Genomic DNA, 56609 nt, shown 5'->3' on the forward strand with positions numbered 1-56609 from the left:
GACGTGCTGATCGTCGACGACGACGAGCTGATCCGGGTCGGGCTGCGGGCGATCATCGACGCCCAGCCGGACCTGCGGGTGGTGGGGGAGGCCGCCGACGGCGCCGAGGTGCCGCCGCTGGTGGCGAAGCTGCGGCCCCGGGTGGTGCTGATGGACGTGCGGATGCCGGCCATCGACGGCATCCAGGCCACCCGGCGGCTGCTCGCCGCCTCCGCCGACCCGCCGCGCGTCCTCGTGGTCACCACCTTCGAGAACGACGAGTACGTCTACGAGGCGCTGCGCGCCGGCGCGAGCGGGTTCCTGCTCAAGCGGGCCCGCCCGGCGGAGGTGGTGACCGCCGTCCGGGCGGTCGCCGCCGGTGACTCGCTGCTCTTCCCGGCCGCGATCCGCCGCCTCGCCGGGGCGTACGCGGGGCCGGGCGGGGACCGGCTGGCCGGGGCGCGGCTGACCGAGCGGGAGGCGGAGGTGCTGCGGCTGATGACCACCGGGCTGTCCAACACCGAGATCGCCGGGCAGCTCGTGGTGGGGGTGGAGACGGTCAAGACCCACGTCGGCAACGTGCTGGCCAAGCTCGGTGTCCGGGACCGCACCCAGGCGGTGATCGCCGCGTACGAGTCGGGTTTCGTCACCCCGTCGGGCTGAACCGTTGTGCCGCTGTCTCCCGGTCGGTTGATGGACCTCCGGCGGGGCGTTCGGTGTTCCGCCGCGTCGATGGGTGGTGGGACGTGGCTACCACCGCCGCCAGGCAGATCACGGCAGCCGCGATGAGCGAGCGCCGAGGTGTACGGCTGCCGAGCCGAGTGGGATCGCCAGAGCGACGGGCCCGAACATCGCGGTGTTGGCCGTCGCGGAGACCCGGCCGAGCAGCGCCGCCGGCGTGTGCGTCTGCACTGCGGTCACCGCGGCGACCAGGGTCCAGGGCAGGCCGATGCCCGCGACCACCGAGGCGGCGATCGTGACCGGCCACCAGGGCAGGCAACGCGCCAGACAGCCGGCGGCGAACAGCACCGTCCCGGCGACAGCGACGGCGACCGGGCCCCGCCGAGCGATGAGTCGGCCGACGATCAGGCCGCCGACGACAGACCCGGCACCCTGGGCGCTGACCCGGACGCCGAGGAACGTCGTCGGCAGAGCCAGTTCCGTGGTGACGATCGCGTAGACGGCCGCGGTCGAGAAGCCGGACATGGCGATCGACACGGCGGCGAGCGCGACAGTGACCCGCGTCGTCCGTCGCCTGGACAGGACGGCGATCCTGGCGCGGACCGGGCGGCGATCATCCGCCTCGTCGGCGCTGTCCTGGCCGAACAGACCGACGAATGGACCGAAGGCCGCCGCTACATGGGCCTGGAACTACTCAACAAAGCCCGCCCCATCCCTGTCCAGCCCGACCAACACGACAGCGACCACAGCGATCCCACCCCGATCGCCACATAACATCAGACCGGATCCCGCGATGGCCGTCTCTTACACCATCCGCGCGGACGTGACCATCAAGCATGAGACCAGGAAGGCGGCGCAGGTGCTCCGCTTCGCGCGTACCGCGCGCCTCCGGAGGCGCTCCGCTCCGCGCATACCGTCGAAGCTTCCCGCCTCCTTCCGTCGGCAGTTGCCGCCTCCTCCTGTCTGTCAGGGTGAGTTGAGGCCACCGGCTCCGTCGGCGTTCCAACACGGGGATCAAGCGCTGAGGTGTGTCCGGCGGGCGGCCAACGCGTTGCGGAGACCGCCCACCAGACAAGCCCCGGGGGACCTCGCAGAGTGTCAAGGATCCGTCGATGAATGGGTGCGTCCGGCGGTGGAGGGATCAGCCACCGTGGTCAGGATCCGAATTCCAGCGGGCCTGATTCGAGTTCGTGCTTGAAGAACGTCTCCGGGTGCATGAGGCCGTCGGGGGGATCCTGTACGGCGGCGGCTCGCCGTCGGAGTTCGGCGATGTATTCGATGTCGAGAACGGCGCCTGCGGCGATCGGCTGCCGGAGGATGAGGGCACGGGGGCCGGTGTAGAGATAGGCGTCGGCTCCCGGGTAGCCCTTGCTGGCGGCTGGCTGCCCCGGCCGCGATTCGAAGTACGACGAGTCGAGTTCCCCCAGCCAGGTTCCGTGGAAGGGAGTGACTGACGGCACCGGCCAGTTGGCCATCCGCGCTTCGAGTCGGTCGTTGTCCTTCTGGAAGCCGTAGTGCGTGACGATGGTATAGGTCACGCCGGGGAACTGCTGTTCGTACATCGCGACCGCGCTGCCTCCGCCGTGTAGGAGGTGACTGATACCGAAGAGCATGAGCGCCTTGCGGTGCTTCGTGAGGACCTCCTTCTTCATCACCGCGGCGATGGTGCGATCCCGTTCCTCGAAGGGCGCGAGTTCCTCGGGGCTGGTCACCTTGCTCCAGTCGATGGGCGGATCGCAGGCCAGCACCCGCAGTTTATTCGCCGGTGGCAGGTTCTTGTTGACTTGGCGTACCAGGGGGAAGAACCGGTCATAGAAGGCGGAGAAGCCACAACTGGGTTGGGTGGTGTTGCGCCAGACCTTTCGCACCTCGGCGAGTGGCACGTCCTCGCCCGCGATGTAGCGGTCCAGCAGCGGCTGGTACAGCGAGTTGCCGCACTCCACGGCGATGTCGTCGACCTTGTTGGGAAATGCGGGGTTCCGGAGCAGATCGAGGAAGACGTCGTTCGGGCTGGCCGCGGCGACCACGTCGTATCTGTCGAAGGCGGCCAGGATCGCCTTCTGGGCGTCCTGCGGAGCGGCGCGGCCCCGGCTGTCCGGGGTCCTGGTATTGGGTGACGTACCGGCGAAGACCGCTGTGGCTGCCACCGGGGCGGCCAGCAGTGCACCGCCGGTTACTGCCGCCAAGGCGAGGCGGGTGAGCTTGCGCGTCAAGGGTCTTCCTCTCGTAGGTGGATCAGGGATGGGCGCCGGATCACGGCCGGTCGGTCACGCGATCCGACGGATGCGACGCACGGCGAGGTAGAGCAGCAGCGCCGCCATGGCGACGAAGATGCCGGCCTCGATGCCCTGAAACAGCCAGAACCGGTCGCCGGGTTGGTAGAGCTGCCAGTTGTAAGAGCCCGGGCCGAGGCCGAGGTCGGCGCCGCAGGCTGCGCCCGGCCCCGTAGCGTCGGGCGCGCAGGCCATCTGCGCGTTGGCCGTGAGCATCCTGCCGGAGGAGTCGCGGATGCCGTAGGAGAGGATCCAGTCCTCGGCGGCCGGGTTGGTCTGTACGGTGGCGTCCTTGATCGGGAGGGTGAGGGTGCGGGCGGGCAGGTAGTGTGGTCGCGCCAGTGTCGTCAATGTGACGCGCAGGCCGACGAATCCGGTGAGGGTCGCGGTCATCGCGGGCAGTACCTTGGGCCAGATGGTGCCGGCGAAGACGCCCAGCGCTACCGCTAGCAGCGTGTAGCCGATCGGCGCCGGGCCCTGCATGTCGAAGAAGAAGACGTTGAAGCGGCCATGCTGCCCGGCCTGGCTGATCGGGGTCAGCCACCACGACATGCCCAGTCCGTAGACGACCGCGGTGGCGAGCGCGCCGGCCCCGGCGACACCGAACTTGACCATGGCCCAGTGCCGTCGGCTGACGCCCTGCGTCCAGACCATGCGGTGGGTGCCCGCCTCGACCTCGCGGGCGACCAGTGGGGCGCCCCAGAAGAGCCCGACGAGCAGTGGCAGGACGAGGAACAGAATGCCGATCATGCTCATCGTGCCGTACTGGCTGTTGAATTCGGCGGACGCTTTGCCGCAGGTGTCGGCGCTGGCCGGGACCAGCGAGGCGGTGCCCAGCGCACGGACGCAGTCGGCCAGTCCCTTGTCGGCGAAGGTGTGCCGCATCGCCAGGCCGGTCGGGATCATGAACGTGGCCAGGATCGCGAGGCCGATCGCGGTGAACAGTGCCTGCTTGCGGTGTTGCCGCCAGGTCAGCCAGATCATGCCGGCGCTCCCCACGCCGCGTGGGTGCGGCCAGACTGGGTGTCACCGTCGCCGAGGTAGGCGAGGATGATGTCTTCCAGGGTCACGTCGTGCGCTGTCCAGGCGGGATCGTGGATCGGCCCGTCGGTGCGGACCAGCAGTGTCGATTGCCGGTCGGTGTGGGTTGCCCGGACCACGTGCGCCACCCCGGACGGCGGCCGGTCGCCGTGCCGGGGTCCGACCAGTTGCCGGTGTCCGGCGATCAGGGCGTCGACGCCGCCGGTGAGCCTCACCTGCGACGTGTGCAGCACGATCAGGTAGTCGCAGGTGCGTTCGAGGTCCGCCAGGAGGTGCGAGGACAACAGCACGGTGGTGCCCGTCTCGGCGACGACGCCGATCAGCGCCTGCAGGAACTCGCGCCGGGCGAGCGGGTCGATGCTGGCGACCGGTTCGTCGAGCAGCAGTAGCCGTGGCCGTTTGGCCATCGCCAGGGCGAGCGCGACCTGCGCCCGCTGGCCGCCGGACAGCTTGCCGACGGCCTTGTCGCGTGGGATGCCGATCTGCGTGAGGCGGTGGTGGGCCATCGCCAGGTCGAAGCGCTGGTTCAGTTTGGCGCCCATGGTGAACAGTTCGCCCGCCGTGAAGTCCCGGTACAGCGGGGTGTCCTGCGCCACGAAGCCGATGTCGGACAGGACCGCAATGTTGTCGTACGGTGCCTGACCGAAGACCCGGACGGCGCCGGCGTCCGGCCGCAGCAGACCGACCGCCAGGTGCAGCAGCGTGCTCTTCCCTGCGCCGTTGGGGCCGACCAGCGCGGCCACTCTCCCGGCGGGCAGGCGCAGCGAGCAGTCTCGCAGCGCCCACGCTCTGCCGTACCGTTTTCCCAGTTGATCGGTCTCGAGCACGATGTCCATCGGGTGTCCCTCTCGTCCTGCTCACGCGGTTTGCAGGTCTCGGTTCTACGCCGACACTGGTGTCAGGCCGGTGTCGGCGGATGACACCGCACCGACACCGAACCGGGTGACGGGTGCTGACACCGCGCCGACACCTTTGCACTGGCATCGTGGGGATCATGCGTGTACTCGTCGTCGAGGATTTCGAGGTTCTGGCTCGTACGGTTGGGACCGGATTGCGGCGGGAGGGCATGGCGGTCGACGTGGTCCTCGACGGCGACGCGGCCCTCGAACACCTGTCCGTGAACCGCTACGACGTGGTGGTGCTGGACCGGGACCTGCCCGGCGTGCCGGGCGACGAGGTGTGCCGGCGTATCGTGGACGATCATGCGGCGACGCGGGTGCTGATGCTGACCGCGGCCGCTACGGTGAAACAGCGGGTCGACGGCCTGGGACTGGGCGCCGATGACTATTTGCCCAAGCCCTTCGACTTCGCCGAACTGGTGGCCCGGGTCCGAGCGCTCAGCCGTCGGCCGGGCACGGCCGTGCCACCGATCCTGGACAACGGAGAAGTGACGCTCGACCCGAACCGGCGCGTCGCGACCCGCGCCGGACGGCGGCTGGACCTCAGTCCGAAGGAATTCGCCGTCCTGGAGTGCCTGCTCGCCGCGCACGGCCGACTGCTGTCGGCGGAAGAACTCCTCGAACAGGTCTGGGACGAGGCGGCGGACCCCTTCACCACGGCGGTGAAGACGACCATCCGCCGGCTGCGGGCCAAGCTGGGCGAACCGCCGATCGTCCACACCGTGCGCGAGGGCGGGTACCGGATCGGCGAACCATGATGAGGCGCCTCCGAATTCCCCGGCGAAGCCTGCACCTTCAGCTCACCCTCCTGTACGCCGTACCCTTCCTGCTCTCCGGCATCGTGCTGCTCGCCATTCCGCTGCTAGGCACCAACCAGGCCACGCCCGCAGGTCCGTACGCGGGCCCCGCCGACGTCCAAGGCGACAACAGCCACCTCGACCAGCAGCTCACCAGCTCAGCGGTGGGCATCGCCGGAATGGTCGTCGTCTCTCTGGTGCTCGGCTGGTTCGTCGCCGGCCGGTTCCTGCGACCCCTGCGCAACATCACGGCCACCGCCCGCGACATCTCCGCCAACAAACTGCACCGGCGACTCGGACGGACCGGTCTGCACGACGAGTTCACCGAGCTCGCCGAGACCCTCGACGACCTGTTCCAGCGTCTGGAGGCCTCGTTCGAATCGCAGCGACACTTCGTCGCCAACGCCTCACACGAACTGCGCACCCCGCTCACCGCCGAACGGACAGTGCTCCAGGTCGCGCTCGCCGACCCGGACGCCACCGTCGAGACACTGCGCTCCGCCTGCCACGAAGTCCTCGCGCTCGGCCAACAGCAGGAACGCCTCATCGAGGCACTGCTCACCTTGGCGCAAGGCCAACAGAGCCTCCAACTGAACACCCCACTCGACCTCGCTGACACCGCCACCAAGGTGCTCGCCTCCCGCCAGCAGGACGCCGATCGTCGAGGAATCCAGGTGCAACCCAGTGTCGAACGGGCGCCCGCGGCAGGCGATCCCGACCTGATCGAGCGCCTGGTCGTCAACCTGCTCGACAACGCCATACGGCACAACAGCCCGGGCGGCTGGGTCAAGATCAGCACGACGACCACCGCAACCCAGAGCACCATCCGGGTCGGCAACTCAGGACCGGTGATCCCACCCGACGAACTCGAGGCGCTGTTCCAACCATTCCGGCAGCTTGGCGGCCGGCGGACGAGGAATCCCGACGGACACGGCCACGGACTCGGCCTCGCCATCGTCCGCGCGATCGCCACCGCGCACAGAGCGGCCCTCAGCGCCCGGCCCCGACGCGCCGGCGGCCTCGACATCGAGGTTCGGTTCCCACACCAAGCAAGCCACCCGATCGAGTCCCCGGCTCGACGCACACGTCGGCGTGGATAGGGCCGACACCACGGCGCCCGGGCGTTGGCGCGCCGATCGCGGCGGCACCCCGTCGTCGGAGCGTCGGCCGTGGCGGGCCCGTTGCCAAGGTGACGGACTGGCCCCCGCCGACATCGACTTCGCCAGCCGGCCCGCACCGCCCTGCTCGGCGAGGCTGCGTCGGCCGGGATGGGCGTAGGCGGCGGTCGGCTGCCCGGGGGTTGGGGTCACCGGCGTGGCAGCACTATGTGCCCACGGAAATGCTCAGCGGGACGATCTTCGGTGACACGAGGTGCGGCGACATTTCAGTCCGCAGCTCGGCGGCCGCCAACTGAAGTCCTCAGCGAGAGCCAACATCCAGCGCGGGTCGCGCGTACCGCGCTCGGCCGACGATCCCCCGGCATGGGGAGCGGGTTCACCGCCGCACGGGAGGGATCGGGCCGCCCGCCGGCCGATGCTGAGGCCATGACGACGACAACGACAGTTCCCACCCACCGCCGCTCCCGGGCCGCACCGCTCGCGGCCGGCTGGCTCGGCCTCTGGGGCGTCCTCGCCCTGATCGGCACGCTCACTGGCGCCGGCTACCCGTTCGGCGCCGACGACCCGGACGGCGGCGGCGCCAACCTGCTCCGGCTGGTCCCGGTTTCGGTCGGGCCGCCGCTGTTCGCGGCGCTGCTGCTGATCTCGGCGGTCGCCGCGCTGGCCATGAGCGGACCGTCGGCGCACCCGTCCCGGCCGCTGCGGGCCCTGCTGCTCGGCTACGGCTGGGCAGTGGCGTTCGTGCTGGCCGTGGTCGTGCCGGACGCCCGGGTGCTGGTCGTGCTCGGCTACGCGCCGATGCTCCTCCTCGGCGCGCCGTTCGGCTGGCCGCCGGTCGACTACGCCGACGTCTTCACCTGGGCGCTGTTCGCCAAGGCCGCCGCTATGGCGGGCGGTGTACTGCTGGCCCTGGCGGTGCTCGGCTGGCAGCGTCGCACCGCCGGGGCGTGCCCTGGCTGCGGCCGGGACGGCACGGACCACGGCTGGACCACCCCGGCCGCGGCGGCCCGGTGGGGCCGATGGGCCGCGTACGTCGCCGCGGCCATCCCCACCCTGTACGCGCTCACCCGGTTCGCCTGGGCGGCGGGCATCCCGCTCGGCATCTCCCGCGGCTTTCTCGACGAGATGCAGGAGAGCGGCCTGGTCTGGGCCGGCGCGGGGCTGGGGGCGTTCGCCGTGGTCGGTGCGATCCTCACCCTCGGGCTGGTGCAGCGCTGGGGTGAGCGGTTCCCGGGCTGGATGGTCGGCCTGGCCGGCCGCCGGGTGCCGGTGCTGCTCGCCGTGGTCCCGGCCGCCCTGGTCTCGCTGGCGGTCACCGCGGCCACCCTCGGTCTGGTCACCAACCCGGACTTCTGGCAGCTGACCGGTGGATTCAGCCTGGCCGGCGCGCCGATGCTGCTCTGGCCGTTCTGGGGGGTGGCGCTCGGCGCCGCCACCTACGCCTACCACCTGCGTCGCCGTGGCGCCTGCCGGCGCTGCGGCCGGGAATGATCCGGTACGAAGCGGGCCGCCAGTCACCCGGCCGCGCTAGCGTGGGTCGGGTGACTGCGCCCCACCAGGTTCTCCCGGTCCCGCCCGCCGACCTGCCGGGCACGCTCGGCGAACTGCGCGCCGCCGGGCACCGGCACCGCACCGTCAAGCAGGAACTCCGCGACAACCTCCTCGCCCGGATGCGCTCCGGCGAGGACCGCTTCCCCGGCATCGTCGGCTACGACGACACGGTCCTCCCCGAGGTCGAGCGGGCGCTGCTCGCCGGCCACGACATGGTGCTGCTCGGCGAGCGCGGCCAGGGCAAGACCCGGCTGATCCGCTCGCTGGTGGCGCTGCTCGACGAGTGGACCCCGGTGATTGGCGGCTCCGCGCTCAACGAGCATCCGATGCACCCGCTCACCCCGGCCTCCCGCGCGCTGGTCGCCGAGGCCGGCGACGACCTGGCGGTCGGCTGGCTGCACCGCTCGATGCGCTACGGCGAGAAGCTGGCCACCCCGGACACCAGCGTCGGTGACCTGATCGGCGACGTGGACCCGATCCGGCTGGCCCAGGGACGCACCCTCGGCGACCCGGAGACCATCCACTTCGGACTGGTGCCGCGCACCAACCGGGGCATCTTCGCGGTCAACGAGCTGCCCGACCTGGCCGAGCGGATCCAGGTGGCGCTGCTCAACGTGCTGGAGGAGCGGGACATCCAGGTCCGCGGCTACCAGCTGCGGCTGCCGCTGGACCTGTTCCTGGTGGCCAGCGCCAACCCGGAGGACTACACCAACCGGGGCCGGATCATCACCCCGCTCAAGGACCGCTTCGGCGCGGAGGTCCGCACCCACTACCCGGTCGACCTGGAGCTGGAGCTGGCGCTGATCCGGCAGGAGGCCGAACTGGTCGCCGCGGTGCCGGAGCACGTGCTGGAGGTGCTCGCCCGGTTCGCCCGCGCGGTCCGCGAGTCGCCGTCGGTCGACCCGCGTTCCGGCGTCTCCGCCCGCTTCGCCATCGCCGCCGCCGAGACCGTCGCCGCGGCCGCGCTGCGCCGCTCCGGCCTGCTCGCCGCCGGTCCCGCCGCCGAGGGGGTACGCCCCGAGGTCCCGGTCGCCCGGGTCGGCGACGCGGTGTCGGTGACCTCGACCCTGCGCGGCAAGGTGGAGTTCGAGAGCGGCGAGGAGGGGCGCGAGATCGAGATCCTGGCCCACCTGCTGCGTACCGCCACCGCCGAGACGTTCCGGGCCCGGCTGGCCGGGCTGGACCTCTCCGGCTTCACCGGTCTGGTCGCCGAGGGCACCGTGATCGAGACCGGGGAGCTGGTCTCCTCGGCCGAGCTGCTGCGCCAGGTCGGCACCGTGCCGGGGCTGGCCAAGGCGCTGGACCGGCTCGGGATGGGCGACGCGCCAACCCCGGAGGAGGCCGCCGCCGGGATCGAGTTCGTGCTGGAGGGGCTGCACCTGACCCGCCGGCTCGGCAAGGACGTCACCGAGTCGGGTCGCACCGTCTACGGCGGCCGGAGCTGACCATGGCCGGCAACCGGTTCCGGTACGGGCAGTGGCGCGGCGGGCCCGACCCGCTCGCCCCGCCGTACGACGTCCGGGCCGCGGTGGACGCCGTCGGCGCGGAGGTGCTGGCCGGCGGCAGCCTGCGGGAGGCGCTGCGCGACCTGCTGCGCCGGGGCCCGCAGGGGCGCGGCGGCCTGGACGACCTGGCCGCCCGGGCCCGGCGGCTGCGCCGCGAGGCGCTGCGCCGGGGTGACCTGGACGGCGCGGTGACCCGGGCCCGGGCCCTGCTCGACCAGGCCCTGGCGGCGGAGCGGGACGAGCTGCGCGGGCGCGTCGACGACGACGCGCGGTTCGCCGAGGCGGTGCTGGACAACCTGCCCCGCTCCACCGCCCGCGCCGTTCAGGAGCTCGCGGGCTACGACTGGGCCAGCGACGAGGGGCGGCAGGCGTACCAGCGGATCCTCGACGGGCTGCGCGGCGAGGTGCTGGAGCAGCGCTTCGCCGGGCTGCGGGACGCTGCGCGTGCCGCCGCCGACCCGGCCGCCCAGCGGCAGCTCGCCGAGATGATGCGCGACCTCAACGACCTGCTGGCCCGGCATGCCCGCGCCGAGGACACCACCGACGCGTTCGCCGAGTTCATGCGCCGGCACGGCGAGTTCTTCCCGGAACGGCCGAGGGACGTCGACGAGCTGGTCGACGTGCTGGCCCGGCGGTCGGCGGCGGGAGAGCGGCTGATGCGGTCGCTGTCGGACCGGCAGCGTGAGGAACTGGCCGGGCTGATGCGGCAGTCCCTCGGTGACCGGCTGGCCGGCGAACTGTCCGCGCTGGACGGGCACCTGCGGAGGCTGCGCCCCGACCTGAACTGGCAGCGCGGCGAGCGGGTCCGCGGTGACCAGCCGCTCGGCTACGGCGAGGCGGCCGGCGCGCTCGACGAGATCGCCGAGCTGGACGAACTGCTCGACTCCCTCGACCAGGAGCACCCGGGCGCCACCCTCGACGACGTCGACGTCGACGCGGTGGCCCGGACGCTGGGCCGGGACGCCGCCGACGACGTACGCCGGTTGCGGGAGCTGGAGCGGGAGCTGCGCCGGCAGGGGTGGGTGAGCCGGGACGCCGACGGGCTGACCCTGAGCCCGAAGGCGCTGCGCCGGCTCGCCGGCACCGCGCTGCGCCGGGTCTTCGCCGACCTGACCGCCGGGCCACGCGGCCAGCACGACCTGCACTCGGCGGGCGCGGCCGGCGAGGTCAGCGGCGCGTCCCGGCCCTGGGAGTACGGCGACGAGCAGCCGCTGGACGTGGTCCGCACCCTCACCCGGGCGGTCCGCCGGGCCGGCCCCACCGTTCCCGTCCAGCTCGCGGTCGAGGACTTCGAGGTGGTGGAGACCGAGCGGCGGGCGTCGGCGGCGGTGGCGCTCTGCGTCGACCTGTCGTACTCGATGATCTCGCAGGGGCGCTGGGGGCCGATGAAGCAGACGGCGCTGGCGCTGTCGCACCTGGTGGCGACCCGCTTCCCGCAGGACGCCCTGGAGATCGTCGGCTTCGGCCGGGAGGCGCTGACGCTGACCCAGCAGGAGCTGGCGGCGGTGGAGCCGGACCTGCAGCAGGGCACCAACCTCCAGCACGCGCTGCGGCTGGCCGGGCGGCACCTGCGCCGGCACCCCGGCGCGGAGCCGGTGGTGCTGGTGGTTACCGACGGGGAGCCGACCGCGCACCTGGACCCGGACGACGGGGAGGCGCTGTTCCACTGGCCGCCGCTGCCGGAGACGATCGAGGCGACCATCCGCGAGGTGGACCGGCTGACCCGCTACGGCGCCACGCTCAACCTGTTCATGCTCGGCGACGACCCGGGCCTGCGCCGCTTCGTCGACGCGGTGGCCCGCCGTTCGAAGGGCCGGATGTTCACCCCGGACCTCGACGACCTCGGCGAGTACGTGGTCTCCGACTACCTGCGCGCCCGGCGGGGCCGGCGCTGAACCGCCCGTCCGGGTGACCGGGGTGCGGTAACGCCGCGGTCGGCGTACGGCGGCGGGGTTGACTGGGGGGTGTGGAGAGCGCGGAGCTGCGGCGCAGCTACGACGAGCTGCTCGCCGAGGTGGAGGCGGGCGGCTTCGGCGAGCCGCCGCCGGGGCAGCTGAGCGCCGAGCAGATCATCGCCCACCTGGCCGCCAACGACGAGCTGCTGAGCGAGGCCACCGAGGCGGTCCTGGCCGGGTCGCCCTTCGCCTACTACGACCTGGAGACCATCCACCACCCCCAGCTGGACGCGCTGGTCGCCGAGTGCGGCGGCCTGGACGGGCTGGCCACCCTGCTGCGGGCGACCAGCCAGAAGCTCTGCGCGCTGGTGGACCGGCTCGGCCCGGCGGCGGACACCCCGGTCGACACCCACCTGCGCGAGGGCTTCGACCTGCTCGTCGACGAGCCCCTGCCCTGGTCCCGCACCCTCGACCTGCACACCCGCGTCCACCTGCCCAAGCACCTGGCCCAACTGCGGATGCTCCGCCCGCACCCCCAACCGGCCTGACCGCTCGGCGGACCGGCCGACTGTGGCCCGGGGGTACGCGGCCCTCGGTCGAAACCACCGCGCAGTTGGGGCCGACGCCGGCGCCGGCGCCGGCGCTGACCTGTGGGGCGGGATGGCGGTCAGGGGGAGCGGCGGAAGGTGCGGCGGTAGGTCGACGGGGAGACGCCGACGTGCTGGTGGAGGCGCTGGCGCAGGGCGGCGGCGGTGCCGAAGCCGCAGCGGTGGGCGACCTGGTCGACGGTCAGGTCGGTGGTCTCCAGCAGCAGCCGGGCGTGGTCGGTGCGCTCCTGGAGCAGCCACTGGGTCGGGCTCAGCCCGGTCTCGGAACGGAAGTGTCGGGTGAAGGTGCGCACGCTCATCCGCGCGTGCCCGGCCAGTTCGCGCAGCGTGACCGGCTCGTGCAGCCGCTGCCGGGCCCACTCCCGGGTGCCGGCGGTGCCGGTCCCCGCGCCCCGGGGCACCGGCCGCTCGATGTACTGGGCCTGGCCGCCGTCGCGCCACGGCGGCACCACGCAGCGCCGGGCCGAGTGGTTCGCCACCTCGCTGCCGTGGTCGGTGCGGATGACGTGCAGGCACAGGTCGAGGCCGGCGGCCACCCCGGCCGAGGTGAGCACGTCGTCGGAGTCGATGAACAGCACCTCCGGGTCCAGGTCGACGGCCGGGTGCAGCCGGCGGAACAGGTCCGCGTACGCCCAGTGGGTGGTGGCCCGCCGGCCGTTCAGCAGCCCGGCGGCGGCCAGCACGAACGCACCGGTGCAGATCGACATGATCCGCGCGCCCCGCTCGTGGGCGGCCCGCAGCGCCGCCGCCACCTCCGGGTCGATGGTGCCGTCGGTCATCGCCGCGCCGCCGTGGATGCCCGGTACGACCACCGTGTCGGCGGCCTGCACCAGTTCGAGCCCGTGGTCGGGGAGCACCTGGAACCCGGCGGTGCTGCGCACCGGGCGGCCGCCGGGGGTGCAGGCGTCGACCGTGTAGAGGCGTCGCCCGTCCTCGGTGCGGGCGGTGCCGAAGACCTGGGAGGGGGTGCCGAGGTCGAGGCCGACCACGTGGTCGACGGCGAGCACCGCGACCCGGTGGCGGACGATCGTCATGGCCCGATTATTACGCATGATGGCTTTCCGGCCACTCGCCGGCCCGACGGCCGCCACCGAGACTCGTGGCGTGAACCGAATGCACCGGCTCCACCCCGCCTGGCTGGTCGCCGCCGTCGCGTTCGTCGCGCTGGTCGGCGCCGCCGGCTTCCGGGCCACCCCCTCGGTGCTGCTGCACCCGCTGCACGCGGAGTTCCGCTGGCCGCTGGCCACCATCTCCGCCGCCGTCTCGGTCAACCTGCTGCTCTACGGGCTGACCGCGCCGTTCGCCGCCGCGCTGATGGACCGCTTCGGCATCCGGCGGGTGGTGGCCGCCGCCCTGGCGCTGGTGGCGCTCGGCAGCGGGCTGACCGTGTTCATGACGGCGAGCTGGCAGCTGATCCTCTGCTGGGGGGTGCTGGTCGGGCTGGGCACCGGGTCGATGGCGCTGGCCTTCGTGGCGACCGTGACCGGGCGCTGGTTCGTCCGCCGCCGGGGGCTGGTGACCGGGGTGCTGACCGCCGGCGGGGCCGCCGGGCAGTTGGTCTTCCTGCCGCTGCTCGCCGTGCTGGTCCGCGACCACGGGTGGCGCACGGCGGCGCTCGTCGTCGCCGGGGCGGCGCTGGCCGTCGTACCGCTGGTGGCGTGGCTGTTGCGGGAACACCCGGCGGATCTCGGCCTGCCCGCCTACGGCGCGGCCGAGGTGGCGCCGCCCGCGCCGCCGGCCGGCGGCGCGGCGTCCCGGGCGGTCGGCGCGCTGGCCTCGGCCGCGCGGACCCGGCCGTTCTGGCTGCTCGCCGGCGGGTTCGCGATCTGCGGCGCGACCACCAACGGGCTGGTCGGTACGCACTTCGTGCCGGCCGCGCACGACCACGGCATGCCCGAGACCACCGCGGCGGGGCTGCTCGCCCTGGTCGGGCTCTTCGACATCGCCGGCACGATCGCCTCCGGCTGGCTCACCGATCGGGTGGACAGCCGGCTGCTGCTCGGCGCGTACTACGCGCTGCGGGGCGCGTCGCTGCTGGTGCTGCCCGGCCTCTTCGCCGGCACCGCCGAGCCGAGCATGCTGGTCTTCATCATCTTCTACGGCCTGGACTGGGTGGCCACCGTCCCGCCGACCGTCGCACTGTGCCGGGAGTACTTCGGCGCGGCGGGCGCGGTGGTCTTCGGCTGGGTCTTCGCCGCCCACCAGTTCGGCGCGGCGCTCGCCGCGACCGGCGCTGGCCTGGTCCGGGACCGGCTCGGCGACTACGCGCTGGCCTGGTACGTCGCCGGGGCGCTGTCGATCGGCGCGGCCGGGCTCTCCCTGCTGCTGCGCCGCCGGGAACCGGTGCCGGTGCCGGTGCCCGTGGTGGCGTCGCCCGCCCGGGCCTGGAGCTACCGGGGGTAGCGGTCAGCCCACCGTCCACTGCTGCTGGGCGGCGCCGGTGCAGGGGACCTGGCGGATCTCGTCGCCGGCCTCGGTGCCGCCGTCGTCGACCTGGGCGCACTTGCCCGAGTGCACCGCCACCAGCAGCACCGGCCCGGTGCCGACCGGGGTGAGCCGCCACTGCTGGTTGGCCTGCCCGTGGCAGGGGTACTGCTGGAGCTTCGCGCCGTCGTCGGTGCTGCCGCCCTCGACGTCCAGGCACTGGCCGTACGCCGCGTTGGTCAGGGTGACCAGGTCGGGGGCGACCGGGTTGGCGACCCACTGCTGTTCCGGCCCGCCGGTGCAGGCGGCCAGCTCGGCGGCGGCCTTCTCGTCGTCGCCGTCGGTGCCGACGCAGAGGCCGGAGGCCACCGCCCGGAACACCTTCGGCCCAACCACCGGCGCCGGGGCCGGCGGGGTGGTGGGTGCGGCGGTCGGCGAGGGCGCGGGCGGCGTGGTCACCTCCGGCACGGTGGCCTCCGGGGACGGCGCCTGCGACGGGGGCGTGGAGGCGGCGGCCGCCGGCACCACCGGCTGGTCGCCGCCGCCGAGCACGCCGGTGGCGAAGAAGACCCCCAGCAGTACGCCGACCAGCCCGGTGGCCAGCGCGAACCGCATCAGCGGGTCCCGGGGCAGTCCGGGTCGGGCGGCCGGGCGGGCGCCGTAGACGGTGCCGGAGGGGTCGGGGCGTTCGTCGGGGACGGACATGGGGGCATCCTGACCCACCGGGCCGACCGACGGCCACCCGGCCCGGCCGGCGGTGAGGCGGGTGACGTCGCCACGGTAACGCGATTGTCCGATTGTGGACGTGAAAAGGCCACCGTGGACATCCCACGCACAGCCCGCTCGGCGCGTAAGGTGATCTCATGCGTGCGCTGCGTGATCATGGCCAGGCGGTGGACACGCTGCGGCGGTCGTACGCCGCGGTGCCTCCCGGACAACCCGTCCGCCTCGCCAAGCGGACCTCCAACCTCTTCCGTCCCCGGACGGCCACCAGCTCGCCCGGCCTGGACGTCTCCGGGCTGGACGGAGTGCTGGCGGTCGACCCGCAGGCCCGCACCGCCGACGTGCAGGGCATGTGCACGTACGAGGACCTGGTCGACGCCACCCTCCCGCACGGGCTGATGCCGCTGGTCGTGCCGCAGCTGCGCACGATCACGCTGGGTGGCGCGGTCACCGGGCTGGGCATCGAGTCGACCTCGTTCCGCAACGGGCTGCCACACGAGTCGGTGACCGAGCTCGACGTGCTCACCGGCGCGGGCGAGATCGTCACCGCCCGCGCCGACGGGGAGCACGCCGACCTCTTCGCGGCCTTCCCCAACTCGCTGGGCAGCCTCGGCTACGCCACCCGGCTGCGCATCGAGCTGCAGCCCGTACGCCACGCGGTGGCGCTGCGCAACGTGCGCTTCAGCCGGCTGGAGGAGTTGACCGAGGCGATCGGCGACGTGGTCGTCAAGGGCGAGTGGGAGGGCCAGCCCGTCGACGCGATGGACGGGGTGATGTTCAGCCCCGGCGAGGCGTACCTGACCCTGGGCGCCTTCACCGACGACGCGCCGCAGCTGAGCGACTACACCGGCCAGGAGGTCTACTACCGCTCGCTGCGCCGGCGCACCCGCGACGCGCTGACCACCCACGACTACCTCTGGCGCTGGGACACCGACTGGTTCTGGTGCTCGGCGGCGTTCGGGGTCCAGCACCCGGTCGTCCGCCGGCTCTGGCCGGCGCGGTGGCGGCGCAGCGACTTCTACCACCGGCTGGTCCGGCTGGAACACCGGCACCAGGTCGCCGCGCGGGTGGACCGCTGGCGCGGACGCCCCGCCCGCGAGCGGGTGGTGCAGGACGTCGAGATCCCGCTGGAGGCCACCGGCGAGTTCCTCCGCTGGTTCGCCGGCAACGTGGGCATGAGCCCGGTCTGGCTCTGCCCGCTGCGGCTGCGCGAGCCGGCCGGGGCGGGCGCGGCGCGGGCCTGGCCGCTGTATCCGCTCCGGCCGGGGCAGACCTACGTCAACATCGGGTTCTGGGGGAGTGTGCCGATCGCCGAGGGAGCGGCGGACGGCGATGTGAACCGCTCGATCGAGCGGGCGGTGTCCGAGATGGGCGGTCACAAGTCGCTCTACTCGGACGCGTACTACGACCGGGAAGCGTTCGACCGGCTCTACGGCGGGGACGTCTGGCGTGCCGTGAAGGAGCGTTACGACCCGGACCACCGGCTCACCGGACTGTACGAGAAGGCGGTAGCGAGGAAATGAGCCTGACCGACCGAGAACAGGGGGCGGCCGCCACGCCGTCCGGACCGCCGGCGGGGGGCCGGCGCAGCGGCACGAGCGTCGCCGACGTCATCCGCGCGGTCACCATGAGGGACCTGCCGGTCCGCATCACCGGGTACGACGGCAGCGCGTTGGGCCCGGCCGACTCCGGGATCACGCTGTCCATCCGTTCAGAGCGGGGCCTGTCGTACCTGCTCACCGCGCCGGGCGACCTGGGCATGGCCCGGGCGTACGTCAGCGGCGACCTGGGGCTGGACGGGGTGCACCCGGGTGACCCGTACGAGGCGCTGCGGGTGCTCAAGGACGAGTTGCGGCTGCGGGCCCCCTCGCTGACCGAGGGGCTGGCGCTGGTGCGCGGGCTGGGCTGGGAGCGGCTGCTGCCCCCGCCGGCTCCGCCGCAGGAGGCGCAGCCGCGCTGGCGGCGGGTGGTGAACGGGCTGCGTCACTCCCGCCTCCGGGACAGCACCGCGATCTCGCACCACTACGACGTCTCGAACGCCTTCTACGAGAAGGTGCTCGGCCCGTCGATGACGTACACGTGCGCGGTGTTCCGCAGCCCGGGTGACACGCTGGAGCAGGCCCAGGCGGCCAAGTACGACCTGGTCGCCGGCAAGCTGGCGCTCAAGCCGGGGATGCGGCTGCTCGACGTCGGCTGCGGCTGGGGCGGCATGGTCCGGCACGCCGCCCGGGAGTACGGCGTGAAGGCGCTCGGCGTGACCCTGTCCAGGCAGCAGGCGCGGTGGGCGCAGGCGGCGATCGAGCGGGAGGGGCTGACCGAACTGGCCGAGGTGCGCCACCTGGACTACCGGGACGCCCCGCGGCAGCAGTTCGACGCGGTCTCCTCGATCGGGCTGACCGAGCACATTGGGGTGCGCAACTACCCGGCGTACTTCGGGGCGCTGCGCGACCGGCTGCGGCCGGACGGCCGGCTGCTCAACCACTGCATCACCCGGGCCGACAACCGGGCCCCGCACCGCTCCGGGGCGTTCATCGACCGGTACGTCTTTCCCGACGGCGAGCTGGCCGGGCCGGGCCGGCTGATCGGCGAGATCCACGACGTCGGGTTGGAGGTGCACCACGAGGAGAACCTGCGCCTGCACTACGCGCTGACCCTGGCCGCCTGGTGCCGCAACCTGGTCGAGCACTGGGACTTCTGCGTCTCCGAGGTGGGCCAGGGCACCGCCCGGGTGTGGGGCCTCTACATGGCCGGGTCACGGATGGCCTTCGAGCGCAACGGCATCCAGCTTCATCAGGTGGTGGCCACCCGCAACGGGCCGGACGGGGAGACCTCGTACCCGCTGCGTCCGGACTGGACGCCCTGACCGGGAACGGTTCGAGGAAAGCCGCGCCGGTTCGGCGCGGCTTTCCTCGAACCCATTGACAAAGAAGTTTTGTACGTACAAACTGATTTTGCCATGAGAGACGTCCTGTACCTGGAGCAGATCGAGCAGGCCGAGGTCCTGCTCAAGCCGCAGCGTGTCGAGGTGCTGCGGCAGTTGGCCGAGCCCCGCACCTGCACCGAGGTCGCCGCCCGGCTGGAGCAGACGCCGCAGCGCGTCTACTACCACGTCAAGCAGCTGGTGGCGGCCGGGCTGGTCGACCAGGTGTCGACCCGGAAGGTGCGCGGCATCAGCGAGGGCATCTACCAGGCTGCCGCCCGGTCGTACTGGCTCTCGCCCCGCCTCGTTGGGCGGGTCGGCGGGCTGCGCCGAGCCCGGGACGAGCTCAGCCTGGGCTACCTGCTCGACCTGATGGAGGAGGTCCAGGCGGACGTCGCCGCCCTCGACCGGTCTGCGCCGGAACTGCCCTCGATCGGGGTGTCCGGGGAGATCCGGGTGCCGGCCGAGCGCCGGCAGGAGTTCCTGCACGACCTGCAGTCCACGCTGCGGGACCTGTTCACACGCTACGGCGGCGCCGAGGGGGACGCCTTCAAGCTCGCCGTGGCCTGCTATCCCAAGGGGGACGATCGTGAGTGAACCGTTGAAGCTGGGTGCCCGTCTCGCCGCGCCGGTCGAGGCCGTCCGGCGGGCCCTGACCGACCCGGCCGAGCTGCGCGTCTGGTTCGCCGAGCACGCCGAGGTCGAGCTGCCACGACGGTACGAGTTCTGGGGCCGCTACACGCCCGAGGGCGACGCGCCGCACCAGCGCCTGCTGCACGCCGACGACCACACCGTGCGCTTCGCCTGGCTGCTCGACGGGGTGGAGACCACCAGCGAGATATCCCTGACCCCCGAGGGCTCGGGCACCACGCTGCTGACCGTCACCCAGAGCCACTTCAACTTCGCCGAGGCGCTGGACGGCAGCACCATCCGCGGCGTCCTGCAGACCTGGTGGAGCCTGTCGATCGCCAACCTCGCCGCCCACCTGGAGGGGCGGCCGCTGCTGCCGAGGACCGACTTCACCTCCGCCGACCTGCGTGGCGAGCTGCTGATCGGCGCGCCGATGTCGCGGGTCTGGGAGTCGCTGACCGACTCCGACCAGGCCAGCGCCTGGTTCGGTTACCCGATCGGGATCGAGCCCTGGGTCGGCGGCCGGTACGCCATGGGCGGCTTCGAGACCGGGTACGCGGCGAAGGTGGTCGACCTGGAGCCCGGCCGCCGGATGTCCGTCGACTGGGGACCCACCGGCGTCAGCACCTGGGAGCTGGCCGAGTCCGACGGAAGGACGAAGCTGACCTTCGTGCAGAGCGGCTTCGACGAGGGCAACCCGCCGTACGCGGCGTGGAGCGGGTCGGTGGCCGGCCTCTCCGAGCTGCGCCGCTACCACGAGATGGCCGACTGGCAGCCGATCTGGGTGATGGAGGAGATCCCGACCGGCGCGTGACCGTCCGGTTCTCCCGCCGGGCGCGGGCCGCACCCGTCGGGGTGCGGCCCGCGCCGGGCTGAGCACCCTGCGGTGGGTCCGGCGTGGCCTTGGACCGGGGCGTGGGCGGGGCCGGCCTGTTCGGGTGTGGCCGGGGCGGGAACGGTGACGGGTGCCTTTGGAGCTGATGACGTGAACGATTCAGTCGCCAGTCGCCAGTCGCTGTGGGTCGATCTTGAAGGTGTTCTCCACGGACGGGGACGGCCGTGGGCGGTCCACGGGGTGGGCACGGGGGCCTTCGGGTCCCGATCCGTATGCGTCATCAGCTCGAAAGGGCGCGGGCACCGCAACCGCTGCGACAACGCCGTCAACTCCCGCGCCGTCTCCACACGCCGCGCCCCGCAACGGCGAGGACGTCCCCCACCTGCGGGCGTCAGCGGTCCAACTCGCCCGCCCGGCGCAGCAGTGCCCGCCGTTCCGGGCCGGGGCCGACCAGGTCGGCGGCGGTCCGGAACAGCGCGGCGGCGCGTACCGGGTCGCTGTGGCGGGCGGTCAGCTCGGCCTGCGCGGCCAGCGCCGGCGGGTAGCCGTCGAGCGCGCCGCCCGCGCGGGCCTCCGCGATCAGGGTCAGTCCCGCCCCTGGGCCGTAGGCGTAGCCGTGTGCCACCGCCCGGTTCAGGCGGACCACCGGCGTGGGGCGGATCCGGGCCAGCTCGTCGTACCAGCCGGCGATGGCGGCCCAGTCGGTGTCCGCGGCGGTCAGGGTGGTGGCGTGGGCGGCGGCGATCCGGGCCTGGAGCGCGTACGGGCCGTGGCCGGCGCGGGCCAGCGCCGTGAGGCCCTCGGCGATGGCGGCGTGGTCCCAGCGGGAGCGGTCCTGCTCGTCGAGGGTGAGCAGGTCACCGGCCGGGTTACGCCGGGCGGCGCGGCGCGAGTTCTGGAACAGGAACAGGGCCAGCAGCCCGGGGACCTCCGGCTGGTCGGGCATCAACCGGTCGAGCAGCCGGGCCAGCCGGATCGCCTCGTCGGCGAAGGCGGGCTCGCCGTCGGCGTCGTACCCCCGGGTGAAGAGTAGGTAGAGCACGGCCAGGACGCCCGGCAGCCGCTCGACCAGCGCGGATCCGGTCGGCACCCGGTACGGGATGCCGGCCGTGGCGATCCTGGTCTTCGCGCGGGTGATCCGTCGGGTCATGGTGGACTCGCTGACCAGGAAGGCGCGGGCGATGTCGGCGGTGGGTACGCCGGCCACCGTGCGCAGCGTCAGGGCGACCCTTGCCTCCAGGGCCAGCGCCGGGTGGCAGCAGGTGAACACGAGCCGCAGCCGGTCGTCCACCACGTCCCCCTCCGTGCCGGTCGGCGGCGCCGGGTCGGTGAGCAGTGCCAGGTCCCGCAGCCTGCGGCGTTCCACCGAGGCCCGGCGCAGCACGTCCACGGCCCGGTTCCGGGCGGCCGTCATCAGCCAGCCGCCCGGATTGCCGGGTACGCCGTCGCGGGGCCAGCGCTCCAGCGCCGAGGCCAGCGCCTCCTGGGCGCAGTCCTCGGCGAGGGTCCAGTCGCCGGTGACCCGGATCAGCGCGGCGACGATCCGCGGGTACGCGTCGGCGCCCGCGTCGGCCACCGCGTCGGCCGCGTCGACCACCCGCGTCAGTCCAGGTCGGCGAAGGGGCGCAGCTCGACCCGCCCCGCGTACGCCATCGGGTGGGCGCGGGCGACCTCGACCGCCTCGTCCAGGTCGGCGCACTCCAGGATGTCGAATCCCACGATGACCTCCTTGGTCTCGGCGAACGGGCCGTCACTCACCAGCAGTTCGCCGCCGCGTACCCGGACCGTGGTGGCCGCCGAGGGCGGCACCAGCACGCAGCCGTCGAGGCGCTGGCCGCGGGCGTCCCGCTCGGCCACCCACTGCTCGATGTCGGGCGCGGCGGTCGGGTCGGCGTCCGGCTCGGTGTCGGTGCAGACGAACATCATGAACTTCATCGGTCGGGCTCCTCGGTGTCGTGGTCTCACCAGGGTGACGAACGCCGGACCCCGATCCGGACACCGACGGGTGGAAAATCTTCGCCAGCGTGGTGCGGCGCCGCCGACCGAGATCCCACCGGTACGGCGGGTCCACCGGGTTGGGGCCGGACCCGGGTGGATCATGTCATCGGCACCGCTCACCGGCGATTCAGTTACCGAGGAGGACCGCGATGCCCCGCGACGACTGGAAGGGTGTCGTCAACCAGATCCTCTACGGGTTGATCTTCACCGCCGAGCTGGACGACGTCGCCGCCGCCCGGATGGCCGAGGCCATGGTCGAACGACGGTACTTCGGCGCCGGTCCGGGCGTCTACGCCGCGGCGATCACCCGGGCCCGGCGGCACCGCGGCCCGCTGACCGACGAGATGCCGACCCCGCACGGCGAGGAGGGGTTCCGGTCCTTCCTGGGCCTGCTCGCCGCCCAGCTCGACGCCCGCCGGCCATGGCGGCGAACCACGTCGTGAAATCCTCCACCCGTAGTTCGTCCAGTCGTCGAGCGCTGACCATGTGACCTTCCGCCCGTACCGGATCCGTCCCCACCTCCGCGTTCTAGGCTGGGGCCGCCGTCCGAACGGGGAGAATCTTTGCGTAACCACCCGGCCGTCGTGCTGGTCGCCGTCCTGTTGTCCACCTTCGCGCTGCCGATGTCGCTGACCGGCGCGTCCGTCGCCCTGCCGGACATCGGTCGGGACCTCGACGCCGGGCTGGCCGGCGTGCAGTGGGTGGTGAACGGCTACAACGCCACCTTCGCCAGCTTCATGTTGGCCACCGGGGCGCTGGCGGACCTGCTCGGCCGGCGCCGGGTCTTCGTCACCGGCCTAGCGATCTTCGCCGGGTCCGGGCTGCTCGCCTCGGTCGCCGGGAACATCGTGCTGCTCGACGTGCTGCGCGCGCTGGCCGGCGTCGGCGCGGCGGCCGCCGCGACCAGCGCCTCCGCCATCCTGGCCCACGCCTTCCCGGGCCGGGCCCGGGCCCGGGTGTTCAGCCTCTTCGGTACGACCATCGGCGCGGGCCTGGCCTTCGGGCCCTCCATCGCCGGCCTGCTGATCACCGCGTTCGGCTGGCGGGCGGTGTTTGCCGGGCCGGCGCTGGCCGCCCTGGCGGTGCTGGCGCTCACCCCGCTGCTGCCCGAGTCGCGCCAGCCGCACGCCGGGCGGATCGACTGGCCGGGGACGGTCACCTTCACCGCCGCCCTGCTGCTGCTCATCTTCGGCTTCGTGCAGGGGCCCGAGCTGGGCTGGTCCGCCCCGGTGATCGTGGCGGCCTTCGCCGCGGCGGTGGCCCTGCTGGTGGCCTTCGTCCGGGTGGAACGCCGGCGGGCCGAGCCGATGTTCGACCTGGCCCTGCTGGCGAGCCCCCGCTTCCTGGGCATCTGCCTGGCGGCGGCCACCGTCGTCGCGGTGCTGGTGCCGCTGCTGGTCTACCTGCCGTCGTACCTGACCACGGTGGTCGGCATGGGGCCCGGCGGGGCCGGGGCCACGCTGATCCTGCTGACCGCGCCGACCCTGGTGCTGCCGCTGCTCAGCGGGGCCATGACCCGGCTGGTGCCGGCCCCGGCGGTGATCGTCACCTCGGTGGCGGTGGTCGCGGTCGGCGCCGCCTGGGCCACCGTGCTCGCCCCGGACAGCGGCCCCGCCGCCCTGGCCGGCCCGCTGCTCACCATCGGCGTCGGGGTGGGGCTGTCGATCGGCCTGCTCGACGCCCTGGCGATCGGCAGTGTCGCCCCGCACCGGGCGGCCACCGGCGCCGGGATGATCAACACCGCTCGGCTGGCCAGTGAGACGGTTGCCATCGCGGTGGTCGGCGCGGTGCTGGCCAGCACCACCGCCGGCCGGCTCGCCGATCCGGGGTTCACCGGCGGCCTGCGTACGGTGCTCTGGGCGATGGCCGGCGTGGCCCTGGTCGCCGCGGTGCTGACCGCCGTGCTGGTCCGCCGCGCCCGCGTCCGCGCCGAACCGGCGGTGAGCGCCTATCCTGGCGGATCGTGACGAGCACCGCGCAGCGCCTGGCCGCGATCCGCGGCGACCTGCCGCCGAAGCGGCACAACGCCCGGACCATCGCCGCGCTCACCGGCAACCCGGGCTGTGACCGCCGGGCGGTGCTGGACGGCGCCGGGGTGGACAAGCCGAGGCTGGCCGAGCGGATCGGCTTCCCGGCCCGCTTCGGGCAGTCCCGGTTCGCCCTCACCCGGGGCAACGCGTTCGAGGCGCAGGTGAAGGCCGACGGCGGGGTGGAGCTGCTGCGGCTGGTCGCGGAGCGGCTGGGGGTACCGGTGCCGGAGCGGGCGACGTGGACGGACCTGGGCGGCGCGGACGACCTGCCGGACCGGCACGAGCGGTCCCGCCGGGCGCTGACCGCCGAGGGGGCCGACGCGGCGCTGTTCGATCATCCGCTGCTCGGCCTGGACGTCGCCGGGCAGCGGGTGCATCTGGAGCCCGACCTGGTCGCCGCCCGTCTCGGTGGCCGGTTCCACGTGGTGGAGATCAAGTCGTTCCCGGTGGTCGACGGGCAGGCCGACCCGGCGAAGGTCGCCGCGGCCGCGATCCAGTCCGCCGTCTACGTGCTGGCGCTGCGCGAGCTGCTCGCCGCCGAGGGGCACGAGGAGGAGTTGGTCTCGCACGACGTGGTGCTGGTCTGCCCGCGCGACTTCGCCAACCAGCCGGTGGCCAGCCTGCTCGACGTCCGCAAGCAGTTGCTGGTGCTGCGCCGCCAGCTGGACCGGACGGCCCGGCTGGACGCCCTGCTGGACACCGTGCCGGCGGACTTCACCGCCGACCCGGCCGCCGACCCGGCGACGCTGGCCGCCGGGCTGCGCCGAGTGCCGGCCCGCTACGCGCCGGAGTGCCTGGCCAGCTGCGAACTGGCGTACTTCTGCCGGGACGAGGCGGGCGGGCACACCGCGGCGCTGGGGCGGCCGGTCCGTGAGGCGCTGGGCGGCATCGCCACCGTCGCCGAGGTGCTGGCGCTGGCGACCGGCGAACGCGCCGCCGAACCCGAGCAGGAGGAGGCCGCCGCGCTGCTGCGGGCCGCGGCCCGGCTGCGCGCCGACGCCCTCGCCGGCAACCCCGCATGAGTACGCTCCGCGCCCTCGCCAAGGCGCAGGCGCTGGCCGCCGGGGTGGCCCAGCCGGTGGCCACGGTCCGGCACCTGCACCTGTCGACGCGCCCGCTGGTGCTGGTGCCGCTGGCCATGGCAGGTGAGGCGAACGCCCCGCTGGCGACGCTGGTCGGCACGGCTCCCGACGAGGCGCGGCTGCTGATCGTGCCGCAGCCCCGCAACCGGGACCAGCGGTTCCGCTTCGCCGCCGAGCTGGCCGCCACCGTGCTGCCGTACCTCGAGGAGTTCCGGGACGTCACCGAGGCGGTGCCGGTCGACCGGGGCCGGGACGTCCGGCACCGGTACGTCGACGCGCCGCAGCTGCTGGTGCCGAACCCGGCCGGGATCACCTTCCTGCGGTTGTTCGGCCGCTCCACCCGGTTCCGCCGCCCGGACGGCGACCACCCGGTGCACCCGTCGGTGCCGCTGCTCGGGCGCTGGCTGACCTTCTTCGCCGAGCGGGCCGAGCACCCCGGCTCGTCGGCGCTGGTGGCGATGACCGACGCGCTGACCCTGCACTGGGCCACCGGCCAGAGCGTGGTGGAGGACCTGCACCTGCCGGCGCTGCTCGGCTGGATCGACCCGCCGGCCGGGCTGACCGGGGCACAGACGGCCGCCCGGGCCGAGGACCCGGCGGTCTGCCCGCCCGCCGGCCCGACCACCGACCCGGAGTTCGACAACCGGGTGCTCGCCCCGGCCGTCGCCGCGTACGCCGACGCGGGGGACGACCCGGTGGCGCGCGGCGAGGCGTACGCGGAGCTGGAAAGGGTGCTGCGCGACCAGCTGACGCCCACCTGGGAGCTGATGTGGCGCGGCGTCGGTCTGCTGCGGGCCCTGCCGCCCGGGGCCCGGGTGACCGGCCGCTGGGACGGCGACAAGGACGCCTTCACCGGCCACGCCGAGCACGTCGACGCCGGCGGTGGCCCGCAGCCGCGGCGCGACGGCGCGGTCGTGGCCGCCCAGCGGCTGCACCGGCTGGAACGCGCCCTGACCTCCTACGCGGTGCAGCGCGCCTACGACGACCCGCTCGTCATGGCCGAGCACCGGCTGACCGGGGAGGCGTTCGTCGGAGACGTGACCCTCGCGGACCCGAAGCGGGTGGACGACACCGGGAAGCGGCCGGTGCTGCGCCCCCGGATCCAGCTGGTCACCACCGAGCCGGTGCTGGTGCCCGTCGGGGCGACGCTGTACTCGCCGGCCCGGCCGGCGCAGAAGGCGAAGGTGGTCTTCCTGACCCCGGCGGCGGACGGCAAGACCGAGGTGGTGCTGGAGCTCTCCGGCGGGATGGGCCGGGGGCTGGCCGCGCCGCCGGGCAGCGTGCCGGAGGTGGGGGAGCGGCTCTGCTACACCACCCTGTCCGACGCGTTCCTGCCGGCCGGGGCGTTCCCCACGCGCGAGGAGACCCCGTGGACGCACGGCGGCCCGCCGGTCACCCGCGCCGGCGACGCGCCCGCCGCGAGCGACGGGGACCCGGCCGAGGCCTGGGCCTGAGCCGTCCCCGGTCGACGTCGAGCAGCGGCACCGGCCGTCACGCCGGGCGCCTTCGTCCTGGATGGGCGGTCCGAAGGTGGGGGCATCGGCCCTGGCGGGCCGCCCCGGCGCTGACTAGGCTTCGGTGGTTCGCCGCCCGTGACCGGTCCGTCGAGGTGCACACAGGAGAGAGAGCCGGAGCGACCATCGTGCTGCCCGATGACGCCCGCCGGGAGGCCGTCGCGCCGCCCCGACGGACCCGCTCCCGCCGGGTGGGTGCGATCGCCGCGGCGGTGGTCGTCCTCGCCGAGGCGGTCTGGCTGGCCGCCGCGCTGCCCGGCGCCGCCCTGGTCAGCGACCTCGGGGCGATCACGGTGGCCGGCTGGTCGGCGGTCGCCTGCGTCGGCGCGGCCCGCCGGCACCCCGCGGCGCTGCGCCGGTTCTGGATGCTGCTGGCGGTCACCACGGCCCTCGCCGCCGCCGGTCGTACGCTGTGGACGCTGGAGCGCCTCGGCGGTGGAGCACTACCGCACACCCTGCTGATCGGGGCGGTCTTCACCGCCGGCATCGTCACCGGCACCGCCGCCCTGTTCTGCTCGCTCGCCGCCCCGCGCAGCGCGGTGGGCCGGGCCCGCACCCTGCTGGACGGGGTGATCGTCGGGCTGGCCCTGATCCCGATCGGCTGGGTGGTGGTGTTCCGGGACGTCGCCGCCGCCAACCTGGCCGACCCCGTGCGCACCTTCGGCCTGCTCTACCCGATGCTCGACCTGATGCAGCTGACCATCCTGGTGGCGGTGGCCGGCCCGTCCCGCCCGGTCTGGCGGCCGCTGACCCTGATCGGCGCGAGCCTGGCCACCCGGGCCGGCGCGGACGCGGTCTACGTCTCGCTCGTCGCGCACGGCACCTACACCTCCGGGCACCTGATCGACGTGTGCTGGCCGGTGAGCTACCTGCTGATCGGCGTGGCCACCACGTACCCGCCGCCGCCGGTGGGCGAGGGCGGCGACGAGGTGGTCGAGTCGCCGTTGCCGCCCTGGTGGCGGGTCGCCCTGCCGTACCTGCCGGTCGGCGGGGCGATCATCGCGGTGGTGCTGGCCCGACGCCCCACCGGGCAGACCCCGCACCTGGTCTTCATCGGCATGATGGCGCTGCTCGGCGTGCTGGCGCTGCGGCAGGGGCTGGCCGCCAACGAGAACCTGCGACTGGTGGCGCGGCTGCGCCGGCTGGCCTATGCCGACCAGCTCACCGGCCTGCCCAACCGGCTGATGTTCAACCGGCGGCTGCGCCGGGCGCTGCGGGACGGGCCGCCGGTCGCCGTCCTGCTGCTCGACCTGGACGGGTTCAAGCAGGTCAACGACCGGTTCGGGCACGCCACCGGTGACACCCTGCTGATCGGCATCGCCGACCGGATGCGGGACGCGGTCGGCGGCGACGGCACCATCGCCCGGCTCGGCGGCGACGAGTTCGCCGTGCTGGTCGACGGGGACGGGCCGGTCGCGCCGGAGCGGCTCGCCGAGCGGCTGCTCGCCGCCCTGCAGCCCTCGGCGGGCGAGGAGGACGTCGGCATCCACCCGTCGGCCAGCATCGGCATCGCCGAGTACGGCCCGCAGCACGCCTCGCACACCGACCTGCTCCGCGACGCCGACATCGCGATGTACGCGGCCAAGGCCGCCGGCAAGTCCGCGTACCGGACCTGCACCCCGGGGCTGCGCGAGTCGGCGGTGACCCGGGCGGAGCTGATCGCCGATCTGCGTCGGGCGGTCGACGAGCAGCAGCTGCACCTCGACTACCAGCCGATCGTCGACCTGGCCACCGGCGTGGTACGCAGCGCGGAGGCGCTGGTCCGCTGGCGGCATCCCCGGCTGGGGTTGCTCCCGCCGGCCGCGTTCCTGCCGCTGGCCGAGGAGACGGGGCTGATCGTGCCGATCGACCGGTGGGTGATCCACGAGGCCTGCCGGGCCGCCGCGACCTGGCGGGAGCGGGCGCCGGAGGCCACCGTGGCGGTGAACATCGCCGCCGCGCACCTGCGCCGACCGGGCCTGATCGCCACCGTCACGGCGGCCACCGCCAGCGCCGGGCTGGCTCCTCGCGCGTTGACCCTGGAGCTGACCGAGTCGGCGCTGATCGACGGCAGCGCGGCGGTGCTGGAGCGGCTCGCCCAGCTGCGCGAGCTGGGCATCCGGATCGCCATCGACGACTTCGGCACCGGCTACTCGTCGCTGAGCTACCTGCACCGCATCCCCGCCACCGAGCTGAAGATCGACCGGTCGTTCGTGTCCCGGCTCGACTCCGACGCCCGGGCGTACGCCACGGTGGAGATGGTGACCCGGCTGGCCGACGCGTTCGACCTGGCGGTGGTGGCCGAGGGGGTGGAGACCGAGGGGCAGCACGCGGCGGTCACCGCGATCGGTTGCGTGCACGGGCAGGGCTACCGGTACGGCCGCCCCGGCGCCCTGGCCGACCTGCGTGCGGTCGCCGCCCGCGGCTGAGCACGTGCCCCCGGGCGGCCGGACGGCCCGGGCCGGTGGGAGTCGAAGGTCCCGGAAGGGACAGGGGGTTCGGCCCTGACCGGGACCGCCCGGGGCGCCGCACGATGGGAGCCGACACCAACGACGCCCCCACCACCTCCACGGGAGTTCTGACATGAAGCGACGCACTCTGGACCTGCTGTTCAGCATCGGCGGGCTGGGCCTCACCGTCCTGCTGCTCGTCGCCGGCATCGTGCTCACCACGAACGCGAACTTCGCCAACGACTACGTACGCGACCAGCTCGGCGCGCAGCACATCGCCTTCAAGCCGGCCGACAAGCTGACCGACGAGGAGAAGAAGGCGGACTGCCTGGTCGAGTACGCCGGCCAGCAGATGACCACCGGCAAGCAGGCCGAGTGCTACGCCAACGAGTTCATCGGGCTGCACCTGAAGTCCATGGCGGGTGGGAAGACCTATGCCGACCTCGGCGCGCCGGAGAGCGAGCTGCGGGCGAAGGTCGAGCAGGCCACGACGACCAACGACCCGGCCCTGGCCGACCTGCAGAAGCAGCTGGCGCAGGTCAGCGGCCAGCGGGAGACCGTGTTCAAGGGCGAGACGCTGCGCGGCATGCTGCTCACCTCGTACGGCTTCAGCGAGTTCGGCCGTAAGGCCGGCCAGGCGGCCCTGGTGACGTTCGTCGGGGCGGGGCTGCTCCTGCTGCTGTCGATCGCCGGTCTGGTGCACGCCTTCCGCACCCCGGCCACCGAGGCCTTCGCCGCCCCGGCGCGGGCGAAGGACCGGGCCAGCGCCTGACCCGACCCGAGCGCCCCCGGCCTCCTCCACCCCCTCGGAGGCCGGGGGCGCTCGCGTGTGCCGCTCCGCCCACTCGCGGGTGGCGGGCCGGTCGGGCGGCGCAGAATCGGGCTTGACCCTCACGCAACGGCAGGCGGGAGCCTTGGTCGCGGAAGGGAGGGAAACCATGGCGTACACGGTGGGGCAGGTGGCGAAGGCGGCCCGGGTGACGGTCCGGACGCTGCACCACTACGACGAGATCGGGCTGCTGTCGCCCAGCGGGCGTACCGCGGCGGGCTACCGCCGCTACGACGACGCGGACCTGGAGCGGTTGCAGCACATCCGGTTCTACCGGGAGCTGGGGTTCCCGCTGGAGGAGATCGCGGCGATCCTCGACGACCCGGCCGCCGACCCGGCGGCGCACCTGCGCCGGCAGCACGAGCTGTTGACCGGGCGGATCGGGAAGCTCCAGGAGATGGTCACCGCGATCGAACTCGCGATGGAGGCGAGAAGGATGAACATCAGACTGACCCCGCAGGAGCGGTTCGAGGTCTTCGGGGACTTCGACCCGGACGCGCACGCCGAGGAGGCGGAGCAGCGGTGGGGTGGCGGCGAGGCGTACCGGGAGTCGAACCGGCGGGCCGCGCGCTACTCGAAGGACGACTGGCTGCGGATCAAGGCGGAGAACGAGGACTGGGGGCGGAGGTTCGTCGCGGTGATGGCCTCCGGGGCGCCGGCCGACTCGGCGGAGGCGATGGCGCTGGCCGAGGAGCACCGACAGATCATCGTCCGCTGGTTCTACGACTGCTCGTACGAGATCCACACCGGGCTGGCCGACATGTACCTCGCGGACCCGCGGTTCACCGCGCACTACGAGGCGATCGCGCCGGGGATGGCGGCGTACCTCAGCGAGGCGATCCACGCCAACGCGATCAGCCGCGCCTGAGCTTGATGTCCGCGCCGGTGGTATGCCTGACGGGAAGGCGTGTCCGGTCAGGCATACCCCGGAGGTCAGCAATGCTCATCGTCGCCGGCAGTCTCTACGTCGACCCGGCCGGGCGGGACGCCTACCTGGCGTCCTGCGCGGAGACCGTCCGGCAGGCGCGCTCCGCGCCCGGCTGCGTCGACTTCGCGATCAGCGCCGATCTGGTCGAGCCGGGCCGGATCAACGTCTACGAGCGTTGGGAGTCCGACGAGCAGCTGCTCGCCTTCCGCGGCTCGGGTCCGAGCGAGGAGCAGACGGTGGCGATCCTCGGCGCGGAGGTGCACAGGTACCGGATCTCCGGCGTCGGGGCTCCCTGACGGGTCCGTGTCCGCTCCGGTCCGACCGGGTCGAGCGGCCGGGACCTGCGGGGTGTGGCCCTCCCGCCTATCGCGCGTCTCTCCATCCAGCGTGGGCGCCGCCCGGGCGATGAGCAGCGACGTGACCAGGCGACGAGGCCCGCCGACCCGCTCGGCGCTGGTGGGCCGGCAGGCGGGACACCAGGCGGCCCTATGCTTCTGAAGCGGATTCCGATCTGGCTCGGTTGGTTGATGAGTGTCTCCTCATGACCCGTGCTCGGCGTCTGGCCGAGTGGGTCGGGCAGGGGCGCCCGGCGACGCCGAAGGGGGTGTTGCGCCCGGCGGATGTGCCGGCCGCCGCGACGGCGCTGGGGGTGACCGTGCCGGCCCGGATCCGTACGGCGGCCGACGTCGAGGTGATCCACCGGCCTTGGGTGGCCGCCGAGGCGATCGGGCTGGTCATCGTCGAGGCGAACCGGGCGGTCGCCGCCGCGGCGTCCGAGAGCGACGTGCTGGGGCGGTGGTGGGCGGCGGTCCGGGCGGTGCTGCGCGCCGAGTCGCACGACGATCGCCGCTGTGGGGCGGTGGTGTTGTGCCGGACGGACAACCTCCGACTCGCTGATCAGGCCCGCAGCCGTCGGCGACGGCCAGTGGGAGCGGACGGGCTGCGAAAGCGGAAGTGCCCGGGGTTACGCGATGGCGGCGATGTCGCCGTCGTCGAAGTAGATCGCCTGGTGCAGCCGTCCGCCCAGCGCGGCGGCGAACCGGGCGACCACCTCTTGGCCAGAGATCTTGCCCTGTTCGATCTGTGACACTCGGCCCTTGGAGACGCCCATCCGTTCGGCGATCTGCTGCTGGGTGAGGCCGCGGGCCCGCCGAATCTCGGCCAGGCGGTGCCCGACCACCTGGGCCAGCAGCTCCTGCTTGCCGGCCTCGACCGCCTCCTCGCCGCCGGCGCGCCGCACGTACTCGGCGCGGATGTCCTTCCACCGCACGTGGCTGCTCACGGTTGTCCCCCTTCCTGCTGTGCCCGTTCCTTCAGGTAGAGCTCGTAGCGTTGCTCGGCGAGCGGGATGGCCTGGCGGTACCAGGCGTTCCACTGCCCGGCCTTGTCGCCGGCGACGAGCAGGATGCTGGAACGCCACGGGTCGAAGACGAACAGGATGCGTACCGTCCCGGGCCGCAGTTCCTTGAGGTTCGCGATCGATGAAGACGTCCCACTCTTCCGGCTCCACGTGGCCGAGTATAGCGTTCGGTAAACCCGCCTGGGGTCATGCGTGCGCGGCGCTATCGCCAAGGCCCAGCGGAGGTGCCCGTGACCGTGCCTCGTCGTGCTGCGGGTGCGGCCGATGATCTGCTCCAGCACTCACACGATTCCGGGGCGGCAACGCTCCTGGCCCCGCCTGTCGGATCGCCGACGACGAGCTTCGCCCGGTCAGCTGTTGGCGGGATGTTCCGTCGTCCGGGGCGGTGCCAGACTGCCTCCATGCGACACGCCATCGTCGGGCGGGACGAGGTGTTCGACCGGGTCTGGCGACTGCTGAGCCGACCCGGGCCGGTGCTGCTGGAGGGGCCGGCCGGCATGGGCAAGACCGAACTGTGGCGGGCGCTGGTCGCCGAGGCGGCGCACGCGGGCTGGCTGGTGCTGAGCTGCGCGCCCACCGAGGCCGAATCCGGGCTGCCGTACGCGGCCCTGGCCGACCTGCTGCGCCCGCTCGCCGACCGGGTCGCCGAGCTGCCCCGGCCGCAGCGGATCGCGGCCGAGGTCGTGCTCCTCGCCGGCGACGCCGATGAGGCGGTCGACGTACGGGCGGTCGGGGCGGCCACCCGGTCGCTGCTGGAGGCCGCGACGGCGGCGAACACCCACCCGGCGGTGCTCGTCGCGGTGGACGACGCGCCCTGGCTGGACCGGCCCAGCGAACGCGCGTTGCGGTTCGCGCTGCGTCGGGTGGGCGGCCTGGCCACGCTGGTGAGCCGTCGACGTGGCGGGACCGCACCCGAGGAGGTGCCGCTCGGGCTCGACGAGGGCCGCGACGCCGGCCGGCTCGGCCGGGTCGAGGTGGCCCCGCTCGACGTCGGCGCGCTCCACCACATCCTGCGGGAGCGGCTCGGCGTCACGCTCAGCCGGCCGATGCTCGTCCGGGTGACCCGCGAGGCCGGGGGCAACCCGCTGCTGGCCATCGAAGTGGCCCGCGCGCTGCAACGCCTGCCGCGCCAACCCTCACCCGGTGACGACCTGCCGGTGGCCGCGTCCATGCACCACCTGCTCGCGGACGTCCTCGCCGGGCTGCCACCGGCGAGCCGTGCCGCGGTGCGGCTGGCCGCGCTGCTGACCGTGCCCACGGTGGCTGACCTGGCGGCGGCGGGAGCGCCCACCGCCGCGCTGGACGCGCCCGAGGAGGCCGGGCTGCTCGTCGTGACGCCGACCGGTGTGCGGTTCACCCACCCCGTGTACGCGGCGGCGGTCCGGGCCGGGATCCCGCCGGGGGTCCGCCACCGGCTGCACCGGCAGCTCGCCGGCCTGGTCGCGGATCCGGACGAGCGGGCGCGGCACCTTGCGCTCTGCGCGACCGACCCGGACCCGGTCGTCGCGGAGACCCTCGCCGCCGCGGCCGGACGGTGGCACATCCGGGGCGCGCCCGACTTCGCCGCCCAGCTCTACGAGCGCGCCGGGCAGCTCACCCCGGCCGACGACCGGGTACGCCTGGGCCATCGGCGGCTGGCGGCGGCCCGCAGCCGGTTCGACAGCGGGGACTTCCCGGCGGCCCGGTGCGCCGCCGAGGCGGTCGCGGCCGAGTTCACCGGTGACGTACGGGCGGAGTCGCTGCTGCTGCGCGCCGTGGTGGCCTGGTGTGGCGGTGAGGCCGGCCGGGTGGCGGTGGACAACGGCACCCGGGCGCTGGCGGCTGCCCGGCCCGGCTCGGCCCTGGCCGGCCGCATCCACGCCCACCTCGCCGTCTTCGACGACCTCACGGAATCGGCCCGGGCGCACGCCGAGGCCGCCGCCGCGCTGCTGGACGGGCGCGACGACGACCAGGACCTGCTCGCCGCAGCCCTGGTCCTGCTCTTCTTCCAGGAGGTACGGCTCGGCCGGGTGCCGCGTACCGAACTGTTGGACCGCGCCCTCACCCTGGAGGGCGACGAACCGGCCTGGCTGGCGAGCACGGTGCCCGCGATCTGGTGGAAGTCGATCGACGACGCGGAGCGGGCCCGGCGGCGGCTGCACCGGATGCTCGGCCGCGCCGAGGCCCGGGGCGACGAGCCGCTGCAACACGAACTGCTCTCCCACCTGGGCGAGGCCGAGCTGCTGGCCGGGCGGTGGGCCGAGGCCGAGCGGCACATCACCGCCGCCCGTGAACTCGGTGACCAGCTCGGCACCGGCCTGGTCGGGGAGACCTGGCTCGCCGGACTGCTCGACGCGCACCGGGGCCGGCTGGCCGAGGCGACGCGGGTCGTCGAGTCCGGCCTGCGGCTCGCCGACGAACTGGACGACGCCTGGTGCAGGCGGATCCACCAACAGCTGGCCGGGTTCGTGGCCCTCTCCGCCGGCCGGATGGCGGAGGCGGCGGCCGCCTACACCAGCCTGGCCGCGACGATCGACGGAACCGGCCTGGTCGAGCCGCTCGCCATGCGGTTCGAGCCGGACTGGATCGAGGCGTGCGTCGGGGCGGGCGATCTCGACCGGGCGGCGGCCGTGCTGGACCGGCTGACGGCCCGACACCGCCGGTTGCCGCGTCCCTGGACGACCCTGGGCTCCGCCCGTGCCCGGGCGCTGCTGGACAGTGCCACCGGCGTCGACCCCAGCGCCGCGCTCGACGCGCTGACGGCGGCGCGGGACGCCGTACCGCCGGATGTGCTGCCGCTGGACCGCGCCCGCTGTCTGCTCGCGGCCGGGATCGTGCACCGCCGGTCCCGCCGCAAGCTGCCGGCCCGGCAGGCGTTGGAGACGGCGGTCGTGGAGTTCACCGCGATCGGCGCGGTGGCGTTCGCGGACCGGGCCCGGGCCGAGCTGGCCCGCGTCGGTGGCCGCCCATCGACGCCCCGCCACCTCACCGCCACCGAGGAGCGGGTGGCCCGGCTCGCGGCGCGCGGGCGAACCAACCGGGCCATCGCCGACGAGCTGTTCGTCAGCCCGAAGACCGTCGAGGCGAACCTCGCCCGGATCTACCGCAAGCTCGGTATCACCACCCGCGCCGAGCTGGGTGCCGCGATGACGAGGGGCGACGCGGAAGCATAGGGAAACACCCGATTCCTCGCCGCCCGTTCCGACCTAGCCTCAGCTCATGACCCGCCACCTGTTCGCACTGGAGCAGTACGACTGCGCACCCGGCGCGGACGGGTCGGTGCCGGCGTTCGGTACCCCGGACTGCCGGCTGGTCGCCGCCGTCCGGCTACCCACCGACGACGTCGTGATCGCGCTGGTCGAAGGCCCCGACGCGGACGTGGTGGCCGCCGCCGCCGAAGCCGCCGCCTGGCGGGTCGACCGGCTGATCCCGGCCCGGTGGATCCATCCACCCCGGACCGGCCCCACAAACCCGGACCTCCCATGACTGCGAAAGGTGCTAACTGTGCGCCGTCTGATCGCACCCGTGTGGTGCTCGCTCCTGCTGCTCCCGCTCGTCGCCTGCGGCGCCGAGGACACCAGCGGCGCCGACCCGGCCACCGGGGCCGGCGTTGCGGTGGACTCCGGTGGCGACGTGGCGGACGCATCCGCGCCCCCGTGCCCGTTCACCGCGACCCAGGTGTCCGGGATCGTCGGCCAGCCCATGGTCGACCAGGGCAGGTGCCTGTTCGGGGACGGCAAGGGCGTCGCCCTGCTCACCGTCACCACCTCCTCCCCGCTCGCTGGCGAGAGCACCTACGACTACCAGCGGAAACAGGCCACGCAGGTGTATCGCGAGGTGAAGGACGTCGACAAGGGAGAGAAGGCGTACCTCGCGGTCAAGGACATCGAGGCCGAGGCGGTCGTGGTCAGCCGCGCCGGCAGCTACACCGTGATCCTGAGCAGCTTCGAACGACTCGGTGCCAGCGCCGACGGATACGAGCGGACGCTGCGTCAACTGCTCGACGCCCTCCCGCTGTGACGCCGAGCCCCACGACAGGAAGTGAACCCACGATGACGTACCTCGGAATCGGCCGGCGGCGGAACGGCCCCGTCCTCGCCGCCGTCGCCGCCGTGTTGACGGTCACCGCGCTCGGCGGCTGCGGACTGATCGGCGTCGGCGGCACCAGCGACGGCGGGGACGCCCCGGCAGCGGGCGGCGGCGCCACGTCGACGCCGGGTGGGGACCCGCTGCCCACCGCCACAGCGGAGGCGTCGGCCGCGCCGACGCTCGACGCCTGCTCCCTGGTGTCCAAGCAGGAGGCCGAGAAGGTGGCCGGCACCCCGCTCGAGGACCCGGTGGCGGTCCGGGAGACCTGCACCTACACCGGACCGGTCACCGGCCCGACCGCCCAGGTGGAGGTGTTCGTCGGTGACGGTGCGAAGAAGTTCCTCGACATCGAACGTGAACTCGGGCACGAGCTCAGCTCGATCACCGGAGCGGGCGACGAGGCGTACGCCGAGGACGGCACGGTCTTCGTCAACAAGGGCGGGGTGTGGGTCTCCATCCGGCTGGTCCGCACCGACGACCCGGCCAGGTACCGCAAGCCCTTGGCGGACCTGGCCCGTACGGTCGCCGGCCGGCTCTGAGCTGCGGGGGAATCGACATGTTGGCACCCGGGACCCGGCGTGACCTCGCGATGAGGGCGCTGCTCGCGGTGACCCTGCTGCTTCCGGCGGCCTGCGGTCGGGTGGGACCCGGCCCTACGCCACCCGGCCCACCCGGCGGGGGCGCCGACGCCGACCAGCGGTACGGGGCGGCACCCACCCGCCATCCGGACGTGACCTACCAGCCCGACGTGGTGTTCGTGGGCGGCGGTGGCGGGTCGGTGCGGAGCCTGTCCGATGACGCCCTCACCTGGCGCATCGACCCCGGCGCCAGCGGTGCCGACCAGCTCGCCCGGGGCAAGGTCATGTTCCTCACCGGGCGGGCCGTCGGGCGGGTGCTCGACGTCCGACGGGACGGGGGCGACCTGGCGGTGACCCTCGGGCCGGTGGACATCACCGAGGTGATCCGCGACGGCACCTTCGCCGGTGACCGTCCGGTCTCCTTCGACTCCCCGACCCGGTACGACGCGGGCACGCCGTTCTGGGCCGAGTACGACGCCGGGTCGAGCGCGGGTGCGGGCGGCGGCGGGCCGGCGACGCCCGTGGTCACCACACCCACCCGGGCGGGCGCCTCCGCCGTGATCCGGACGACGGTGGCGACCGTGGGCCGGCCCGGGTCGGCCACCGTCTCCCCGGCGCGTCGGGAAGCCGCTCCACCTCAGGATGGTGCGGTGCGGCAGGAGGCCGTGGCGGGCCGGCAGCGGGTCGCCGGGTTTGCGGTCACACCGATCTGCTGCGCCAACGGGGTCGGCGCGCGGTTCAGCTACGACGGCGGCGGGCTCCGCATCGTCGGCACGGTGACCCTGCTGATGAAGAGCCCGTCGGCCCGGTTCCACCTGGAGATCCGGGGCGGCGCGGTGCGTCGGGCGGAACTTCGGATCGGGGGCATGGCCGGCCTGCGGATCGAGATCGCGGGTGCCACCAACGCGGGGCAGAACGTCAACAAACGGATCCCGATCCCCCTGGACTTCAGCGTGCCGGTCGGCGAGGTCCTCGGCGTGCCGTTCTCCGTCACCGCCAACCAGCTCGTCGGGGTGCAGACGGCGTTCAGCGCCAAGGACGGCAACATCAAGGCGGCCGGCGAGTGGTCGCTGGGCGGCTCCCTCGGGTTCGGCTACGCCGACGGCGCGTTCGGCGTCACGAAACCCTGGAACCTCACCGTCCGCAACAGCATCACCGACTCGATCTTCGGCCCGTCGGTCGGCGTCAGCGGGATCATCGTCCATTACCAGGCGGCGTTCCGGGTCGGTCTGGGCGCCTTCGGCTTCACCTCTGGGCTGTACACCACGGTCACCGCCACGGCGGGGCTGACCGTCGGCTCCGCCCTGGGCGCGCCGATCGAGCTGTGCCGCAGCACCCAGCTCGGCCTGTGGCTGGACTACGGCGTCGGCTACCGCATCCCCGCCGGCCTGGTGAAGGTGATCAACGCTTTCCTGGAACTGATCAACGTCGGCCCGATCGAGGAGAAGGCGGGCATCGGCCGGGTAGACAACGTCTTCAACAAGCTGGACATCCAGCCGGACGCGAAAATCTGCCGCGGCTGACGGCCTGATCAGCCCGTCGCCGGCATCGTCCGTACCCGCCAGCGGGCCTTCACCGCCCACCTGGCCGCCCTCGTGGCGGCGGCCGGGCGGCCGCCCGCTCTCGCCGGACAACTCGCCATCCCGGCCAACGGCGCGATGGTCACGGCGGCCATCACCGGCAGCCCCGAGCCGGCCCGCCAGGCCGGCGAGGTGGCGCGGAGCCTGCTCGCGCCCCGAGGGGCCCTGCTCAGGGGCCGGCGACCACGTAGTCGTAGACGGTGCGGGCGAGCTGGCGGACGACCTCGTCGCCGGTGGCGATCGGACCGGCGGTGAGGAACGCGACGGCGGTCTCCGCGCCCGGGACCAGGTAGTAGCCGACGTCGTGGGAGGCGTCCGGCAGGTCGCCGGTCTTGTGGGCGACCGGGGTGCCGGGTGGCAGAGCGGCGGGGATCTTGGTGTTCAACGTCTGCTCGCGCAGGAAGCCGATCATCAGGTCGCGGGAGGCCGGGGTGAGGATCTGCGCGTCCCAGACCGCGCCGAGCAGCGAGATGACGTCGTCCGGGCTGGTGTAGTTCTCCTCGCCCCGGGCGGCGGCCTCGGTGTCGAGCAGCTTGCGGGCGAGCACGGTCTCCCGCTGGTTCATCGAGTCGATCAGCGCGTTGACCGGGGCGAACCCGCCGAGATAGTTGATCAGCATGTTCGCGGCGGTGTTGTCGCTGTACTCGATCATGTATTCGGCGAGCTTGTGCAGGCTGGCCACCTGCGGGATCGGCTCGAACTGCAACTGGCCGGTGCCGTCGACCACGTCCGCCCTCGTCACCAGCACGCCTTCGTCCAGCGACGCCTGCCCGCAGTCGACCCGGCGCAGCAGCTCCACCAGGATCCATAGCTTGATCACGCTGGCCGCCTTCGGGCGCAGCGTGCCGTTGACCGAGACCTGCTGGTCGCCGTACCGGCCGGAGAGGTCGCGCACGGTGACGCCGGCCGGGTTGGTGGTGGCGGCGTCGACGACCTGCCGGAGCTGCCCGGTGAGCGGGAGCAGCGCCTGGCCGGCCACCGGGTCGGTGGGTGGCAGCGGGTTGGTGACCACCTCGCCGACCTGCCAGTCGGGCCGGGTGTGCGGGCGGAACAGCACGAGCATGCCGGTGCTCCGGCCGACGAGCGGGATGTCGTACCGGTAGGTGGTGGCGCCGACGGTGACGCGGCCGCTCGCGGAGCGGGCGGTGACCCGCATGCCCGGGTCGGCGACCCGGCCGGTGTCGCGGTCGCAGGCCCGGTAGCGGACGGTGCGCGCGACCGCGTCGACCGAGAAGACCCCGCCGGGGAAGGCCAGCCAGGCCAGCGGGTTGGCCGGCGGCGGGGGCGGCGCCGTCGGTCCGGGGCCGCCGTCGGCCGTGGCCGGAGTCGACGCCACGACCGGCGCCAGTGCCGCCGTGACGAGCAGGACTACCATCCGGCGTCGGTGCGACGAGACCTGCTTGTCTGCTTTATTCATGTTTGGACGGTAAGTGGTGTGGTGTCGGGCCCGCGCCGGACGGGGGCCGCCGTCACCCGTCCGGGCGGCGGCTCCACCGGGTCAAAACAACAGGTCGAGCAGCAGGACGCCCAGGAAGCCGACCACCGAGATGATCGTCTCCATCACCGACCAGCTCTTGATGGTCTGCCCGACGGTCAACCCGAAGTACTCCTTGACCAGCCAGAAGCCCGCGTCGTTGACGTGCGAGAAGAACAGCGACCCGCAGCCGATGGCCAGCGCCAGCAGCGCCACCCCCGGCCGGTCCAGGGTCGCCGCGAGCGGGGCGACGATGCCGGCCGCGGTGATGGTGGCGACCGTCGCCGAGCCGGTGGCGACCCGGATGCCGACCGCGACCAGCCAGCCCAGCAGCAGCGGGGACAGGCTGGCGTTCCTGGCCGCGTCGGCGACGAGGTTGCCCACCCCCGCGTCGACCAGCACCTGCTTGAAACCGCCGCCGGCGGCGACGATCAGCAGGATGCCGGCGATCGGCGGCAGCGACCCGCCCAGCACCGCGGAGACCTGGCTGCGGCTGAAGCCGGCCTGGTAGCCGAGGGTGAACATGGCGACGATCACGCCGGCGAGCAGCGCCACGATCGGGGTGCCGACGATGTCCAGCGCCTTGCGCCCGGTGGTGCCCTCGCCCGTCGTCAGCTCGCCGATGGCGCGCAGCAGCATCAGCGCCACCGGCAGCAGCACGGTGATCACCGCCGGCCAGAACTTCGGCGCCCGGCGGGCCGTCTCGGTGCCGCTGTCGTCGACCGGCGCGCCGGGACGGCCGGTGCCCGGGTTGATCAGGTCGTCGTCGGTGAGCAGGTCACCGTCGACGTCCCGGCGGCCCGCCGTGCCGAGACCGCCCGGCCCCGGGGCCGCCGCCGCCGGTTGACGGGTGGGCAGCAGCGCCGCCGGGGCGGTCGCCGGGACGTACCGGGCGATGATGTTGCCGAAGACCGGGCCGGAGATGATCACCGTGGGGATGGCCACCAGCAGGCCCAGGCCGAGGGTCAGGCCGAGGTCCGCGTTCAGCGAGGAGATCGCGACCAGCGGGCCCGGGTGCGGCGGGACCAGGCCGTGCAGCACCGACAGGCCGGCCAGCGCCGGGATGCCGATCTTCATCAGCGGTACGTCGGTGCGCAGCGACACCAGCAGCACGATCGGCACCAGCAGCACCACGCCGACCTCGAAGAAGAGCGGCAGGCCGATCAGCGCGGCGACGCCGGCCATCGCCCAGGGCAGGGCGGAGCCGGAGACCCGCCCGACGACGCGGTTGACGATCCCGTCCGCGCCGCCGGATTCGGCGAGCAGGCCGCCGATCATCGCGCCCAGCGCGATCAGCAGGCCGACGCCGCCGACGGTGGAGCCGACCCCGGCGCTGAACGACGAGACCATCTTGTCGGGCGCCATGGCGGCGACCACGCCGAGCACGGCCGCGCCGAGGATCAGCGACAGGAAGGGGTGCACCTTGCCCCAGGCGATGAGGAGCACCACCGCGGCGATGCCCAGCAGAGCCGCGACGATCAGTTGGGCGTGACCGGCGTTCGTCGCCGGTGCCGCCGGTGCGGCGAGAAGAGTGATCACGGTAATCACGACCTTCGGACGACGTCCCCACCCGTTCAGGGACGGGCGATCACATGGGTGCGGGAGCGGGTGACGGTTCCGGCGGCAGGCTGGGAGCCAGCCGTCGCAGCGACGTGAACGTCGGGACCAGCGCGTCGTACAACTCGGAAAACAGCGGGAGCAGCGCGGCGTAGGTGGCGGCGGCGGCCGGGTCGGGGCGTACCGTCTCCTCGATCTCCACCAGGTCGGCGGCGACCTCGATGGACGGGATCAGCCCGAGCGCCTGCATGCCGAGCAGTGCCGCGCCGAAGCTGGAGCCCTCGGGCCCGGCGGGGAAACGCACCGGCATGCCGAGCGCGTCGGCGAGCATCTGCCGCCACAGCGGGCTGCGGGCGAAGCCGCCGCCGGCGCGTATCTCGTGCACCTCGTTGCCGGCCGAGCGGACGGAGGCCAGCACGAGGGCGAGCTGCTGGCACACTCCCTCCAGCGCCGCCCGGACCAGATGCTCGCGGCGGTGGCCGTGGGTCAGCCCGACGTACGCCCCGCGCGGCAGCGCGCTCCAGTGCGGCGCCCGCTCGCTGAGCAGGTACGGCAGCATGATCAGCCCACCGGAGCCGACCGGTGCCCGCTCGGCCAGCGCCAGCAGGTCCTCCTCGGAGTCCTCGCCCAGTTCGGGGGCGAGCGCGTCCCCGGCCCACTGGAGCACGATGCCGCCGTTGTTGATCGCGCCGCCGACCACCCAGCGGTCCTCGGTCAGCGCGTAGCAGAACACTCCGCCGAGCGGGTCGACGGCCGGCCGTTCGACGGCCACCCGCATCGCTCCTGAGGTGCCGATCGAGCAGGCCACCACGCCGGGCTTGACCGCGCCGAGGCCGAGGTTGGCCAGCGGCCCGTCGCCCGCCCCGACCACGACCGGGATGTCGGCGGGCAGCCCGGTCGCGGTGGCCGCCGCGGCGGTGAGGCCGGGCAGCACCGTGGTGGTCGGGACCAGCTGCGGCAGCTGCTCCTCGACGATCCCGGCGATGCCCAGCGCCTGGGGGTCCCAGGCCAGCTTGTGGATGTCCATCAGTCCGGTGGCCGAGGCCACCGAGTGGTCGGTGACCAGCGCGTCGCAGAGCCGCAGCAGCACGTAGTCCTTGATGCCGACCCAGTGCGCGACCTTTTCGAACAGCCTCGGCTCCTGCTCGGCGAACCAGACCAGCTTCGGCAGCGGCGCCATCGGGTGCACCGGGGTGCCGGTGCGCCGGTGCAGCGCCAGCCCCGACGGCACGGCCCGCAGCCGTTCGGCCTGCGCGCTGGACCGCGAATCCGCCCAGGTCACCGACGGTGTGAGCGGGGCGCCCTCGGCGTTCAGGCCGATCAGGCTGTGCATGGCGGTGCTGAACGACAGCCCGGCCGGCGGACCCGGCAGCTCACCGGCCACGGTACGGACGGACTCGACCACGGCGTCGAAGATGATCGACGAGTCCTGCTCGGCGTAACCCGGGTGCGGCTCGTCGAGGGGATAGCCCACCGAGTGGCTGGCGAGTTGCCGGCCCGCGGTGTCGTATGCGACGACCTTGGTGCTGGTGGTGCCGATGTCGACGCCGAGCACGACGCTGTCGCTCACCGGCCCCACCTCCGCGCCACGTGCCGGGTGGCCCCGCCGCCTGTCCGGCTGTGGCTGACGTTACCGAGGGTTCTGGCCCCTCGTACGGTGCACGGGGTGATCCCGGCCGGGTCCGGACCGTGGGCGTCGGCGGGTGGGAGCGGTCCGCAGCGGTACCGGCCCGAGGCGGGGTAGCCCGCACCGCCGTCCCGACACACAACGTGAATCGACGCGGCGAACATCCGCCTGTCGTACGGATCGATCCCCCGAACGGGTGATTCGTCCCGCTTCGGCGTGTCCGCCGGACTCGCCGGCACCGTTGATCCGGGTGACACCCCGGTTGGTGGCTCGCGCGGCGAAGGAGTCGGCGTGGCAGAAACGACGGGTTCCACCTGGCGCTACACCTGGGCGCGGAAGCAGAACGAGCGCCGGCAGCGGGCGTACCGCGAGACTGAGCAGGCGTGGCGGCATCGCGACGACGAGCTGCGACGGCTGCGTGCCCTCGCCGTCGATCTGCGCGGCTCGGTGGCGGCGGGCCACGGGCTGTCTCTGGAACTCGCCCCCGGCGAGGTGGTCTTCTGGGCGCTGCCCGCCGCGCAACTGGTCGAGGTTCGGCACACGGCGGTGCTGCCCGCCCCCGACCTGACCGTCGAGCCGCTGCCGGCGCCGCTGCGTCACCGGCTCCCTGACGGCGTCAAGGCCACCGACGCCGGGATGGCCGTGATCACCAACCGCCGTCTGGTGCTGCTGGGCGGGCGGGGCCGGCGCGACTGGGCGTACGGGAAGATGACCGGCCTGTCCCACGACCCGGCGGCCCCGGTGTCGCTGATCCAGGTCCTCGACCGGCGACGGACCTGCGGGCTGCTGGTGCCGCCCACGGCGGCGGCCGAGTTCCGGTTCATCCTCACCCTGGCCTTCGCCGACGCCATCGAGCAGCGGGCGGCGGTCATCGCGCAGCTCGACGAGCTGATCGTCGAGCACGAGCAGGGCAGGCCGTTCCGGCCGGCGATCGCCACCCCCGGGCAGGCCCGGTTCACCGGGCGGGTCCCCGGCGGCCGGCGCACCGTCGCCGTCGCCGCCGCGCTCGCCCTGGTCGTGCCCGCGGTGCTCGTCGAATCCGACCCGTCGGTCACCCCCGGCTCCGACGTCGCGGTCGCCGCGACGCCGGTGCCCGCGCGGGTGCTCGCCCCGCGCGCCGCGCCGTCGCCGTCGCCGTCCGCCGCACCGGCACCGCGACGCTCGTCGCCCGCGCCCCCCAAACCGCGCGAGCGGCGCTGCGGCGCACCGGCCAACCCCGTGGGGTACGACTTCTGCGGCGGGAAGCGCATCCGCCAGCCCGACCACCGGGTCTGCGACTTCTTCGACTGTGCGCAGGGCTTCTGGGCCGGGCGCGGCTACCTGGTGCAGTGCCTCGACGGCGCGGTCAGCCTCACCGGTGGGCGGCGGGACGCCTGCGCCGGGCACCGTGGTGTCAAGCGGACCGTGTACGCCTGAAGTCCGGGACGGTCAGCGTGCCGTCCTCGGCGAGCGGGAAGCCCGGATTCCAGGCGATCTCCCAGACGTGACCGTCCGGGTCGGTGAAACAGCCGGCGTAGCCGCCGTAGAAGGTCTTCGCCGCCGGGCGGGTGATCCGGGCGCCGGCCTGCGCCGCGGTGGCCAGGACGTCGTCGACCTCGGCGCGGGAGCGGACGTTCTGCGCCAGCGTCACGCCGCCCGGGTCGGTGTCGGGCACGCCGGCGTCGGCGGCCAGCTTGTCGCGGCCCCACAGCACCAGGGCGAGACCGCCGGCCTGGAAGAAGACCGTCTCCTCGACCTCCTGACCGCGCCAGCCGAGGCGCTCGTAGAACGCGCGGGCGCGGGGGAGGTCGGCGACGCCGAGGGTGACCAGGCTGATCCGCTGTTCCATGCCTCGGACCGTACCGCCGGGGACCGTCACATCGCGGTGTGCCGTCACGACGGCGGATCCTGATCCCCGCACGGGTGGCGGTCACGTCCCCGGACACCGTCTCGTCACATGGGTATGCGAAACCTTGTCCGCGCCGCCGCCGCCCTGCTCGGCCTGGCCGCCGTGCTGGTGGGCGGTTGGGCGCTGTACCGACCGGACGGCTTCGCCGCAGCCGTCGACTTTCCCGCCAGCCACCACTTCGTCCACGACGTGGGCGCCTTCCAGTTGGGCCTCGGCCTGACCCTGCTGCTGGCCACGATCTGGGCCGACGCGCTCGCGGTCGCCCTGGCCGGATACCTTGTCGGCGCGGTCGCCCACACCGCCACCCACGCCGTCGACCAGCACCTGGGCGGCAGTGGCACACAGACCTGGCTGGTCGGCCTGTCGGCGCTGCTGGCCGCGGCGGCGCTGGCCGCGCGGTGGCGGGAACTGGGCGGGGTCCTCGGCGCGGTCGAGTGCACCGCAACACCACCGTGGACGCGGTTCACCCGGCAGAAGACCGTCCTGCTGACCACCTTCCGCCGGGACGGCACCCCGGTCGGCACGGCAGTGAGCATCGCCGTGGAGGGCGACCACGCCTACGTGCGCAGCTTCGCGCGGGCGGGCAAGACCCGCCGCCTCCGCAACAACCCCACGGTCACCGTCGCCCCCGCCACTGGTCGGGGCAGACCGACCGGACCCGCCGTCGAGGCCACCGCGCACCCGCTGACCGGTGACGAGTACGAGCACGCGGCCCGGCTGCTGGTGCGCAAGCACCCCCTGCTGCACGGCGTGCTCGTCCCGCTCACCCACCGCCTCGCGCGACGGCGGACCGGAGCCACCGTCCACTTCGTCCTGACCGCGCCGCCGGGCCCGGACCGGGCCGCCAGTTGAGGGCGCGCTCCGCGTGGCCCTGCTACGCCTCGACGTGCGGTTCCCGCTCGGATCCGGGCGTGCCCTGCCAGCGCCACCGGTGCAGCGGCGCCCGCCCCGGCAGTTCGCCGCGGCCGGTGGCCCAGAGCAGCGTCGCCCACGGGTCGGTGTCGGTGGGCGCGTCGGGGAACAACCGGTGCCGCACCCGCGCGCAGAGGTGCGCGTCGGGTCGCCAGCCCAGGCTGAGACCGGCCGCCACGTCGTGCATGTGCACCAGCGTCTCCACCACCCCCATCGCGGCGAACCCCTCCGGGTCGGCAGCGCCGAAGATGTGATGGGCGCGGACGTGCGGCGGCGTGGTGGAGACCAGCGCGGCCAGGAACGCCCCGCACGCCTCCAGCACCTGCACCAGCCCCGCGTTGCCGCACTTCGGGTCGGCCCAGACGCTCAACCCCGGCGCCTCCGGTCGCCGCCGCTCGTACCCGAACGGCACGTGTCCGTCCAGGGGTGGCCGGCGCGGGCCCAGCTGCCCCGCGTACGTGAAGAGGTCGTCGGCGATGTGCTCGACCGTCTCCCAGCAGTCCCAGTCCAGGCCGCCGGCGGGCACCCGCCAGTCCCGGTCGAGGGCGCCGGTGAGCAGGTCCGCCGCCGCATGCACCGCGTCCAGGACGTCGTCGGCGGTGACCGGTCCGGGCGGTGAGGTGGGTGCTGACATCGGTCGACGATAGCCGGCGTGCCGCCGAGGCGTGGGTCCCCCGGGCGCGGAGCGGCGAGTAGTGGCGGGGCTGCCGCATCATGTACGGCGTGTCCAACCTCAAGCGCAAGCGGCACACGTCGAAGAAGAAGCGCGACTGGTGCGACCCCAGCTGTGACTGCGACGGCCCGGACTGCTGCGACTTCGGGCTCTTTTCCCTCATGCTCACCCTCGGCGCCACCACCGCCCGGGTCAGCCGCGCGCCGGTCGTCGACCGGGCCGGCCGGGCCGCGATCCTCGGCTACCGCCGGTGGCTGTCGCACCGCTGGCCCGGCCAGTGCCGATTCACCCCCACCTGCAGCGCGTACGGCCTCACCGCCGTCGAACGGTACGGCCTGGCGGTCGGCGGGCGGATGGCGGCCGACCGGCTGCGCCGCTGCAAGCCGTGGGTGCCGCGCGGCACTCACGACCCGGTGCGATAACCGGTCGCCGACGGTCGCGCCCCGGCACTACCGTCGGCGACCGTGACCCGCACCGTGACCCTCGTCCTGGTCGACCCCGCCGGCCGGCTGCTCGGGGCGCTGCCCCCCTACGACGTGCCGACGCCCTGGTGGCAGGAGGTCGAGTCGGTGGTGCGCGGCGCGCCGATCGAGGTGACCGTCCTTCGGCTGCTCGCCGGCGAGCGCCCGGCGCCGCCCGGGGGCGCGGTGACCTACCTGGCGGAGGCGGCCGGCCCGGTCCGCGTACCCCTGGTGCCGGTGTCGGTGGAGCTGGCGCCGCATCCGCTGCGCGCGCCCTGGGCGGAGCCGGGCGGGCCGGCGGCGAGCCTGGCCTGGGCGCGGGCGGCGCTCGACCGGCTCGGACGGCCGGTGGCCGAGGTGGCGCAGCAGCGGACCTGGAACCTGTCGGCGATCTGGCGGCTCGACGGGCCGCGCGGCACCGCCTGGCTCAAGCAGGTGCCGGCCTTCTTCCGGCACGAGGCGGCGGTGCTGCGCCGGCTCGACGGGGTGGTGCCCGGGCTCGTGCCGACGCTGCTCGCCGACGACGGTGACGGGCGGATGCTGCTCGACCACGTGCCGGGGGAGGACCGCTACGCGGCCGACACCGCCGAACGCCAGGCCATCGCCGCGGACCATCACGCCCTTCAGGTACGCGCGCTGCCCCTCGCCGACGATCTGGTGGCGGCCGGCGTGCCGGACCTTCGCGGCGCCGGCCTGGCCCGGTGGATCCGCGCCGCACTCGCCCCGCACGCCGCCCCCGCCCTGCTCGACGGGTTGGAGGCGCGGCTGGAGGAGGTACGACGGTGCGGGTTGCCGGACACGCTGGTGCACGGTGACCTGCACCCCGGCAACGTCCGGGGCGACGGGCAGCGGCGGGTGATCATCGACTGGGGGGACTCGATCGTCGGGCATCCGGCGTTCGACATCCTCCGGCTGACCGAGCGGGTCGACCCGGCGGCGGCCTCGTCGCTGCTGGCGGCGTGGTCCGCGCGGTGGCGGGCCAGCGTGCCCGGCTGCGACCCCGAACGGGCCGTGGAGCTGCTGCGGCCGGTCGCGGCGTTGCGGTTGGCGGCGGTGTACGCGGCATTCCTGGCCGGGATCGAGCCGAGCGAGCGGGTGTACCACGAGGCAGACGTGCCGGACTGGTTGGCGCAGGCCGCTGCCCTGCCCGGGTGAGGATGACCTGCGTCCTCGCTTCACGTGTTCACCGCCGGTAGGTGTACCAGCGACCCGAAGGGGTACCCGCGCCCAAACATCCCGACAGACAGGGTGGTAGCGGTGGAAAGTCGAGCCAGGGCGATGGGCCACGGGATCCATCCCATGATGATCGTGTTCCCGCTGGGCCTGTTCGCCACGGCGGTGATCTTCGATATCCTGTATCTGATCACGGACCGCGCTGGATTCCAGATTTCCGCCGCGTACAACATCGGCATCGGCGTCATCGGCGGCCTCGTCGCCGCGGTCTTCGGATTCATCGACTGGCGGGCCATCCCGTCCGGTACCCGCGCCAAGCGCGTCGGCGCGATCCACGGCGTCGGCAACGTCGTCGTCGTGCTGCTGTTCGCGGTGAGCTGGTTCGCGCGGGCGTCCGCGGAGAACTGGGAGCCAAAGGCCCTGGCCCTGATCTGCAGCTTCGTGGGCATTGTCCTGGTCGGGATGACGGCCTGGCTCGGCGGCGAACTGGTCGAGCGGCTGGGCATCAGTGTCAGCGACGACGCCGGCGTCAATGCGTCGAGTTCCCTGTCTCACCGTCCCGCGCGCGGCGCCCGCTCCTGACCGGACGGGACGGCATCACCGCGATGCCACCGGTCCGTCGACCGCGCCCCCGTGCCGATGGAGGAACATGACCGGGTTGCGTACCGACCTGTACGAGCTGCGGATGGTGGCCAGCTACCTGCGCCGGGACATGGTGGAGCGCGCAACGTTCAGCCTGTTCGTCCGCCGCCTACCGCCGCGGCGCGGTTTCCTGGTGGCCGCCGGGCTGGCCGAGGCGCTGGCGTTCCTGGAAAGCTTCGCGTTCGACGAGGGCGAACTCGGCTATCTGCGCGACATCGTCGGGTTCGACCAGGCGACGCTGGCAGCGCTCGAGGGGCTGCGGTTCACCGGTGACGTCTGGGCCGTACCGGAGGGCCGCGTGGTGTTCGCCGACGAACCGCTGCTGGAGATCACCGCGCCGATCGCCGAGGCGCAGCTGGTGGAGACCGGCGTGCTGAACCTGATCACGTTCCACACGACGGTGGCCAGCAAAGCCGCCCGATGCCGCCTCGCCGCCGGCGACGCGCAGTTGGTCGACTTCGCGTTCCGCCGCACGCACGGGATCGAGGCCGGGGCGGGCGTGGCACGGGCGTCCGCGATCGCCGGCTTCGCCGCGACCAGCGACGTCGAGGCCGCTCGACGCTACGGGCTGACGCCGTCCGGGACGATGGCCCACTCGTACGTCGAGGCGTTCCTCGACGAGCGTGCCGCGTTCCGCGCGTTCGCGACCGACTTCCCCACGAACCCGGTGTTCCTCGTCGACACCTACGACACGCCCGCCGGAGTGCGGGCCGCCGTCGAGGTCATCGGGCAGCTGGGACTGACCGGCCCGGTGGGCGTGCGACTCGACTCCGGAGATCTCGCCGCGCTGGCCGTGCAGACCCGCGCGATCCTCGACGACGCCGGGCTGACCCGGGCCCAGATCGTGGCCAGCGGCAGCCTCGACGAGGACGTCATCGCGGCGCTCGTTGCCGCGGGCGCACCGATCGACGCGTACGGCGTCGGCACCCGGATGGGCGTCTCCTTCGACGCGCCGTCCCTGGACAGCGTCTACAAGCTGGTGGCCGTCGGCGACCGGCCGGTGCTCAAGCTGTCGCCCGGCAAGGCCACCCTGCCCGGTCCCAAGCAGGTCTTCCGTGATCCCACCGGCGCCAGCGGCGACGTGGTGGGGCTGCGCGACGAACCCCCACCGGGCGACCGCGAGCCGCTGCTCGTGCCGGTCATGCGCGGCGGCCGTCGCCTGGACGTCGCCGACCCGGCCGGTGCGGTACGCGCCGCGCGCGGCCGGTTCGACGCGGACCTCGCCTGGCTACCGGAGCCGGCGCGCCGGCTGGCGGACCCGGCGCCGCTCACCGCCACCGTCAGCCCGGCCCTCGCCGCCCTGCACGAGCGGGTGGCCGCGCAGGTGGCGCGGGGCGGGACCTACTGACAGCCGCGCCGCCACGGCCAACCCTGTCCTCGTCCAGCTGCCTCCTTCCGTGGACGCCCCGGTCAAGGCCCGCCAGTTGAGGAAGCGGACCATCCGGGGCACACCCGGTCCTTTGACGCGCTTTCCACAGTCCTTCCACGCCTCGGTACGACAGTCGACGTCAACCAATGCCGACGGTCACTCCCGCCGAGGGGTGATCCGGGCGCGGCGGGCCGACTGGCCCGCGCCCAGGAGTACGGGGAAGGACTGATCACCGTGCGATCGACATCGTTCGTGGCCCTCGTGACGCAGCGGAGTGCCGCATGAGAAGAAGGTCGAACCTGCGCAGCCTGGCGATGGCGGCGGCCGTGCTGACGGCGGTCTCCCTGCCGGTCACCCCGGTCGCGGCGCAGACCTCCGCCGAGGGGGCCGTCCCGGCCGCGGCGGCGGCGGTGGTCCCCATCGCCGCCTCCGAGGTCCGCAACTACGCCTGGTTCAACAGCAAGACGGAGTTCCCGGACATGCACAAGGGGGTCGGTGCCCACGTGGCCCGGCTGATCAACGCGACGCCGTCCGGGGCGACGCTGTCGCTCACCCTCTACTTCTTCAACCGCCAGGAGGTCCTCGACGCCCTCCGCGCCGCTGCCGGCCGTGGCGTACGGGTCCGGATCGTGATCAACGGCAGCCAGGTCTGGGACGGTGACGCCTTCTACAAGGCGCTGAAGGCGACTCCGGGGATCACGGTCGTGGAGTGCGGCACGAGGCGCTCCGACAGGCAGTCGACCCGTGGCTGCATGACCGACCGGACGGGGGCGTCGCCGTTGGGCAACCCGCCGCTGATGCACGACAAGTTCATGACGATCTCCAGCGTACGGCTCGCGGGCGGCGGCACGGCGAGGAACGTCCTCTACGTCTCGTCGGCCAACCTTGACTACTACGCGGCGTACGAGAACGCGATCACGATCAGCCACGAGGGCCTGTACGCGGACTACCTGCGGTATTTCAACAGCCTGATGGCCCACGGCCGGTCGGGGGAGAGCGACGACAACGCGGGCCGGACCTACGCGGCCGACGCGCACCGCCTCTACACCTTCCCCCGCCGGGAGGCTGCCGGCAGAACGCCGGGCAGTGGGAGCAACGACCCGATCGTGAGCATCCTCAAGGGCCTGTCCTGCTCCGGGTCGACGAAGGTGGACCTGGCGAACTTCCGGATCCAGCGCCGCGCCGTGGTGAACGAACTCATAGCGGCCCGCAAGCGCGGGTGCCAGGTCCGGATCGTCACCGGCGCCAAGTCCGGCGCCCCGCACGACAAGGGCAACCCCATGCCGGCGCTGGTGGACCTCGCCAAGGCCATGCCCGTGCGCCTCTGCGGCTACACCGAGAACGACAAGGGCGAGCAGCAGGGCATCCCGATGCACGAAAAGTTCATGATCATCCGCCAGGGCAGCCAGTCCACGCTCTACGTGGGCAGCCACAACCTCACCTACCGGGCGCTGCGCCAGAACGACGAGAACATCCTGGCGCTGCGCAACCACCCGCTCGCCGCGCCCTTCCAGCAGCGGTTCGCGTCGCACTACAGCACCTGCTGGGTCTGGACCCCGCCAGCGGGGGTCGCCGCGACGGTCGACGACGCCGAGGGCACCGCCTGAGCACACCAGGCCCGACAGGATCGGTGCCGGTGCCGGCCCGCCCGGGTCGGCACCGGCACCGGCACCGCCGAGTGGCGGCACCGTGACCGCGTCGGCCGCCGAGACGACGGTGCACCCGATGACAAGGGGGCGGGTGCACCGTCGTCGCTGGCCGGCGTCACGGACCGTAATCCAGCAGCGCCCGGACCCGCTCGGCGTCCGGGTGCTCGATCTCGGCGAGGATGTCGAGCGCCCGCCGCCAGGACCGCCGGGCGGCATCCGGGTCACCGCCGGCGTGCTGGGTCTCCCCGAGGTGGCGGAGGGTGATCGCCTCGTTCATCCGGTCGCCCAGCTTCCGATACAGCCCGAGCGCCTGCCGGTAGCAGGCGCTCGCCTGATGGAGGTCGAGATGACGGTAGGCGTACCCCAGGCTGTCCCACGCGCCGGCCATGCCGACCGGGTCGCCGAGGCGTTCCAGCAGCGCCAGGGACCGGCGGCAGTGCACGATCGCCCGCTCGTGGTCGCCGAGCAGGGCCAGACACCAGCCCACCGAGTTGAGCGTGTTCGCCTCGCCCCGCTCGTGACCGGCCTGCTGGAACAACCCGAGCGCGTGCTCGTCGTGCCGCAGCGCCCCGGCGATGTCGCCCTGCTGCTCACCCAGCCAGCCCAGGCTCCGGTAGGTGAAACCCTGACCGACGAGGTCACCGAGGCCGTCGAACAGGTCGAGGGCCTGCCGGTAGTGCTCCCGCGCGTCGTCGTACCGGCGCAGCCGCACGTGCGCGCCGCCCACGATCCGGTGCGCCTCCGCCTCGGCCGCCCGGTCACCGTGGCGCCGCGCGGCGGCCACCCCGGCCCGCCCGGCCCGTACCCAGTCCGACCAGTGCCCGCGCCGGGCGAAGAAGTTCGCGGTGGCCCACGCCAGCCGCCACACATGCCCGTCGAGGCCGGCGCGCGCCGCCTGGTCCAGCCCGGCCAGCAGCGCCGCGTGCTCCGCGCCGAACCAGGTCAGCGCCGCGTCCCGGTCCGCGAACACCTCCGCCGTCACGCCCTCGGCGACCGGAGGCGCCGCCAGCGGGTCGCGGTGCGGCCACAGCAGCGCGTCGGCGGCGAGCGCGGTGTGCAGGTGGTGGTCCAGCACCCGCCGCACCGCCGCCGGCCGCTCGGCGTCGTCGCGGCCCAGCTCATCGGCGTACGCGCGGAGCAGGTCGTGCAGCGCGTACCGGCCCGGGACGTGCTCGACGACCAGGTGCGCCGCCGCCAGCTCGCGCAGCTCGGGCCGTACCCGATCGGGTGCCCGGCCGGCGAGACTCGCCGCGGTGGGGACGGTTACGTCCGGGCCGGGGTGCGCCGCCAGCAACCGGAACAGCCGGGCGGCGGCCGGCGCGAGACCTTGGTACGACCAGGAGAACACCGCCCGCACATCGGCGACGGTGTCACCCCCGGTGAACGCGTCGAGCCCACCACCGGCGCGCAGCTCCCCGGCGAGCGCGTCGAGCGTGAACTCGGGATGGGTGGCCGCGCGGGCGGCCACGATCGCCAGGGCCAGCGGAAGCCGGCCGCACGACTCGACGATCCGTTGCACGGCTGCCGGTTCCCCGGCCACTCGCGCGGCTCCCACCCGGCGGGCGATCAGGTCGCGGGATTCGCCGCTGTCGAGCAGGTCGAGCCGCAGCGGCCGGGCGCCCTCGGCGACCACCAGGCCGGCCAGCTGGTTGCGGCTGGCCACCACCGTGGCGCAGCCGGAAGCCCCGGGCAACAGTGGGCGGACCTGCTCCGCGTCGCGGACGTTGTCCAGCACCACGAGCATTCGCCGGTCGGCCAGCAGGCTGCGGTAGAGCCCGGCCTGCGCGTCGAGGGTCGCCGGCATCCGTTCGGGTGGGACCCCGAGCGCGTCGAGGAAACCGCGGACCGCCTCGCCCGCGCTCATCGGCACCCCGGTCGGATCGAACCCGCGCATGCCGACGTACAGCTGCCCGTCCGGGAAGTCGTCGCGTACGGCGTGCGCCAGCCGGATCGCGAAGAGGGTCTTGCCGACGCCGGCCGCCCCGCTGACCAGCACCGTCGGGGAGCCGTCTGCGGTGGGGCGCAGGAGCTCCCGGGCGGCGTCCAGCTCGGCGACCCGGCCCACGAACTGCGGCGGGTCGGGTGGGAGCAGGGAGGGCCGGACCGGCTTGGCGTGGTCCGCGGGTCGTCGCTGCGACGGCAGCCGCCGGTGCAGGATGTCCCGCTGGAGCTCCTCAAGCTCGGGGGCGTCGAGCCCGCGCTCCCGCAGCAGCACCAGCCCGTCGCGGCACACCTCGGCCGCCTCGTCCACCCGCTGCTCCGCGTAGAGCGCCAGGGCGAGCAGCCGCCGTACGCCCTCGTCGTAGGGGTCGTCGACGAGCGTCCCGGAGAGCTGCGCGATCGCCTCGGCGTGCCGGCCGAGCGCGGTGAGGGCCTGCGCGTAGTCGCGTAGGGCGGCACGGCGGGTGGCGTCGAGCTGGGCGACCCTCGGCAGGACGAACGGGCGGTCGGCCAGGTCGGCGAAGGCGGGGCCGCGCCAGAGCGCCAGCGCGTTGTGGAGCAGGGCGGCGGCCCGCTCGGTCAGGTCGGTGTCGCCGGCGGAGAGCAGACGGTGGCCCTCGGCGCACCAGCGCTCGAATCGGTGGGCGTCGACCGTGTCCGCTGGCACGTCGAGTCGGTAGGCGGCGCCGGCGCCCGAGCCGACGGTGATGATGACCTGCTCTGCTCCGGGCTCCAGGGCACGACGGAGGTGGGAGACGTGGCTGCGGAGGGTGGTGCGGGCGCCGGGCGGAGGCGATTCGGCCCAGATCAGGTCGACGACCCGGGCCGCTGGGACGGCAGAGCCGGCCTCGACGAGCAGGATGGCCAGCAACTCCACCAGCTTCGGGCCGAGCCGCACGGGTTGGTCGCTCACGGTCGCCCGTACGGGGCCGAGCACGTCGATGCGCAACACTCAGAACTCACGCTCCCATTCGCCCCGCCCGTCTGATCACGGTAGTGGCTGATTCCGTCGCCGTTGACGATCTACTGTGGCGTTCCGGATGTCGGTGCACGGGCGGGGCAGCATGGTCACCACCCGCCGAGGACCGTTCAGCCTGGCGGAGGGGGGGGTTGCGCCTATCGGTGTCGCATGCCTGACAGTTCGGCGAGCACCGAGGTTCCCAGGACCGAGTTGATCGACCGTGCGGGACAGGCGCCGGGGATGGAGCGGCGCCGCCACCTCATGGGTGACGGCGCCGCGAGTGGGGTGCCTAGTTCTTGCCGGTGTACTTGAACACGTACAGCCCGAAGTCGCGGTCGCTGGCGAGCACGTACTCGCCGCCGGCGCGCTGGAGGATCTGCACGCCCCAGAGGTCGTTGCCGCCCTCGTCGACGAAGTGGCCGACCTCGGTGATCCGGTCGTTCTTGATGCTGAGGACCCGCAGCCCTGCGTCGTAGTACGACGCGTACACCAGGTGCGGGTTCTGCTTCGACACGGCCACCTCGTGCACGGTCAGGTTGCCGAACCCGCTGGCGTAGGCCGGGTCCATGCCTTGCCGTACGGCGTAGGTGTCCAGCTCCTGTAGCTTCCCGGTCCCGTTTCGGAACAGGTGCACGTAGCCCCATCCGTCAAAGGTGGCAGCCAGGGTGACGGTGTCCCCGACGGTGCCGACCGGCACCGAGGCCCTGGCCGAGCTCCTCTGGCAGGCCGCCTCGTCGTAATCGCCGTCCGCGTCCATGATGGACAGCCCGGCCTGCCGGTTCACGAAGAAGAACGGCTTGTTGGCCACGACCGACGGGCTCACCAGCGAGCCACAGCCGCCCGACGAACCCGTCCGGTTGAAGACAACGGTTCCCGCGTACCCGCGGGACTCCACGTTGGCCGCCATCTCGGTGAAGCCGCATCCGCCTCGTTCGACGAGGGCGATGTAGGGACCGCCGGTTGCCGGTGCGGGTGCCGGCGGGTTTGCGTTGCAACCAAGCCCGACGAAGATGGCTGTGCCGGACAGCTCGTCGCCGGTGGGCAGTTGCGCGCCGCCGGCCTGCACCGACCGGAATTCGCCTCCGTCGTTCGTCGCGACCCGGACCCGGGTCGGCCCGAAGTCCTCGTCGGTGGTCAGGACGTACTCGCCGTTGTGCACGAACTCGGCGTAGTGGCCGTTGCCCTCGGGGCCGAGCGTTACGCCGTTGCTCTCGAGCAACTGCGGGTCGGGGAAGGTGAAGTCGGTGTCGGCGACGTAGCTCGGGTGAGCCGGGTTGGTCACGTCGAGCGCCACGTAGCCGGCGTCCCACATGGACAGCAGCATGATCTGCCGATTGCCGTGCTTGCGCACCACCACGTCATGGAAGAAGACCGTGTCCAGGTCGACACCCGGCTGCAGGATCTGTGGGAACATCTCGGCCACGTTGACGTCGATCACCTGGACCGGGTGCCGCGGGTCGGTGATGTCAAAGATGGGCAGCATGGGCGTACGGCTGTCCGGGAGCACGATGTAGGCCTTGCGGTCCGGTCCGGCCCCGGTCTGCCACATGAACGTGCTGTGGGTCGTGCGCGCCCGCGTCGTCACCTGCGGTTCGACCGCCCCGAAGCCGTTGGCGAGTACCACGGGGTGCAGGGGGTCGGAAACGTCGACGAGGGTCGCTCCGCCCACCGCCGGCGGCGCCGAGGCGTTGGTGCAGAGCTCGTTGCTGTACGCCAGCACGTCGCCGCTGAACGCGGGGGTGCTGAAGTTGATCGGATGGATTCCTTCGCCGACGAACGAGCCCGGTGACGCGGCGATGAAGCCGACATGCTGCGGGTTGCCGAGGTCGGAGATGTCCATGACGTAGACGCCGCCCTCGCACGGATCGCTGTTGAAAGCGCCGAGGTACGCGTAGTCGCCGAGCACGCCGACGTCGGAAACGACGCCCGCCCGGGCATTGTTCACCCGTGCCTTGCCGACGAGGGTGACGTCCTTGTTGTCGTGGTCGAGGTGGCCCCCCTCGCCAC

General features: G+C 73.5%; 48 protein-coding genes and 2 pseudogenes (2 of these 50 only partly in view). 33 read left to right on the forward strand and 17 right to left on the reverse strand.

All coding sequences use genetic code 11. The annotated features are described in order from the left end of the window. Positions 1-642: the 3' portion of a response regulator transcription factor gene (locus AB0I41_RS02580; protein ID WP_357101012.1), read on the forward strand. 9 nt of this gene lie to the left of the window's left edge; the window shows 642 of its 651 coding nt (coding positions 10-651); its start codon lies beyond the left edge, outside the window; it ends in the stop codon at positions 640-642. Here the strand turns inward: AB0I41_RS02580 and AB0I41_RS02585 are convergent. After that, positions 626-1269, reverse strand: a pseudogene (locus tag AB0I41_RS02585) (MFS transporter); the annotation flags it as partial. The gene AB0I41_RS02580 and the pseudogene AB0I41_RS02585 overlap by 17 nt on opposite strands. Between AB0I41_RS02585 and AB0I41_RS02590 the strand changes: the two are divergent. After that, positions 1261-1434 (forward strand): annotated as a pseudogene (locus tag AB0I41_RS02590) (IS256 family transposase); the annotation flags it as partial. The pseudogenes AB0I41_RS02585 and AB0I41_RS02590 sit on opposite strands and share 9 nt — an antisense overlap. Before the next feature lie 380 nt (positions 1435-1814). On the opposite strand, the gene AB0I41_RS02595 reads toward AB0I41_RS02590, so the two are convergent. Genes AB0I41_RS02595 through AB0I41_RS02605 form a run of 3 tightly spaced genes read right to left on the reverse strand, consistent with a single transcriptional unit; the run spans position 1815 to position 4810 of the window. Then, a complete protein-coding gene (locus AB0I41_RS02595; protein WP_357101014.1) occupies positions 1815-2873 on the reverse strand; it encodes a hypothetical protein in 1059 nt (352 codons plus the stop codon). Positions 2874-2927: 54 nt separating this feature from the next. Beyond that, positions 2928-3917, reverse strand: a complete 990-nt coding sequence (locus tag AB0I41_RS02600) for a transporter (RefSeq protein WP_357101016.1) — start codon at positions 3915-3917, stop codon at positions 2928-2930. After that, positions 3914-4810, reverse strand: coding sequence for an ABC transporter ATP-binding protein (locus tag AB0I41_RS02605; RefSeq protein WP_357101018.1), 897 nt, complete (start codon positions 4808-4810; stop codon positions 3914-3916). Before AB0I41_RS02605 ends, AB0I41_RS02600 begins: the two co-directional genes overlap by 4 nt. A gap of 158 nt (positions 4811-4968) precedes the next feature. Here AB0I41_RS02605 and AB0I41_RS02610 point away from each other — a divergent pair, with 158 nt between their 5' ends. From AB0I41_RS02610 to AB0I41_RS02635, 6 genes are all read left to right on the forward strand, one after another. Further along, a complete protein-coding gene (locus tag AB0I41_RS02610) occupies positions 4969-5631 on the forward strand; it encodes a response regulator transcription factor (protein ID WP_357101219.1) in 663 nt (220 codons plus the stop codon). Further along, complete coding sequence (locus AB0I41_RS02615) at positions 5628-6770, forward strand: ATP-binding protein (RefSeq protein WP_357101020.1); 1143 nt, start codon at positions 5628-5630, stop codon at positions 6768-6770. The genes AB0I41_RS02610 and AB0I41_RS02615 overlap by 4 nt, the downstream gene beginning before the upstream one ends. A gap of 444 nt (positions 6771-7214) precedes the next feature. After that, entirely contained in the window at positions 7215-8279 is a 1065-nt protein-coding gene (locus tag AB0I41_RS02620) for a hypothetical protein (RefSeq protein ID WP_357101022.1), read from the forward strand. Between the two features lie 41 nt (positions 8280-8320). Continuing rightward, complete coding sequence (locus tag AB0I41_RS02625; protein WP_357101024.1) at positions 8321-9784, forward strand: magnesium chelatase; 1464 nt, start codon at positions 8321-8323, stop codon at positions 9782-9784. A gap of 2 nt (positions 9785-9786) precedes the next feature. Beyond that, on the forward strand, positions 9787-11739 hold the full coding sequence (locus tag AB0I41_RS02630; protein ID WP_357101026.1) for a VWA domain-containing protein: 1953 nt from the start codon (positions 9787-9789) through the stop codon (positions 11737-11739). 71 nt (positions 11740-11810) lie between these two features. Continuing rightward, positions 11811-12287, forward strand: coding sequence for a hypothetical protein (locus tag AB0I41_RS02635; RefSeq protein ID WP_357101029.1), 477 nt, complete (start codon positions 11811-11813; stop codon positions 12285-12287). A gap of 119 nt (positions 12288-12406) precedes the next feature. Here AB0I41_RS02635 and AB0I41_RS02640 read toward each other — a convergent pair whose 3' ends face one another. Next, positions 12407-13381 carry a helix-turn-helix domain-containing protein gene (locus tag AB0I41_RS02640; protein WP_357101031.1) on the reverse strand — a complete coding sequence of 325 codons (975 nt, stop codon included), beginning with the start codon at positions 13379-13381 and terminating at the stop codon, positions 12407-12409. A 79-nt stretch (positions 13382-13460) separates the two neighbouring features. On the opposite strand from AB0I41_RS02640, the gene AB0I41_RS02645 reads away from it, so the two are divergent. Further along, complete coding sequence (locus tag AB0I41_RS02645) at positions 13461-14750, forward strand: MFS transporter (RefSeq protein ID WP_357101221.1); 1290 nt, start codon at positions 13461-13463, stop codon at positions 14748-14750. A gap of 3 nt (positions 14751-14753) precedes the next feature. Here AB0I41_RS02645 and AB0I41_RS02650 read toward each other — a convergent pair whose 3' ends face one another. Then, the gene (locus tag AB0I41_RS02650) at positions 14754-15476 is read right to left on the reverse strand and encodes an RICIN domain-containing protein (protein WP_357101033.1); all 723 of its coding nucleotides are present in this window, start codon (positions 15474-15476) and stop codon (positions 14754-14756) included. A gap of 158 nt (positions 15477-15634) precedes the next feature. Between AB0I41_RS02650 and AB0I41_RS02655 the strand changes: the two genes are divergently transcribed. The 4 genes from AB0I41_RS02655 to AB0I41_RS02670 all read left to right on the forward strand — a co-directional run bounded on the left by AB0I41_RS02655 (position 15635) and on the right by AB0I41_RS02670 (position 19858). After that, complete coding sequence (locus AB0I41_RS02655; protein ID WP_357101035.1) at positions 15635-17017, forward strand: FAD-binding oxidoreductase; 1383 nt, start codon at positions 15635-15637, stop codon at positions 17015-17017. Next, a complete protein-coding gene (locus tag AB0I41_RS02660) occupies positions 17014-18357 on the forward strand; it encodes a class I SAM-dependent methyltransferase (RefSeq protein WP_357101037.1) in 1344 nt (447 codons plus the stop codon). The genes AB0I41_RS02655 and AB0I41_RS02660 overlap by 4 nt, the downstream gene beginning before the upstream one ends. A 93-nt stretch (positions 18358-18450) precedes the next feature. Continuing rightward, positions 18451-19011, forward strand: a complete 561-nt coding sequence (locus AB0I41_RS02665) for a helix-turn-helix domain-containing protein (protein WP_357101039.1) — start codon at positions 18451-18453, stop codon at positions 19009-19011. Further along, positions 19004-19858: an SRPBCC domain-containing protein gene (locus AB0I41_RS02670; protein WP_357101041.1), complete on the forward strand. Its 855-nt coding sequence runs from the start codon at positions 19004-19006 to the stop codon at positions 19856-19858. Before AB0I41_RS02665 ends, AB0I41_RS02670 begins: the two co-directional genes overlap by 8 nt. Before the next feature lie 412 nt (positions 19859-20270). Here the strand turns inward: AB0I41_RS02670 and AB0I41_RS02675 are convergent, their stop codons facing one another. Both AB0I41_RS02675 and AB0I41_RS02680 read right to left on the reverse strand, forming a co-directional pair. Further along, positions 20271-21476, reverse strand: a complete 1206-nt coding sequence (locus AB0I41_RS02675; protein WP_357101043.1) for a sigma-70 family RNA polymerase sigma factor — start codon at positions 21474-21476, stop codon at positions 20271-20273. 5 nt (positions 21477-21481) lie between these two features. After that, positions 21482-21814, reverse strand: a complete 333-nt coding sequence (locus AB0I41_RS02680; RefSeq protein ID WP_357101045.1) for a YciI family protein — start codon at positions 21812-21814, stop codon at positions 21482-21484. Between the two features lie 212 nt (positions 21815-22026). On the opposite strand from AB0I41_RS02680, the gene AB0I41_RS02685 reads away from it, so the two are divergent. The 8 genes from AB0I41_RS02685 (at position 22027) to AB0I41_RS02720 (ending at position 30985) form a co-directional block, all read left to right on the forward strand. Next, the gene (locus tag AB0I41_RS02685) at positions 22027-22320 is read left to right on the forward strand and encodes a hypothetical protein (RefSeq protein WP_357101047.1); all 294 of its coding nucleotides are present in this window, start codon (positions 22027-22029) and stop codon (positions 22318-22320) included. 120 nt (positions 22321-22440) lie between these two features. Further along, entirely contained in the window at positions 22441-23844 is a 1404-nt protein-coding gene (locus AB0I41_RS02690; RefSeq protein WP_357101049.1) for an MFS transporter, read from the forward strand. Next, positions 23841-24929, forward strand: a complete 1089-nt coding sequence (locus tag AB0I41_RS02695) for a hypothetical protein (RefSeq protein WP_357101051.1) — start codon at positions 23841-23843, stop codon at positions 24927-24929. Before AB0I41_RS02690 ends, AB0I41_RS02695 begins: the two co-directional genes overlap by 4 nt. Next, complete coding sequence (locus tag AB0I41_RS02700) at positions 24926-26443, forward strand: hypothetical protein (RefSeq protein ID WP_357101053.1); 1518 nt, start codon at positions 24926-24928, stop codon at positions 26441-26443. The genes AB0I41_RS02695 and AB0I41_RS02700 overlap by 4 nt, the downstream gene beginning before the upstream one ends. Before the next feature lie 188 nt (positions 26444-26631). Continuing rightward, on the forward strand, positions 26632-28911 hold the full coding sequence (locus AB0I41_RS02705; RefSeq protein ID WP_357101055.1) for an EAL domain-containing protein: 2280 nt from the start codon (positions 26632-26634) through the stop codon (positions 28909-28911). A gap of 154 nt (positions 28912-29065) precedes the next feature. Continuing rightward, complete coding sequence (locus AB0I41_RS02710) at positions 29066-29704, forward strand: hypothetical protein (protein ID WP_357101057.1); 639 nt, start codon at positions 29066-29068, stop codon at positions 29702-29704. A 166-nt stretch (positions 29705-29870) separates the two neighbouring features. Beyond that, on the forward strand, positions 29871-30629 hold the full coding sequence (locus AB0I41_RS02715) for a MerR family transcriptional regulator (RefSeq protein WP_357101059.1): 759 nt from the start codon (positions 29871-29873) through the stop codon (positions 30627-30629). A 71-nt stretch (positions 30630-30700) separates the two neighbouring features. Next, positions 30701-30985 carry an antibiotic biosynthesis monooxygenase family protein gene (locus AB0I41_RS02720; RefSeq protein WP_357101061.1) on the forward strand — a complete coding sequence of 95 codons (285 nt, stop codon included), beginning with the start codon at positions 30701-30703 and terminating at the stop codon, positions 30983-30985. 668 nt (positions 30986-31653) lie between these two features. Here the strand turns inward: AB0I41_RS02720 and AB0I41_RS02725 are convergent. Beyond that, positions 31654-31971 (reverse strand): helix-turn-helix transcriptional regulator, encoded by a 318-nt coding sequence (locus tag AB0I41_RS02725; RefSeq protein ID WP_357101063.1) that lies wholly within the window; start codon positions 31969-31971, stop codon positions 31654-31656. Next, positions 31968-32330 carry a type II toxin-antitoxin system RelE/ParE family toxin gene (locus tag AB0I41_RS02730; protein WP_357101065.1) on the reverse strand — a complete coding sequence of 121 codons (363 nt, stop codon included), beginning with the start codon at positions 32328-32330 and terminating at the stop codon, positions 31968-31970. Before AB0I41_RS02730 ends, AB0I41_RS02725 begins: the two co-directional genes overlap by 4 nt. Before the next feature lie 120 nt (positions 32331-32450). Between AB0I41_RS02730 and AB0I41_RS02735 the strand changes: the two genes are divergently transcribed. Genes AB0I41_RS02735 through AB0I41_RS02755 form a run of 5 tightly spaced genes read left to right on the forward strand, consistent with a single transcriptional unit; the run spans position 32451 to position 38218 of the window. Beyond that, positions 32451-35201 carry an AAA family ATPase gene (locus AB0I41_RS02735; protein WP_357101067.1) on the forward strand — a complete coding sequence of 917 codons (2751 nt, stop codon included), beginning with the start codon at positions 32451-32453 and terminating at the stop codon, positions 35199-35201. 46 nt (positions 35202-35247) lie between these two features. Then, positions 35248-35514: a hypothetical protein gene (locus tag AB0I41_RS02740; RefSeq protein WP_357101069.1), complete on the forward strand. Its 267-nt coding sequence runs from the start codon at positions 35248-35250 to the stop codon at positions 35512-35514. A gap of 18 nt (positions 35515-35532) precedes the next feature. Then, the gene (locus tag AB0I41_RS02745; RefSeq protein ID WP_357101071.1) at positions 35533-36048 is read left to right on the forward strand and encodes a hypothetical protein; all 516 of its coding nucleotides are present in this window, start codon (positions 35533-35535) and stop codon (positions 36046-36048) included. A gap of 32 nt (positions 36049-36080) precedes the next feature. Further along, the gene (locus AB0I41_RS02750) at positions 36081-36656 is read left to right on the forward strand and encodes a hypothetical protein (RefSeq protein ID WP_357101073.1); all 576 of its coding nucleotides are present in this window, start codon (positions 36081-36083) and stop codon (positions 36654-36656) included. Positions 36657-36673: 17 nt separating this feature from the next. Continuing rightward, positions 36674-38218, forward strand: a complete 1545-nt coding sequence (locus tag AB0I41_RS02755) for a hypothetical protein (protein ID WP_357101075.1) — start codon at positions 36674-36676, stop codon at positions 38216-38218. Positions 38219-38444: 226 nt separating this feature from the next. Here AB0I41_RS02755 and AB0I41_RS02760 read toward each other — a convergent pair whose 3' ends face one another. From AB0I41_RS02760 to AB0I41_RS02770, 3 genes are all read right to left on the reverse strand, one after another. Beyond that, positions 38445-39692 (reverse strand): serine hydrolase, encoded by a 1248-nt coding sequence (locus AB0I41_RS02760; RefSeq protein WP_357101077.1) that lies wholly within the window; start codon positions 39690-39692, stop codon positions 38445-38447. A gap of 81 nt (positions 39693-39773) precedes the next feature. Next, positions 39774-41288 (reverse strand): SLC13 family permease, encoded by a 1515-nt coding sequence (locus AB0I41_RS02765; RefSeq protein ID WP_357101079.1) that lies wholly within the window; start codon positions 41286-41288, stop codon positions 39774-39776. A 49-nt stretch (positions 41289-41337) separates the two neighbouring features. Beyond that, complete coding sequence (locus AB0I41_RS02770) at positions 41338-42876, reverse strand: gluconokinase (RefSeq protein WP_357101081.1); 1539 nt, start codon at positions 42874-42876, stop codon at positions 41338-41340. Between the two features lie 348 nt (positions 42877-43224). Here AB0I41_RS02770 and AB0I41_RS02775 point away from each other — a divergent pair, with 348 nt between their 5' ends. Continuing rightward, positions 43225-44349 carry a hypothetical protein gene (locus AB0I41_RS02775; RefSeq protein ID WP_357101083.1) on the forward strand — a complete coding sequence of 375 codons (1125 nt, stop codon included), beginning with the start codon at positions 43225-43227 and terminating at the stop codon, positions 44347-44349. Here AB0I41_RS02775 and AB0I41_RS02780 read toward each other — a convergent pair. Continuing rightward, the gene (locus AB0I41_RS02780; RefSeq protein WP_357101085.1) at positions 44327-44761 is read right to left on the reverse strand and encodes a VOC family protein; all 435 of its coding nucleotides are present in this window, start codon (positions 44759-44761) and stop codon (positions 44327-44329) included. The two genes, AB0I41_RS02775 and AB0I41_RS02780, sit on opposite strands and share 23 nt — an antisense overlap. 108 nt (positions 44762-44869) lie before the next feature. Between AB0I41_RS02780 and AB0I41_RS02785 the strand changes: the two genes are divergently transcribed. Next, positions 44870-45673 carry a PPOX class F420-dependent oxidoreductase gene (locus AB0I41_RS02785; protein ID WP_357101087.1) on the forward strand — a complete coding sequence of 268 codons (804 nt, stop codon included), beginning with the start codon at positions 44870-44872 and terminating at the stop codon, positions 45671-45673. A gap of 22 nt (positions 45674-45695) precedes the next feature. Here AB0I41_RS02785 and AB0I41_RS02790 read toward each other — a convergent pair whose 3' ends face one another. Beyond that, positions 45696-46367, reverse strand: coding sequence for a hypothetical protein (locus AB0I41_RS02790; RefSeq protein WP_357101089.1), 672 nt, complete (start codon positions 46365-46367; stop codon positions 45696-45698). 80 nt (positions 46368-46447) lie between these two features. On the opposite strand from AB0I41_RS02790, the gene yidD reads away from it, so the two are divergent. The 5 genes from yidD (at position 46448) to AB0I41_RS02815 (ending at position 51658) form a co-directional block, all read left to right on the forward strand. After that, positions 46448-46828 (forward strand): membrane protein insertion efficiency factor YidD, encoded by a 381-nt coding sequence (yidD, locus tag AB0I41_RS02795; RefSeq protein WP_357101090.1) that lies wholly within the window; start codon positions 46448-46450, stop codon positions 46826-46828. A gap of 42 nt (positions 46829-46870) precedes the next feature. Next, a complete protein-coding gene (locus AB0I41_RS02800) occupies positions 46871-48022 on the forward strand; it encodes an aminoglycoside phosphotransferase family protein (RefSeq protein WP_357101092.1) in 1152 nt (383 codons plus the stop codon). 123 nt (positions 48023-48145) lie between these two features. Further along, positions 48146-48622: a DUF2231 domain-containing protein gene (locus AB0I41_RS02805; protein WP_357101223.1), complete on the forward strand. Its 477-nt coding sequence runs from the start codon at positions 48146-48148 to the stop codon at positions 48620-48622. Between the two features lie 67 nt (positions 48623-48689). Next, entirely contained in the window at positions 48690-50030 is a 1341-nt protein-coding gene (locus AB0I41_RS02810) for a nicotinate phosphoribosyltransferase (RefSeq protein WP_357101094.1), read from the forward strand. Between the two features lie 302 nt (positions 50031-50332). Further along, positions 50333-51658: a phosphatidylserine/phosphatidylglycerophosphate/cardiolipin synthase family protein gene (locus tag AB0I41_RS02815; RefSeq protein ID WP_357101096.1), complete on the forward strand. Its 1326-nt coding sequence runs from the start codon at positions 50333-50335 to the stop codon at positions 51656-51658. Between the two features lie 157 nt (positions 51659-51815). Here the strand turns inward: AB0I41_RS02815 and AB0I41_RS02820 are convergent, their stop codons facing one another. Further along, positions 51816-54593, reverse strand: a complete 2778-nt coding sequence (locus AB0I41_RS02820) for a BTAD domain-containing putative transcriptional regulator (protein WP_357101098.1) — start codon at positions 54591-54593, stop codon at positions 51816-51818. A 298-nt stretch (positions 54594-54891) separates the two neighbouring features. Further along, positions 54892-56609, reverse strand: partial view of a PA domain-containing protein gene (locus AB0I41_RS02825; protein WP_357101100.1) — the 3' portion only. 112 nt of this gene lie beyond the right edge of the window; only the last 1718 of its 1830 coding nucleotides appear in the window; its start codon lies beyond the right edge, outside the window — the gene reads right to left on this strand; its stop codon occupies positions 54892-54894.

This window comes from Micromonospora sp. NPDC050200, from assembly GCF_040656135.1.
Lineage (GTDB): Bacteria > Actinomycetota > Actinomycetes > Mycobacteriales > Micromonosporaceae > Micromonospora.

What these genes read in the sequence shown, in the direction of transcription:
- AB0I41_RS02600 (WP_357101016.1), bottom strand. Translation starts at nt 3,917, where the DNA reads ATGATCTGGCTGACCTGGCGGCAACACCGCAAGCAGGCACTGTTCACC.
- AB0I41_RS02605 (WP_357101018.1), bottom strand. Translation starts at nt 4,810, where the DNA reads ATGGACATCGTGCTCGAGACCGATCAACTGGGAAAACGGTACGGCAGA.
- AB0I41_RS02610 (WP_357101219.1), top strand. Translation starts at nt 4,969, where the DNA reads ATGCGTGTACTCGTCGTCGAGGATTTCGAGGTTCTGGCTCGTACGGTT.
- AB0I41_RS02615 (WP_357101020.1), top strand. Translation starts at nt 5,628, where the DNA reads ATGATGAGGCGCCTCCGAATTCCCCGGCGAAGCCTGCACCTTCAGCTC.
- AB0I41_RS02620 (WP_357101022.1), top strand. Translation starts at nt 7,215, where the DNA reads ATGACGACGACAACGACAGTTCCCACCCACCGCCGCTCCCGGGCCGCA.
- AB0I41_RS02630 (WP_357101026.1), top strand. Translation starts at nt 9,787, where the DNA reads ATGGCCGGCAACCGGTTCCGGTACGGGCAGTGGCGCGGCGGGCCCGAC.
- AB0I41_RS02640 (WP_357101031.1), bottom strand. Translation starts at nt 13,381, where the DNA reads ATGACGATCGTCCGCCACCGGGTCGCGGTGCTCGCCGTCGACCACGTG.
- AB0I41_RS02645 (WP_357101221.1), top strand. Translation starts at nt 13,461, where the DNA reads ATGCACCGGCTCCACCCCGCCTGGCTGGTCGCCGCCGTCGCGTTCGTC.
- AB0I41_RS02650 (WP_357101033.1), bottom strand. Translation starts at nt 15,476, where the DNA reads ATGTCCGTCCCCGACGAACGCCCCGACCCCTCCGGCACCGTCTACGGC.
- AB0I41_RS02655 (WP_357101035.1), top strand. Translation starts at nt 15,635, where the DNA reads ATGCGTGCGCTGCGTGATCATGGCCAGGCGGTGGACACGCTGCGGCGG.
- AB0I41_RS02660 (WP_357101037.1), top strand. Translation starts at nt 17,014, where the DNA reads ATGAGCCTGACCGACCGAGAACAGGGGGCGGCCGCCACGCCGTCCGGA.
- AB0I41_RS02665 (WP_357101039.1), top strand. Translation starts at nt 18,451, where the DNA reads ATGAGAGACGTCCTGTACCTGGAGCAGATCGAGCAGGCCGAGGTCCTG.
- AB0I41_RS02680 (WP_357101045.1), bottom strand. Translation starts at nt 21,814, where the DNA reads ATGAAGTTCATGATGTTCGTCTGCACCGACACCGAGCCGGACGCCGAC.
- AB0I41_RS02685 (WP_357101047.1), top strand. Translation starts at nt 22,027, where the DNA reads ATGCCCCGCGACGACTGGAAGGGTGTCGTCAACCAGATCCTCTACGGG.
- AB0I41_RS02700 (WP_357101053.1), top strand. Translation starts at nt 24,926, where the DNA reads ATGAGTACGCTCCGCGCCCTCGCCAAGGCGCAGGCGCTGGCCGCCGGG.
- AB0I41_RS02710 (WP_357101057.1), top strand. Translation starts at nt 29,066, where the DNA reads ATGAAGCGACGCACTCTGGACCTGCTGTTCAGCATCGGCGGGCTGGGC.
- AB0I41_RS02715 (WP_357101059.1), top strand. Translation starts at nt 29,871, where the DNA reads ATGGCGTACACGGTGGGGCAGGTGGCGAAGGCGGCCCGGGTGACGGTC.
- AB0I41_RS02720 (WP_357101061.1), top strand. Translation starts at nt 30,701, where the DNA reads ATGCTCATCGTCGCCGGCAGTCTCTACGTCGACCCGGCCGGGCGGGAC.
- AB0I41_RS02735 (WP_357101067.1), top strand. Translation starts at nt 32,451, where the DNA reads ATGCGACACGCCATCGTCGGGCGGGACGAGGTGTTCGACCGGGTCTGG.
- AB0I41_RS02740 (WP_357101069.1), top strand. Translation starts at nt 35,248, where the DNA reads ATGACCCGCCACCTGTTCGCACTGGAGCAGTACGACTGCGCACCCGGC.
- AB0I41_RS02750 (WP_357101073.1), top strand. Translation starts at nt 36,081, where the DNA reads ATGACGTACCTCGGAATCGGCCGGCGGCGGAACGGCCCCGTCCTCGCC.
- AB0I41_RS02755 (WP_357101075.1), top strand. Translation starts at nt 36,674, where the DNA reads ATGTTGGCACCCGGGACCCGGCGTGACCTCGCGATGAGGGCGCTGCTC.
- AB0I41_RS02760 (WP_357101077.1), bottom strand. Translation starts at nt 39,692, where the DNA reads ATGAATAAAGCAGACAAGCAGGTCTCGTCGCACCGACGCCGGATGGTA.
- AB0I41_RS02780 (WP_357101085.1), bottom strand. Translation starts at nt 44,761, where the DNA reads ATGGAACAGCGGATCAGCCTGGTCACCCTCGGCGTCGCCGACCTCCCC.
- AB0I41_RS02785 (WP_357101087.1), top strand. Translation starts at nt 44,870, where the DNA reads ATGGGTATGCGAAACCTTGTCCGCGCCGCCGCCGCCCTGCTCGGCCTG.
- AB0I41_RS02790 (WP_357101089.1), bottom strand. Translation starts at nt 46,367, where the DNA reads ATGTCAGCACCCACCTCACCGCCCGGACCGGTCACCGCCGACGACGTC.
- yidD (WP_357101090.1), top strand. Translation starts at nt 46,448, where the DNA reads ATGTACGGCGTGTCCAACCTCAAGCGCAAGCGGCACACGTCGAAGAAG.
- AB0I41_RS02805 (WP_357101223.1), top strand. Translation starts at nt 48,146, where the DNA reads ATGGGCCACGGGATCCATCCCATGATGATCGTGTTCCCGCTGGGCCTG.
- AB0I41_RS02810 (WP_357101094.1), top strand. Translation starts at nt 48,690, where the DNA reads ATGACCGGGTTGCGTACCGACCTGTACGAGCTGCGGATGGTGGCCAGC.
- AB0I41_RS02815 (WP_357101096.1), top strand. Translation starts at nt 50,333, where the DNA reads ATGAGAAGAAGGTCGAACCTGCGCAGCCTGGCGATGGCGGCGGCCGTG.